Source organism: Providencia sp. 21OH12SH02B-Prov (assembly GCF_027362595.1).
Taxonomy (GTDB): Bacteria; Pseudomonadota; Gammaproteobacteria; order Enterobacterales; family Enterobacteriaceae; genus Providencia; species Providencia zhejiangensis.
Window position 1 is genome coordinate 3,979,338 of sequence record NZ_CP114796.1, and the last position, 57,671, is coordinate 4,037,008.

Annotated in this window: 49 protein-coding genes, 1 tRNA gene, 3 rRNA genes and 1 riboswitch (2 of these 54 cut by a window edge); of the genes, 20 read left to right on the forward strand and 33 right to left on the reverse strand. The window is 44.3% G+C overall.

The window, feature by feature from the left end; translation table 11 throughout:
- Positions 1-580, reverse strand: partial view of a homoserine O-acetyltransferase MetA gene (gene metA / locus O7C57_RS18310; RefSeq protein WP_269723423.1) — the 5' portion only. Its footprint begins 350 nt before the window's first position; the window shows 580 of its 930 coding nt (coding positions 1-580); its start codon is at positions 578-580; the stop codon falls past the left edge of the window.
- 946 nt (positions 581-1,526) lie between these two features.
- Here metA and O7C57_RS18315 point away from each other — a divergent pair.
- Positions 1,527-1,724 carry a hypothetical protein gene (locus O7C57_RS18315; protein ID WP_269723424.1) on the forward strand — a complete coding sequence of 66 codons (198 nt, stop codon included), beginning with the start codon at positions 1,527-1,529 and terminating at the stop codon, positions 1,722-1,724.
- A 6-nt stretch (positions 1,725-1,730) separates the two neighbouring features.
- On the opposite strand, the gene rrf is transcribed toward O7C57_RS18315, so the two are convergent.
- The 4 genes from rrf to O7C57_RS18335 form a co-directional block, all read right to left on the reverse strand.
- Positions 1,731-1,846, reverse strand: a 5S ribosomal RNA gene (rrf, locus tag O7C57_RS18320).
- Positions 1,847-1,965: 119 nt separating this feature from the next.
- Positions 1,966-4,871 (reverse strand): 23S ribosomal RNA (locus O7C57_RS18325).
- A 351-nt stretch (positions 4,872-5,222) separates the two neighbouring features.
- Positions 5,223-5,298, reverse strand: a tRNA-Glu gene (locus O7C57_RS18330).
- 134 nt (positions 5,299-5,432) lie between these two features.
- Positions 5,433-6,972, reverse strand: a 16S ribosomal RNA gene (locus O7C57_RS18335).
- The 16S, 23S and 5S rRNA genes sit together here with 1 tRNA gene alongside, the layout of an rRNA operon.
- Before the next feature lie 806 nt (positions 6,973-7,778).
- Between O7C57_RS18335 and purH the strand changes: the two genes are divergently transcribed.
- Complete coding sequence (gene purH / locus O7C57_RS18340) at positions 7,779-9,368, forward strand: bifunctional phosphoribosylaminoimidazolecarboxamide formyltransferase/IMP cyclohydrolase (RefSeq protein ID WP_154624805.1); 1,590 nt, start codon at positions 7,779-7,781, stop codon at positions 9,366-9,368.
- A gap of 19 nt (positions 9,369-9,387) precedes the next feature.
- A complete protein-coding gene (gene purD / locus O7C57_RS18345; protein ID WP_163860569.1) occupies positions 9,388-10,671 on the forward strand; it encodes a phosphoribosylamine--glycine ligase in 1,284 nt (427 codons plus the stop codon).
- A gap of 234 nt (positions 10,672-10,905) precedes the next feature.
- Here purD and O7C57_RS18350 read toward each other — a convergent pair whose 3' ends face one another.
- From O7C57_RS18350 to nudC, 6 genes are all read right to left on the reverse strand, one after another.
- The gene (locus O7C57_RS18350; protein ID WP_154624803.1) at positions 10,906-11,529 is read right to left on the reverse strand and encodes a DUF1481 domain-containing protein; all 624 of its coding nucleotides are present in this window, start codon (positions 11,527-11,529) and stop codon (positions 10,906-10,908) included.
- 89 nt (positions 11,530-11,618) lie between these two features.
- On the reverse strand, positions 11,619-11,891 hold the full coding sequence (locus O7C57_RS18355; protein ID WP_004924821.1) for an HU family DNA-binding protein: 273 nt from the start codon (positions 11,889-11,891) through the stop codon (positions 11,619-11,621).
- A 200-nt stretch (positions 11,892-12,091) separates the two neighbouring features.
- Positions 12,092-12,679, reverse strand: coding sequence for a YjaG family protein (locus O7C57_RS18360; RefSeq protein WP_154624802.1), 588 nt, complete (start codon positions 12,677-12,679; stop codon positions 12,092-12,094).
- Positions 12,680-12,753: 74 nt separating this feature from the next.
- Positions 12,754-13,425, reverse strand: coding sequence for a deoxyribonuclease V (gene nfi / locus O7C57_RS18365; RefSeq protein ID WP_196714209.1), 672 nt, complete (start codon positions 13,423-13,425; stop codon positions 12,754-12,756).
- A 95-nt stretch (positions 13,426-13,520) separates the two neighbouring features.
- Positions 13,521-14,585: a uroporphyrinogen decarboxylase gene (gene hemE / locus O7C57_RS18370; protein WP_154624800.1), complete on the reverse strand. Its 1,065-nt coding sequence runs from the start codon at positions 14,583-14,585 to the stop codon at positions 13,521-13,523.
- A 222-nt stretch (positions 14,586-14,807) separates the two neighbouring features.
- On the reverse strand, positions 14,808-15,587 hold the full coding sequence (nudC, locus tag O7C57_RS18375) for an NAD(+) diphosphatase (RefSeq protein WP_154624799.1): 780 nt from the start codon (positions 15,585-15,587) through the stop codon (positions 14,808-14,810).
- A gap of 354 nt (positions 15,588-15,941) precedes the next feature.
- Here nudC and O7C57_RS18380 point away from each other — a divergent pair, with 354 nt between their 5' ends.
- From O7C57_RS18380 to O7C57_RS18440, 13 genes are all read left to right on the forward strand, one after another.
- The gene (locus O7C57_RS18380) at positions 15,942-16,994 is read left to right on the forward strand and encodes an ABC transporter substrate-binding protein (protein WP_154624798.1); all 1,053 of its coding nucleotides are present in this window, start codon (positions 15,942-15,944) and stop codon (positions 16,992-16,994) included.
- Positions 16,995-17,019: 25 nt separating this feature from the next.
- Positions 17,020-17,838, forward strand: a complete 819-nt coding sequence (locus O7C57_RS18385; protein ID WP_154624797.1) for an alkaline phosphatase family protein — start codon at positions 17,020-17,022, stop codon at positions 17,836-17,838.
- Positions 17,838-18,743: an ABC transporter permease gene (locus O7C57_RS18390; RefSeq protein WP_163860567.1), complete on the forward strand. Its 906-nt coding sequence runs from the start codon at positions 17,838-17,840 to the stop codon at positions 18,741-18,743. Before O7C57_RS18385 ends, O7C57_RS18390 begins: the two co-directional genes overlap by 1 nt.
- Complete coding sequence (locus tag O7C57_RS18395) at positions 18,730-19,548, forward strand: ABC transporter permease (RefSeq protein WP_154624795.1); 819 nt, start codon at positions 18,730-18,732, stop codon at positions 19,546-19,548. Before O7C57_RS18390 ends, O7C57_RS18395 begins: the two co-directional genes overlap by 14 nt.
- Positions 19,548-20,564: an ABC transporter ATP-binding protein gene (locus tag O7C57_RS18400; protein WP_196714212.1), complete on the forward strand. Its 1,017-nt coding sequence runs from the start codon at positions 19,548-19,550 to the stop codon at positions 20,562-20,564. The genes O7C57_RS18395 and O7C57_RS18400 overlap by 1 nt, the downstream gene beginning before the upstream one ends.
- Positions 20,565-20,585: 21 nt before the next feature.
- Positions 20,586-21,248 (forward strand): HAD family hydrolase, encoded by a 663-nt coding sequence (locus tag O7C57_RS18405; protein WP_269723425.1) that lies wholly within the window; start codon positions 20,586-20,588, stop codon positions 21,246-21,248.
- A 238-nt stretch (positions 21,249-21,486) separates the two neighbouring features.
- Positions 21,487-21,598: riboswitch (TPP riboswitch) on the forward strand.
- Positions 21,599-21,798: 200 nt separating this feature from the next.
- The gene (thiC, locus tag O7C57_RS18410) at positions 21,799-23,748 is read left to right on the forward strand and encodes a phosphomethylpyrimidine synthase ThiC (RefSeq protein WP_269723426.1); all 1,950 of its coding nucleotides are present in this window, start codon (positions 21,799-21,801) and stop codon (positions 23,746-23,748) included.
- Positions 23,732-24,370 (forward strand): thiamine phosphate synthase, encoded by a 639-nt coding sequence (gene thiE, locus O7C57_RS18415; RefSeq protein ID WP_154624791.1) that lies wholly within the window; start codon positions 23,732-23,734, stop codon positions 24,368-24,370. The genes thiC and thiE overlap by 17 nt, the downstream gene beginning before the upstream one ends.
- Before the next feature lie 62 nt (positions 24,371-24,432).
- Positions 24,433-25,191, forward strand: coding sequence for a HesA/MoeB/ThiF family protein (locus tag O7C57_RS18420; RefSeq protein WP_163860564.1), 759 nt, complete (start codon positions 24,433-24,435; stop codon positions 25,189-25,191).
- On the forward strand, positions 25,179-25,379 hold the full coding sequence (gene thiS / locus O7C57_RS18425) for a sulfur carrier protein ThiS (RefSeq protein WP_154624789.1): 201 nt from the start codon (positions 25,179-25,181) through the stop codon (positions 25,377-25,379). The genes O7C57_RS18420 and thiS overlap by 13 nt, the downstream gene beginning before the upstream one ends.
- 2 nt (positions 25,380-25,381) lie before the next feature.
- Positions 25,382-26,152, forward strand: a complete 771-nt coding sequence (locus O7C57_RS18430; RefSeq protein ID WP_154624788.1) for a thiazole synthase — start codon at positions 25,382-25,384, stop codon at positions 26,150-26,152.
- Positions 26,149-27,270, forward strand: coding sequence for a 2-iminoacetate synthase ThiH (gene thiH / locus O7C57_RS18435; RefSeq protein WP_154624787.1), 1,122 nt, complete (start codon positions 26,149-26,151; stop codon positions 27,268-27,270). The genes O7C57_RS18430 and thiH overlap by 4 nt, the downstream gene beginning before the upstream one ends.
- Positions 27,271-27,378: 108 nt before the next feature.
- A complete protein-coding gene (locus O7C57_RS18440; protein ID WP_269723427.1) occupies positions 27,379-28,029 on the forward strand; it encodes a hypothetical protein in 651 nt (216 codons plus the stop codon).
- Positions 28,030-28,082: 53 nt separating this feature from the next.
- Here O7C57_RS18440 and O7C57_RS18445 read toward each other — a convergent pair whose 3' ends face one another.
- Positions 28,083-29,396, reverse strand: a complete 1,314-nt coding sequence (locus O7C57_RS18445; RefSeq protein WP_269723428.1) for a uracil/xanthine transporter — start codon at positions 29,394-29,396, stop codon at positions 28,083-28,085.
- A 782-nt stretch (positions 29,397-30,178) separates the two neighbouring features.
- Here O7C57_RS18445 and pepT point away from each other — a divergent pair.
- Both pepT and dcuC read left to right on the forward strand, forming a co-directional pair.
- Entirely contained in the window at positions 30,179-31,432 is a 1,254-nt protein-coding gene (gene pepT, locus O7C57_RS18450) for a peptidase T (RefSeq protein WP_196714220.1), read from the forward strand.
- Positions 31,429-32,802 (forward strand): C4-dicarboxylate transporter DcuC, encoded by a 1,374-nt coding sequence (dcuC, locus tag O7C57_RS18455; protein WP_269723429.1) that lies wholly within the window; start codon positions 31,429-31,431, stop codon positions 32,800-32,802. The genes pepT and dcuC overlap by 4 nt, the downstream gene beginning before the upstream one ends.
- A gap of 283 nt (positions 32,803-33,085) precedes the next feature.
- Here dcuC and rpoC read toward each other — a convergent pair whose 3' ends face one another.
- From rpoC to fkpA, 17 genes are all read right to left on the reverse strand, one after another.
- Positions 33,086-37,306: a DNA-directed RNA polymerase subunit beta' gene (gene rpoC / locus O7C57_RS18460; RefSeq protein WP_163860562.1), complete on the reverse strand. Its 4,221-nt coding sequence runs from the start codon at positions 37,304-37,306 to the stop codon at positions 33,086-33,088.
- A gap of 114 nt (positions 37,307-37,420) precedes the next feature.
- On the reverse strand, positions 37,421-41,449 hold the full coding sequence (gene rpoB / locus O7C57_RS18465) for a DNA-directed RNA polymerase subunit beta (protein WP_154624917.1): 4,029 nt from the start codon (positions 41,447-41,449) through the stop codon (positions 37,421-37,423).
- 348 nt (positions 41,450-41,797) lie between these two features.
- Positions 41,798-42,166 carry a 50S ribosomal protein L7/L12 gene (gene rplL / locus O7C57_RS18470; protein ID WP_004924778.1) on the reverse strand — a complete coding sequence of 123 codons (369 nt, stop codon included), beginning with the start codon at positions 42,164-42,166 and terminating at the stop codon, positions 41,798-41,800.
- A gap of 60 nt (positions 42,167-42,226) precedes the next feature.
- Positions 42,227-42,724 (reverse strand): 50S ribosomal protein L10, encoded by a 498-nt coding sequence (rplJ, locus tag O7C57_RS18475; protein WP_004924776.1) that lies wholly within the window; start codon positions 42,722-42,724, stop codon positions 42,227-42,229.
- Between the two features lie 304 nt (positions 42,725-43,028).
- Complete coding sequence (gene rplA, locus O7C57_RS18480) at positions 43,029-43,730, reverse strand: 50S ribosomal protein L1 (RefSeq protein WP_154624918.1); 702 nt, start codon at positions 43,728-43,730, stop codon at positions 43,029-43,031.
- Positions 43,731-43,733: 3 nt separating this feature from the next.
- A complete protein-coding gene (gene rplK / locus O7C57_RS18485; RefSeq protein WP_154624919.1) occupies positions 43,734-44,162 on the reverse strand; it encodes a 50S ribosomal protein L11 in 429 nt (142 codons plus the stop codon).
- A gap of 161 nt (positions 44,163-44,323) precedes the next feature.
- A complete protein-coding gene (gene nusG, locus O7C57_RS18490) occupies positions 44,324-44,869 on the reverse strand; it encodes a transcription termination/antitermination protein NusG (RefSeq protein ID WP_154624920.1) in 546 nt (181 codons plus the stop codon).
- Positions 44,870-45,256: a preprotein translocase subunit SecE gene (gene secE / locus O7C57_RS18495; protein WP_154624921.1), complete on the reverse strand. Its 387-nt coding sequence runs from the start codon at positions 45,254-45,256 to the stop codon at positions 44,870-44,872. It lies immediately after the preceding gene.
- 622 nt (positions 45,257-45,878) lie between these two features.
- Positions 45,879-47,063 (reverse strand): elongation factor Tu, encoded by a 1,185-nt coding sequence (gene tuf, locus O7C57_RS18500; protein WP_154624778.1) that lies wholly within the window; start codon positions 47,061-47,063, stop codon positions 45,879-45,881.
- Between the two features lie 77 nt (positions 47,064-47,140).
- A complete protein-coding gene (gene fusA / locus O7C57_RS18505; protein ID WP_154624192.1) occupies positions 47,141-49,267 on the reverse strand; it encodes an elongation factor G in 2,127 nt (708 codons plus the stop codon).
- An 83-nt stretch (positions 49,268-49,350) separates the two neighbouring features.
- Positions 49,351-49,821, reverse strand: coding sequence for a 30S ribosomal protein S7 (gene rpsG, locus O7C57_RS18510; RefSeq protein ID WP_004262486.1), 471 nt, complete (start codon positions 49,819-49,821; stop codon positions 49,351-49,353).
- A 98-nt stretch (positions 49,822-49,919) separates the two neighbouring features.
- Complete coding sequence (gene rpsL / locus O7C57_RS18515; protein ID WP_163860560.1) at positions 49,920-50,294, reverse strand: 30S ribosomal protein S12; 375 nt, start codon at positions 50,292-50,294, stop codon at positions 49,920-49,922.
- Between the two features lie 137 nt (positions 50,295-50,431).
- Positions 50,432-50,719: a sulfurtransferase complex subunit TusB gene (tusB, locus tag O7C57_RS18520; RefSeq protein WP_154624190.1), complete on the reverse strand. Its 288-nt coding sequence runs from the start codon at positions 50,717-50,719 to the stop codon at positions 50,432-50,434.
- A gap of 20 nt (positions 50,720-50,739) precedes the next feature.
- Entirely contained in the window at positions 50,740-51,099 is a 360-nt protein-coding gene (tusC, locus tag O7C57_RS18525) for a sulfurtransferase complex subunit TusC (protein ID WP_154624189.1), read from the reverse strand.
- 111 nt (positions 51,100-51,210) lie between these two features.
- Complete coding sequence (tusD, locus tag O7C57_RS18530; protein WP_154624188.1) at positions 51,211-51,612, reverse strand: sulfurtransferase complex subunit TusD; 402 nt, start codon at positions 51,610-51,612, stop codon at positions 51,211-51,213.
- Complete coding sequence (locus O7C57_RS18535; RefSeq protein WP_154624187.1) at positions 51,609-52,313, reverse strand: helix-turn-helix transcriptional regulator; 705 nt, start codon at positions 52,311-52,313, stop codon at positions 51,609-51,611. Before O7C57_RS18535 ends, tusD begins: the two co-directional genes overlap by 4 nt.
- 533 nt (positions 52,314-52,846) lie before the next feature.
- A complete protein-coding gene (gene fkpA / locus O7C57_RS18540) occupies positions 52,847-53,599 on the reverse strand; it encodes an FKBP-type peptidyl-prolyl cis-trans isomerase (RefSeq protein ID WP_154623262.1) in 753 nt (250 codons plus the stop codon).
- 209 nt (positions 53,600-53,808) lie between these two features.
- On the opposite strand from fkpA, the gene O7C57_RS18545 reads away from it, so the two are divergent.
- The gene (locus tag O7C57_RS18545) at positions 53,809-54,030 is read left to right on the forward strand and encodes a SlyX family protein (protein ID WP_154623261.1); all 222 of its coding nucleotides are present in this window, start codon (positions 53,809-53,811) and stop codon (positions 54,028-54,030) included.
- A gap of 65 nt (positions 54,031-54,095) precedes the next feature.
- Here the strand turns inward: O7C57_RS18545 and slyD are convergent, their stop codons facing one another.
- The 4 genes from slyD to kefG all read right to left on the reverse strand — a co-directional run bounded on the left by slyD (position 54,096) and on the right by kefG (position 57,366).
- Positions 54,096-54,704, reverse strand: coding sequence for a peptidylprolyl isomerase (gene slyD, locus O7C57_RS18550; RefSeq protein WP_154623260.1), 609 nt, complete (start codon positions 54,702-54,704; stop codon positions 54,096-54,098).
- Between the two features lie 87 nt (positions 54,705-54,791).
- Positions 54,792-54,995 carry a YheV family putative zinc ribbon protein gene (locus tag O7C57_RS18555; RefSeq protein WP_154623259.1) on the reverse strand — a complete coding sequence of 68 codons (204 nt, stop codon included), beginning with the start codon at positions 54,993-54,995 and terminating at the stop codon, positions 54,792-54,794.
- A gap of 11 nt (positions 54,996-55,006) precedes the next feature.
- Positions 55,007-56,812: a glutathione-regulated potassium-efflux system protein KefB gene (kefB, locus tag O7C57_RS18560; RefSeq protein WP_154623258.1), complete on the reverse strand. Its 1,806-nt coding sequence runs from the start codon at positions 56,810-56,812 to the stop codon at positions 55,007-55,009.
- On the reverse strand, positions 56,812-57,366 hold the full coding sequence (kefG, locus tag O7C57_RS18565) for a glutathione-regulated potassium-efflux system ancillary protein KefG (RefSeq protein ID WP_154623257.1): 555 nt from the start codon (positions 57,364-57,366) through the stop codon (positions 56,812-56,814). Before kefG ends, kefB begins: the two co-directional genes overlap by 1 nt.
- A gap of 300 nt (positions 57,367-57,666) precedes the next feature.
- On the opposite strand from kefG, the gene O7C57_RS18570 reads away from it, so the two are divergent.
- Positions 57,667-57,671, forward strand: the start of a protein-coding gene (locus O7C57_RS18570) for an ABC transporter ATP-binding protein (RefSeq protein ID WP_269723430.1). It continues 1,933 nt past the right edge of the window; the window shows 5 of its 1,938 coding nt (coding positions 1-5); its start codon is at positions 57,667-57,669; its stop codon lies off the right edge, out of view.

Genomic DNA, 57,671 nt, shown 5'->3' on the forward strand with positions numbered 1-57,671 from the left:
AACGTGAATGTGGTGCATAAAAAGAGCCATCAAATCCCCTTGTTAACAAGGCGAAAGGTTCAAGGGTATCATGCTGATAGATACCAGATAGCTTTTCTTCTCGAGTCCATTTAGGGAGGTCATAAAGTACTTTAAGCGCCGCTTGCACAGCCCAGCAAACAAATAGGGTCGATGTCACATGATCCTTCGCCCAGTGAAGAACTTTTTCTATTTGTTCCCAATACGCCACATCACAAAACTCCACTAGGCCAAGGGGTGCACCCGTGACGATTAATCCATCAAAGTTTTGGTCTTTAATATCGTCAAAGTCACAATAAAACGTATCCAAATGTTCTGTTGGAGTATTTTTAGATTCTCGCTGGTCAATACGTAATAATTGAATATCGACTTGAAGCGGAGTATTCGATAGTAAACGTAAAAATTGGTTTTCAGTTTCAATCTTTTTAGGCATTAAGTTAAGCAGTAATACTTTCAAGGGACGGATCTCCTGAAGGCTTGCTCTTGTCGTTGTCATGACAAAAACATTTTCTTCTCGCAAGAAATTTACCGCGGGCAACTCATCTGGTAAACGAATTGGCATCCTTTATCCCCTTTTATACATTTATACGTTTAGACTTCTAGAATGCCAAACAATTTAACTAAAATTGCCCCCAATGTCGAGACTTTCACGACCAATTGAAATAATTTCAAGATATTAGATTAAATTCACTTCTCCTTATAAATATATAAGACTTATAATTAATTGATTATAAAGATATTATTATAAAAACCATCAGGTTATATAACTCAAAATTTATTAGAATTTGTATTTATATAATATGTAATTTATCGAATCTGGAAGAAGTAGCTGATTGGATAGAAAGATGGCAGGAAGGAGTGAGACTCGATGCTGTAGCGAATGATAAATAGCAATTAATAGCAGTAAAATGTAAGCGGCCAATCATCACTCATGCAACTCTACACCTATATCTCGTATTCGAACTAGCCCTCATAAAGGATGCGTGACTCGTTTATCACTAACCGATATAGCAAGCAGAAATGGCATAAGATCAATAAACTGGATGACTTTTACTTTATGAGTTGATTTTATTGATATTATTAGTTGTCGTATTTTAATAAAAAATGCAGAAAAAAACGCTTTAAACGACTGATTCATTCTTTAAATTAATTAATTTTCAAAAATTTAATTGTTAAAGTGTTAAAACTTACTTATAGATCGCTAAATTATTATCGATACTCAATAAATATTCGTTTCCTTCTATTATGGTCAGAATAATAAAAAACCATCTTCAACAAGAATGAGCTAAAGGTCGTCAATGATCTCTACCGCTATTTGACTCTCCCCTAACAGCCTCTGAGGCCAGAGCTTATAAGCTAGCGAGTTATTTACCTATAAGTTGATGAGATGGATATCGAGTACTCAGTATGATAAAGCGATCTAAACCATTATGTTCCATTATGTTATTTAGATACCGATTGCGATTCATAAAAATAAACACCAGTCATCCTATAAAATGATCTCAACCATGAAAATAAGTCGAATAGTGAGCCATTCCTTTATCTCTACTCAATGTATTGGCCATCAATATGCGGTTCGCTGGTGCAGGATTGGCAAGGAAGCGCCGGGGATGGGGTTGGTGGTGACAGTAAGGCAGAAGGATGATAAAACGGTATCACATCCCCCAAACGCAAAAAAGCCACCCATCGGGTGGCTTTCTCACTAATTTAATGTCTGGCAGTTCCCTACTCTCACATGGGGAGACCCCACACTACCATCGGCGCTACGGCGTTTCACTGCTGAGTTCGGCATGGGGTCAGGTGGGACCACCGCGCTATTGCCGCCAGACAAATTCGGTTTTCGTTCCCGTCGGCTTCCACCAACCAGAACAGCAATCTTGAACAAGCTAATTTCTCGCACTCTGCGTGCGCTTCACAACGTTCTCTCTAAAACACCTTCGGTGTTGTCAGGTTAAGCCTCACGGTTCATTAGTACTGGTTAGCTCAACGTATCGCTACGCTTACACACCCAGCCTATCAACGTCTTAGTCTTAAACGTTCCTTTAGGACCCTTAAAGAGTCAGGGAAGACTCATCTCAAGGCAAGTTTCCCGCTTAGATGCTTTCAGCGGTTATCTCTTCCGCACTTAGCTACCGGGCAGTGCCATTGGCATGACAACCCGAACACCAGTGGTGCGTCCACTCCGGTCCTCTCGTACTAGGAGCAGCCCCTTTCAATCTTCCAACGCCCACGGCAGATAGGGACCGAACTGTCTCACGACGTTCTAAACCCAGCTCGCGTACCACTTTAAATGGCGAACAGCCATACCCTTGGGACCTACTTCAGCCCCAGGATGTGATGAGCCGACATCGAGGTGCCAAACACCGCCGTCGATATGAACTCTTGGGCGGTATCAGCCTGTTATCCCCGGAGTACCTTTTATCCGTTGAGCGATGGCCCTTCCATTCAGAACCACCGGATCACTAAGACCTACTTTCGTACCTGCTCGAGCCGTCACTCTCGCAGTCAAGCTGGCTTATGCCTTTGCACTAACCGCATGATGTCCGACCATGCTTAGCCAACCTTCGTGCTCCTCCGTTACTCTTTGGGAGGAGACCGCCCCAGTCAAACTACCCACCAGACACTGTCCGCACCCCAGATGATGGGGCCACGTTAGAACATCAAACATTAAAGGGTGGTATTTCAAGGTTGGCTCCATGCAGACTGGCGTCCACACTTCAAAGCCTCCCACCTATCCTACACATCAAGGCTCAATGTTCAGTGTCAAGCTATAGTAAAGGTTCACGGGGTCTTTCCGTCTTGCCGCGGGTACACTGCATCTTCACAGCGAGTTCAATTTCACTGAGTCTCGGGTGGAGACAGCCTGGCCATCATTACGCCATTCGTGCAGGTCGGAACTTACCCGACAAGGAATTTCGCTACCTTAGGACCGTTATAGTTACGGCCGCCGTTTACTGGGGCTTCGATCAAGAGCTTCTCCTTACGGATAACCCCATCAATTAACCTTCCAGCACCGGGCAGGCGTCACACCGTATACGTCCACTTTCGTGTTTGCACAGTGCTGTGTTTTTAATAAACAGTTGCAGCCAGCTGGTATCTGCGACTGGCTTCAGCTCCATCCGCGAGGGACTTCACCTAGCGCCAGCGTGCCTTCTCCCGAAGTTACGGCACCATTTTGCCTAGTTCCTTCACCCGAGTTCTCTCAAGCGCCTGAGTATTCTCTACCTGACCACCTGTGTCGGTTTGGGGTACGATTAATGATAATCTAGAGCTTAGAGGCTTTTCCTGGAAGCGGGGCATGAGCTACTTCGCCACCGTAGTGACTCGTCATCAGACCTCAGCATGTAGTGAACCGGATTTGCCTAATTCACCTGCCTACATCCTTAAACCGGGACAACCGTCGCCCGGCCAGCCTAGCCTTCTCCGTCCCCCCATCGCAATTATCACCAGTACAGGAATATTAACCTGTTTCCCATCGACTACGCATTTCTGCCTCGCCTTAGGGGTCGACTCACCCTGCCCCGATTAACGTTGGACAGGAACCCTTGGTCTTCCGGCGTGCGGGTTTTTCACCCGCATTATCGTTACTTATGTCAGCATTCGCACTTCTGATACCTCCAGCATGCCTCACAGCACACCTTCACAGGCTTACAGAACGCTCCCCTACCCAACAACATCTAAATGTCGCTGCCGCAGCTTCGGTGCATGGTTTAGCCCCGTTACATCTTCCGCGCAGGCCGACTCGACCAGTGAGCTATTACGCTTTCTTTAAATGATGGCTGCTTCTAAGCCAACATCCTGGCTGTCTGAGCCTTCCCACTTCGTTTCCCACTTAACCATAACTTTGGGACCTTAGCTGGCGGTCTGGGTTGTTTCCCTCTTCACGACGAACGTTAGCACCCGCCGTGTGTCTCCCGTGATAACATTCTTCGGTATTCGTAGTTTGCATCGGGTTGGTAAGTCGGGATGACCCCCTAGCCGAAACAGTGCTCTACCCCCGAAGATGAGTTCACGAGGCGCTACCTAAATAGCTTTCGGGGAGAACCAGCTATCTCCCGGTTTGATTGGCCTTTCACCCCCAGCCACAAGTCATCCGCTAATTTTTCAACATTAGTCGGTTCGGTCCTCCAGTTAGTGTTACCCAACCTTCAACCTGCCCATGGCTAGATCACCGGGTTTCGGGTCTATACCCTGCAACTTATTCGCCCAGTTAAGACTCGGTTTCCCTACGGCTCCCCTATACGGTTAACCTTGCTACAGAATATAAGTCGCTGACCCATTATACAAAAGGTACGCAGTCACACCTAAAAGGTGCTCCCACTGCTTGTACGTACACGGTTTCAGGTTCTATTTCACTCCCCTCGCCGGGGTTCTTTTCGCCTTTCCCTCACGGTACTGGTTCACTATCGGTCAATCAGGAGTATTTAGCCTTGGAGGATGGTCCCCCCATATTCAGACAGGATAACACGTGTCCCGCCCTACTCGTCGAGTTCACAACACCAACACCTTCGGATACGGGGCTATCACCCTTTACTGCCGGACTTTCCAGACCGTTCTCCTGATGCTGATGCTGATTAAGACTCTGGGCTGCTCCCCGTTCGCTCGCCGCTACCAGGGGAATCTCGGTTGATTTCTTTTCCTCGAGGTACTGAGATGTTTCAGTTCCCTCGGTTCGCCTCGTTTGACTATGGATTCATCAAACGATAGTGCAACGAATTGCACTGGGTTTCCCCATTCGGACATCGTCGGCTATAGCGGTTCATATCACCTTACCGACGCTTTTCGCAGATTAGCACGTCCTTCATCGCCTCTGATTGCCTAGGCATCCACCGTGTACGCTTAGTCGCTTAACCTCACAACCCGAAGGTGTCTTTTCGTGTCGTTCTGACCGGTAATGGCTGCGCGTGGTGAACTTCTGCGTTGGGCAGTGCTCGCAATGCTCACGTACCAATGTACGCTGCGCTTGCTGTGCGCTGTCCGCCTTGAATTTCACACTGCTCGCTCATTACATTTGCCATCATGACAAAACAGCATTCGCGTTGAGATTTTTGAGAGACTCTCACATTGTTTAAGCGATAAACAATGTGCGTTGTTTCAATTTTCAGCTTGTTCCAGATTGTTAAAGAGCATAATTGTTAAACTAACTCAGTGAATTAGTTTAATCATTATTGAGGACATCGTCTTTCACTCGATATCGGCGCAATTGGCGTCCCCTAGGGGATTCGAACCCCTGTTACCGCCGTGAAAGGGCGGTGTCCTAGGCCTCTAGACGAAGGGGACACGAAATATTGCACAACTATGTTGTGGCCTATTTCATGCAAGTCTTACCCTGTGGTAAGTCTCCCACGTATAGCCTATTGCTCTACTTTTCATCAGACAATCTGTGTGAACACTTCACAGAAACACTTCAATGGTAAGGAGGTGATCCAACCGCAGGTTCCCCTACGGTTACCTTGTTACGACTTCACCCCAGTCATGGATCACAAAGTGGTAAGCGCCCTCCCGAAGGTTAAGCTACCTACTTCTTTTGCAACCCACTCCCATGGTGTGACGGGCGGTGTGTACAAGGCCCGGGAACGTATTCACCGTAGCATTCTGATCTACGATTACTAGCGATTCCGACTTCATGGAGTCGAGTTGCAGACTCCAATCCGGACTACGACGTACTTTATGAGTTCCGCTTGCTCTCGCGAGGTCGCTTCTCTTTGTATACGCCATTGTAGCACGTGTGTAGCCCTACTCGTAAGGGCCATGATGACTTGACGTCATCCCCACCTTCCTCCGGTTTATCACCGGCAGTCTCCTTTGAGTTCCCGACCGAATCGCTGGCAACAAAGGATAAGGGTTGCGCTCGTTGCGGGACTTAACCCAACATTTCACAACACGAGCTGACGACAGCCATGCAGCACCTGTCTCAGAGTTCCCGAAGGCACTAAAGCATCTCTGCTAAATTCTCTGGATGTCAAGAGTAGGTAAGGTTCTTCGCGTTGCATCGAATTAAACCACATGCTCCACCGCTTGTGCGGGCCCCCGTCAATTCATTTGAGTTTTAACCTTGCGGCCGTACTCCCCAGGCGGTCGATTTAACGCGTTAGCTCCGGAAGCCACACCTCAAGGGCACAACCTCCAAATCGACATCGTTTACAGCGTGGACTACCAGGGTATCTAATCCTGTTTGCTCCCCACGCTTTCGCACCTGAGCGTCAGTCTTTGTCCAGGGGGCCGCCTTCGCCACCGGTATTCCTCCACATCTCTACGCATTTCACCGCTACACATAGAATTCTACCCCCCTCTACAAGACTCTAGCTGACCAGTCTTAGATGCCATTCCCAGGTTAAGCCCGGGGATTTCACATCTAACTTAATCAACCGCCTGCGTGCGCTTTACGCCCAGTAATTCCGATTAACGCTTGCACCCTCCGTATTACCGCGGCTGCTGGCACGGAGTTAGCCGGTGCTTCTTCTGTCGGTAACGTCAATCGTTGATGATATTAGCATCAACGCCTTCCTCCCGACTGAAAGTACTTTACAACCCTAGGGCCTTCTTCATACACGCGGCATGGCTGCATCAGGCTTGCGCCCATTGTGCAATATTCCCCACTGCTGCCTCCCGTAGGAGTCTGGGCCGTGTCTCAGTCCCAGTGTGGCTGATCATCCTCTCAGACCAGCTAGGGATCGTCGCCTAGGTGAGCCATTACCCCACCTACTAGCTAATCCCATATGGGTTCATCCGATAGCGCAAGGCCCGAAGGTCCCCTGCTTTGCTCCTTAGAGATTATGCGGTATTAGCCACCGTTTCCAGTAGTTATCCCCCTCTATCGGGCAGATCCCCATACATTACTCACCCGTCCGCCGCTCGTCAGCGGGAAGCAAGCTTCCCCTGTTACCGCTCGACTTGCATGTGTTAGGCCTGCCGCCAGCGTTCAATCTGAGCCATGATCAAACTCTTCAATTAAAAGTGTTTGATGCTCAAAGAATTAAACTGTTTATCAATTCGCTTCTGTTCGGCTAACATTGTCGGCTTCGCTCCGCTTTCCTCGCCGTACCTCAGTACTGTCTTGGAAATGCTCACTCGCCTTCGCGTTATCCTTCCACAATCGAATTGCACATTGTTAGTTCATATATGAATTAACGTGTTAGTCACTCTTCAAGACTTAAAATCAAATATTTTTTTGATAGTGTCCTGTGAGTGCCCACACAGATTGTCTGATAAATTGTTAAAGAGCGTTGCGACTTTATCTTTCGATATTAACCGTTTAGGTTGTTGTCGCGAGGTGTCGTATACTACATTTTTCTGTCAGAAAGTCAAGTGATTATTTTTAACTTTTTCTCTCTTTTTCACCTCAGTCATCACGAGGGTTTCTTTTTCAACCTGACCACCGAAGCGGTTTGTCGTGACAACGGATGCGCATTATAGGGAGTCAGGAAATTCTGGCAACTCTTTTTTTCACTTTTTTGTTTGATTGATGCATTCCACAGCAAAACACCCCCTTATACAGTCTTATTCACAATGTTATCCACAATCATAAAAATAATTAAAATATAACGCGCATTACGCAAACGTTTGCGTTACAATTAGCCTGAAAATTCATCGTTGATTTTGTTTTTATGTTCTGAAATTGTTAGTAGGTTATCTCTATCTATTACGATGTTGATGCATTTAAGCGATGGCAACACACAATAGATATATAAGAAGAGTCATTTTACTCTTTCCACTAACTCTTACGGTTTTATTGCTTTCTTATCCAAGGGATCTATCTCATGCAACAGCTTCGTCCTATTCGTCGTGCCCTTCTCAGTGTTTCTGATAAAACAGGTGTTGTTGAATTCGCTAAGGCGCTTTCTCAGCGAGGTGTTGAACTGCTCTCTACCGGTGGAACCGCAAAACTGCTTGCAGAGTCAGGGTTAAACGTTACCGAAGTTTCAGACTATACGGGGTTCCCTGAAATGATGGATGGGCGAGTAAAAACACTACACCCTAAAGTGCATGGCGGTATTTTAGGCCGCCGAGGTATAGATGATGCAATCATGCAACAGCATGCTATCGAGCCGATAGATATGGTCGTTGTAAATTTATATCCATTCGCACAAACAGTTGCCAAACCTAATTGCACTTTAGAAGATGCTGTTGAGAACATCGATATTGGTGGGCCAACAATGGTTCGCTCTGCGGCTAAAAACCATAAAGATGTCGCGATTGTTGTTAACTGCCTTGATTACGAAAAAATCATAGAAGAACTCGATAATCACGATAATTCATTAAATTGGTCCACACGTTTTGACCTTGCAATTAAAGCATTCGAACATACCGCTGCGTATGACAGCATGATTGCTAACTATTTTGGTGAGCTAGTCGCTCCTTATTATGGTGATACAACACAGCCTTCCGGACGCTTTCCTCGTACCTTGAATTTAAACTTCATTAAAAAACAAGATATGCGCTATGGCGAAAACAGCCATCAAGATGCCGCTTTCTATATAGAAGAAAATCCTCAAGAAGCGTCTATCGCAACAGCGACACAGATCCAAGGCAAGGCATTGTCTTATAATAATATAGCGGACACAGATGCCGCTTTGGAATGCGTAAAATCTTTTGAAGAGCCTGCGTGTGTGATAGTCAAACACGCTAACCCTTGTGGTGTTGCAATCGGTAACAACATCCACGCGGCGTATGAACGTGCATTTAAAACCGATCCAACTTCGGCTTTTGGTGGCATTATCGCATTTAACCGTATGCTAGATAAAACGACCGCCGAAGCCATTATTGAACGTCAATTCGTTGAAGTCATTATCGCGCCAACCGTTGCAGACGATGCGCTTTCTATATTAGCAACAAAGCAAAATGTTCGAGTTCTGACCTGTGGAGAGTGGAATAAACCTATTGCGGGGCTAGATTTCAAACGTGTTAATGGCGGTTTGCTAGTACAAGATCGTGATTTAGGCATGGTTCAGGCCGATGAGCTACGTGTAGTCACAAAACGTCAACCGACTGAACGTGAATTAAAAGATGCTATGTTCTGCTGGAAGGTGGCTAAATTTGTGAAGTCCAATGCGATTGTGTATGCCAAAAACGATATGACAATTGGAATTGGTGCAGGCCAAATGAGTCGAGTCTACTCAGCCAAAATAGCGGGTATCAAAGCCGCCGATGAAGGCTTAGAAGTCGCAGGTTGTGCAATGGCATCCGATGCCTTTTTCCCATTCCGAGATGGTATTGATGCAGCAGCAGCAGTTGGTGTCACTTGTGTGATCCAGCCTGGAGGCTCTATTCGCGATAACGAAGTCATTGATGCCGCTAACGAACATGGTATTGCCATGATTTTCACGAATATGCGTCATTTCCGCCATTAATTTAACGTGGGGTAACAGTATGAATATTTTAATTATTGGTGGTGGCGGCCGCGAACATGCTTTAGCGTGGAAAGCGGCACAATCTCCGCTTGCAGATAAAGTTTATGTCGCTCCAGGTAATGCAGGTACTGCATTAGAACCATCACTGGAAAATGTTGCTATTTCTGCAACTGATATTGATGGTTTATTAACGTTTGCAAAAGAAAAGCAAATTGGCTTAACCATTGTTGGGCCTGAGGCGCCTTTAGTACTTGGGGTGGTTGACGCATTTCAAAAAGCAGGCCTAACCATTTTTGGGCCGACTCAAGGAGCGGCCCAGCTAGAAGGCTCTAAGGCTTTTACTAAGGACTTCTTAGCTCGCCATAATATTCCAACCGCTGCCTATCAAAATTTTACCGAGGTAGAACCAGCATTAGCCTACTTAGATAGAGTCGGTGCCCCCATCGTAATTAAAGCCGATGGACTTGCTGCGGGTAAAGGTGTGATCGTCGCGATGACGCTCGAAGAAGCTAAAGATGCCGTACAGGATATGCTTGCGGGTAATGCATTTGGTGATGCAGGTCATCGTATCGTTATTGAGGAATTCCTTGATGGCGAAGAAGCCAGTTTTATCGTCATGGTGGATGGTGAAAATGTTATTCCTATGGCAACCAGTCAAGATCACAAACGTGTTGGTGATGGTGATACCGGATTGAATACTGGCGGTATGGGGGCATATTCCCCCGCTCCTGTTGTGACAGATGAGATCCACCAACGCGTTATGGAACAAGTTATCTATCCAACAGTGCAAGGGATGGATGCAGAAGGTCATCGCTATCAAGGTTTCCTCTATGCAGGACTCATGATTGACAAAGCAGGCAATCCAAAAGTTATCGAGTTTAACTGCCGTTTTGGTGATCCTGAAACTCAGCCAATTATGATGCGTCTACAATCTGATCTCGTTGAATTATGTCTTGCTGGCGCAAAAGGTGAGTTAGCAGGTAAGGGTTCATCATGGGATGAGCGCCCTGCATTAGGCATTGTTATTGCTGCGGGTGGTTACCCTGGCGACTATCGTAACGGTGATGTGATCCTCGGTTTACCAACCGAAGAAGCGACAGATAGCAAAGTGTTCCATGCGGGAACAAAACTGAAAGATGGCGATGTCGTAACGGCTGGCGGGCGCGTACTGTGTGTCACAGCCCTCGGTAATGATATTGCTCAAGCCCAGCAAAAAGCCTATCAAGCCGCGGCAAATATCCATTGGGATGGCAGTTTTTACCGTAAAGATATTGGCTATCGTGCCATTGCACGTTTGAAGTAACGACCACAAAAAACTCAGTCCATTAAGCTGATAAACAGGTTTCAACAAAACCGCTTTATCAGCTTTTTTATTGTATTTCTGTTTTTGTTTCTAACAGACAAAAGCTCTAAGTATTTCGTAGCCTAACTAGGCGGCACAGTAACTTATCTTCAGGAGTATACACAGGTATGTGACTGGGGGGGTGAGTTGCTGAAGCCAACAACGTGAGAATGCGCAAGACGACAAGCGGTGAGATTACAATGAATCTTTACTAGGTTGCCAGCGACAAAAATCCGTATCTGCTACCATCAAAAGCTGATTTCCTTCGGGCGATTCCAACCAAGCAATATTTAATTGCTTATGCCACACCTTTGCCCGATTTTCTAACCAATTCTGAGCATAAGGCTCAAAGATGACTTTTTTGGTATCGCCTTCACAAGTAACCACTTTGTCTTGTGACCAGTGACCTTGATACAACTTAACATCACCAACAACTAGGGCTGTATTAATATCGAGAATACGTTTCGCTTCAAAACGCCAGCGGATAATATCATCAGACGACAGAGCTGTTTTGCGATCTTTTTCTACGCGTTGCATAAAAACGACATCATCGTTTTTATCAAAGCGAAGCTGTTCCATGATTTCTTGTTCGCCTGCATTTAAGATCTGGCTACGGATTTGCCAAAGCTGACCTGAACGGTATTCAAAGAAATTAACTGAGGTATCGGTGCCTTTATAGGGGCTGTAAACCACCATTAGCACTTGAGGGTCATGTTTAGCATCGTTCAGACGCCACATACGGATTACGCCATTATCAGCGATAAATCCACTTGCACTAAATTCTGGGAAGTTAGAGCGAGAAGAACAGGCGCTGAGCATTGAGAGTGCTCCCAATACCAGCAACCCTTTCCGAATGAACAAAAGGGGTCGTAGTCTCCCCCTCCTGATAATTCTTGTTTGCAACTTTCTTATTTTACCGCTTCTTTCAGTGCTTTACCGGCAGAGAAAGCAGGAACGTTAGTTGCTGGGATAGTGATTTCTTCGCGAGTTTGCGGGTTACGACCGGTACGCTCTGCACGGTGGCTGACTTTGAAAGTACCGAAACCGACCAGTTGTACTTGCTCGCCTTTTTTCAGCGTTTCTGAGATAGCATTCAGTGTTGATTCTAATGCTGCTTTTGCCTGTACTTTAGTCAGATCTGCTGATTCTGCGATAGCATCAACTAATTCAGTCTTGTTCATAAATTATCCTTACACAGTGTGTTTATCGTTTGCAAAGCATCGAGTGCGTCGGATATGCCAAATTGACAGCCCCTGATACACGCCCCCGATAGCCACTTCTCTTCTTGCCCCTAAATGTAGACCAGTCTAGGGGCAAATGTGAAGTCTTAGTCATCAGCATTACTGCTCTAAGTCACGTTTTATCAATGAAAACGCGAAAATTAGCTGATTGCAATGCCAATATTACTGACTCCCGCCTCGCGGAGGTCAGCTTTTAATCCATTAATTAACTCTAAGTCTCGCTCTTCACAGGCAGCCAGTAAACGGAAAATTTCCCACTGGATATCCCATTCTTCCTCAACAGAGGATAATTCTTTTAGTTCCTGCTCTGACATTTCCTTTCCGGCTTGCGTCATTTCGAGCATAGCAACGGTACGAATCGACACTTCACTAACCGCAATAGCATGACTCAGGGTCTCACCGCTTAATTTAGAGTGAATGACTTCGCCTAAGGCAATACAAGCATCAATCGCTGGATAAACGCCATACATGTCAAAATCATCAGCCGATGGGATGATTTCCTCTAATTTTTCTAACTGATTGTCGAAATTAATTTTGCTATCTTTTACGACCAGTGTTTCCCAAACCAAATCAAGTATGGCGCGGTAAACTTTTGCATCAGCAAACGAACTTTGTTGGCAAAACATTTGAAAGTTGGGGTACATTCTTTCGCACAAGCATGCCATAAAAGTAACATGTTGCCAGCTTTCTAGTTTTTCCAACCTCAAATGAATGGGATTTCTTAACATAATTTCTGACTCATCAATCTTAATGCTTCGCAGTTTACCTGAAAATCGGACAATGCCACATATTTTGCTGATAATTAGCTAGATTTCCCTTTCATTCGCTCAAAAAACGCTCGATTCGAGGCAATTCCATCCGCAAAACGTGTTGGCTCTGGGAGTCTGTAGCCCTTCAAACAACCTTCGACCCATTTTAAGGAAGAGTCAACACTCACTTTGTGACCTGGCGAAATAAACAGTGGGTTACAACGCTTTTTGCTTCTCAGCACCCATCCAAGTGGTTCTTCTCCATGGGTCAGTGGTTGGACACTGTCTTTTTCCTCATCGACCAATTTATAGTCGCCATACAATCGACTTTTAGCAACCCCGATTGTAGGAATATCAACCTGTAAGCCAAAATGGCATGCAACACCAAAACGTCGAGGATGAGCGATTCCTTGCCCATCAACTAACACTAATTCAGGTTTATGATTGAGTTGTTCCCAAGCCGCTACCAACCCGGGCACTTCACGAAAAGAGAGTAATCCAGGGATATAAGGTAACTGAGTCGGTATTCGTGCAATCTGATATTCAACCAATTGTAAGTCGGGCCAAGATAAAACCGCTATCACCGCACGTGTGATAGCGCCTTGTTGTTCAAAACCAACATCGGCTCCACCAATCAAAGTCGGTTGTAAATCCTCATCACGTAATACAACCCGTTGTGCGTTTTCTATTTGCTGTTGTCGCAACAAGTGGGTATCTATTGTCATGGTGAACTCAATACTAAATATGATTAACGATTAATGATAGAAGATAACAGCGTACTTACAAGAATATATCAGTACGCTGTTTAAAAACCGATCAACTATTGATGGTATTGACGTGAAAAACGATGAACGGCTTCTACGAATGCTCCCGCATGCTCAGGCGGAACATCTTGATGAATACCATGGCCTAAGTTAAAGACATGCCCATTACCTTGACCAAAGCCCGCAAGTATATTTTTAACTTCTTCTTCGATACGCGGTACTGGCGCATATAACATTGATGGATCCATATTGCCCTGCAATGCAACTTTATCACCAACACGACGGCGCGCATCGGCAATTTCCGTTGTCCAATCCAATCCTAAAGCATCACAACCCGTTGCCGCCATCTCTTCTAGCCATTGCCCGCCCCCCTTTGTAAATAACGTCACAGGCACACGGCGACCTTCGTTTTCACGCTGTAGGCCATCAATGATCTTATGCATATAGTGGAGCGAGAATTGTTGGTAATCACGCTTTGTCAGTACACCACCCCATGTGTCAAAGATCATCACCGATTGAGCACCCGCACGAATTTGCGCATTTAAATATAAAATAACGCTATCCGCTAGCTTATCGAGCAATAAGTGAAGGGCATTTGGCTCTTCATACATCATTTTTTTGATTTTAGTGAATGCTTTACTGCTTCCACCTTCAATCATGTAAGTGGCAAGGGTCCAAGGACTTCCCGAAAAACCAATAAGAGGTACATCGCCATTCAGCGCTTTACGGATCGCTCTAACCGCATCCATCACATAACCCAGTTCCATTTCAGGGTCAGGCACAGGAATCTTTTTAATATCACTCAGGCTCGTAATGGGCTTTTTGAAACGAGGGCCTTCCCCAGTCTCAAAATAGAGACCAAGCCCCATTGCATCGGGAATAGTCAGAATATCAGAAAAGAGAATTGCAGCATCTAATGGAAAACGGCGTAATGGCTGAAGTGTCACTTCACAGGCCAGTTCAGTGTTTTTGCACAGAGAAATAAAATCACCAGCCTGTGCGCGAGTTGCTTTGTACTCCGGTAGGTAACGCCCTGCTTGACGCATCATCCATACAGGGGTGGTATCTACAGGCTGACGTAGCAAGGCACGTAGATAGCGGTCATTTTTCAACTCAGTCATTATTTACTCCATTATAATCAGTGGCCGCCGCAAATGGCTAAGGGTGACACTCGTATACTCCAAAAATTTGAGATGCTGCTAAGCAACAAGAGGGTGAGTCACTCGATCATTGATAGTTATACAACGCAAACACATGAACATAGTCAACAACACGACAACTTGAAGCAAGCTCAGTATATCATGTTAAAGATAACAATATCAGCGCCTAGGCAATTTAGGCGCTCAATAGTCCTCTTGGCGACAGAGTGCCACGGTATCCTCAATTAAACGTCTCGCAATAGTGTCACTCGGAGGGATTTTCGGTAAATTGTTGTAGTGATACCACCCAGCACTGACTAATTCCTTCGGATCAACGTTGATTTCACCGCTTTCATAATCGGCAAGAAACCCCATCATCAAAGAGTGTGGAAATGGCCAAGGCTGAGAAGACACATAGCGAATATGGCGAACTTTGATACCACTTTCTTCCATGACTTCGCGCGCAACAGCTTCTTCTAATGTTTCACCGACTTCAACAAACCCCGCAAGCACAGTAAAGAGAGGGTTTTGAGTATGGCGACGATGCTGAGCCAGTAATATGTGGTCATCACGACGAATAGCGACAATAATGCAAGGAGCAATTTGTGGATAGTAGCGCTCATGACAATGGTCACAAAGACATGCCCATTCGGTTGTACTATGGCGCATCGCCGTTCCACAGTATCCACAATAGCGATGTGAACGGTAAAATTCCGCGAGTTGTACCCCTCTTCCTGCTAAACGAAACAACCCTTCATCTTGTGAAGCGACCAAACGAGGCGATGCCATATCTGCGGGCATTTTTTCAGCAATCAGCCAAACGGTTTCACCTTGCCACTCACCAATCGGCGTTGCAATTTTTCCGGATAATAACCAGTCACTTGCCGTTCCATGCGGCACATCACCTTGTGGTAACCATAAACGTCCAGCAAAACAAACAAACCACCAGCCTTGCTCTGTTCCAACTAATGTTACTTTTTTCATTTTTCACATCTTTTATTGATATAAACAATTTTTACTCTTTCTCTATTAAATATCTGGAGGAGCAACTAGGCAACCTGTAAATGAAGCATCACACTATCGCTGCTAGTGAAAAAGGGAGCGTGCACGCCGTCAATCCATGATCTATACGCTGTCGGTAGTTAACGTCATGAATGGATGCAAAAACGCGTGGCCTAATACGATGTAATGCGTCATTTTTAGTGGTTATTTTTGACACTTTTTAGACAATTTCTTCCACAAAATATCGAAAAAGTGTCACAAAACCGTCAACTCACTGTCACGTTAGAAAATTAGCATGCTAATTAACCAATACGCCTCCACTATAGTGAGAAGAAAATGAAAGCGATCGTACCTGCTGTTTTGATTTCTCTAACAACATCAAGCCTTGCTTTAGCGAATGATGCTGATTTAACCCCATTAATTAATGCAGCCAAACAAGAAGGACAAGTTTACAGTGTTGGTATGCCAGACACTTGGGCTAACTGGAAAGGAACTTGGCAAGATCTCGAAAAAACCTACGGATTGAAACATCAAGATACGGACATGAGCTCTGCACAAGAAATTGCAAAGTTTGCCGCAGAGAAAAACAACGCCACTGCCGATATTGGTGATGTGGGTGCATCATTTGGCCCTGTTGCCGTACTAAAAGGGGTTACTCAGCCTTACAAACCTACCACATGGTCACAAATTCCTGATTGGGCAAAAGATAAAGAGGGTCACTGGGCCCTCGCTTATACTGGAACGATCGCCTTTATGATTAACAACGATCTCGTCAAAGATGCCCCAAAAAGTTGGGATGACCTATTGAAAGGCAAATATAGAGTGACTGTGGGTGATGTGGGTATTGCCGCCCAAGCGAATAATGCTGTCTTAGCCGCTGCTTTTGCTCGTGGTGGTGATGAAAACAATTTACAGCCTGCTATCGAGTTTTTTGGTGAATTAGCCAAACAAAAACGTCTATCCGTTAATGACCCTACGGTCGCCAATATCGAAAAAGGCGAAGTTGAAGTTGGTATCCTCTGGGATTTCAATGCGCTAAATTATCGTGACCAAATCAATCGTGATCGTTTTACGGTTGTCATTCCCTCTGATGGCTCTGTTATTTCTGGCTACACCACCATCATTAATAAATATGCAAAAAACCCTAATGCAGCAAAATTAGCGCGTGAATTTATCTTTAGTGACAAGGGACAAATCAATTTAGCGGAAGGTTATGCGCGTCCTATTCGTGCCGAATATCTAACATTACCCGATGATATTAAAGCTAAATTGTTACCGGATGAACAATATAAGAATGTGCACCCCATTAAAGATGCCGAAGGGTGGGAAAAATCTTCTCGCACATTACCCAAAATGTGGCAACAACAAGTCTTAATTCACCAGCAATAATGTGCCTTTAGGAATAAAATTTCTCATGTCTGATAAAGTTATACTTGTTGTCCTTGACGGCCTAACCTATTCAGTAGCCCATGATTGCATGGGCTATCTCAATGCATTGATTGAAGCTGACCAAGCCACGCTTTATAAAATGGAGAGTGAGTTGCCCTCGATGTCTCGGCCTCTATATGAATGCATTTTGACGGGGATTTCTCCTGCAAATAGCGGCATTGTCAATAATGACATCGTACGTTTATCCCACTTTGAAAGTATTTTTTCACTTGCACGAAAAGCAGAAAAAACCACTGCCGCTGCGGCCTATTATTGGGTTAGTGAACTGTACAATAGAGCGCCTTTTGTCGCCACTCGAGACCGCTTTACTTGCGATACACAACTCGCAATTCAATATGGCTGCTTTTATCAAGCGGATCATTACCCCGATGATCATCTGTTCGTCGATGCTGAATATCTACGTACCCAATATCATCCTGATTTCTTATTGATCCATCCAATGAATATTGATGATACCGGCCATAAATTCGGACTGGACTCCTCACAATATCGTAATAGTGCACGGAAGGCGGATATTATCCTCGCGAATTATCTCCCAACATGGATTGAGCAAGGCTATCAAATCATCATTACCAGCGATCATGGTATGAATAAGGATCATAGCCATGGCGGCATACTCCCAGAAGAACGACATGTTCCATTGTTTGTTATTGGGGATAAGTTTTCACATCATGCGCAATGCCATATTGAACAAACCGCGCTCTGTGGAACCATTTGTACTCTACTCAATATTGATCATGCAGATAAACAAGTCTGTAACGAATTATTGGTAGGAGGTAACTAATGGCGGATGTTAGCCCCCCTTGTGAGCAAGCCAGCTCCCCGCTGGGGAGAATACTGATGGGCAAAAAATGTTTCTCGCGTTTGCGCTGGCAAGCGGCACTTTTAACCGTGCCTTTTTTCATTTTATTTTGTCTATTTCAAATCGCACCAATGATTTGGGTATTGGTTAATAGTTTTATCTATGAAGAAAGTTGGTCTTTTGCGAATTATGCTGAGATTGTTAGCAACGATTTTTATTTGCAGGCCTTTGAAAATACATTATGGCTATCAGTCATTTGTAGTATCGTTGGGTTGCTCGTTTCCGCTATCACTGCCTTTTCTATTTATAAAATGCAGGGGCGAATTCGCAGCATGATGATCTCTTTTACTACCATGGCCAGTAATTTCAGCGGTGTCCCCCTCGCGTTTGCCTTTATCATTATTCTCGGTTTTAACGGTGCGATTACTTTACAACTCAAGGCGTGGGGGATCATTGAAGAGTTCAATATCTATAGCGCTAGTGGGTTAATGGTACTGTATATTTATTTTCAAATTCCACTTGGGATCCTATTACTCTACCCTGCTTTTGATGCGCTAAAACCGGAATGGGAAGATGCCGCCAAAACAATGGGAGCCAGTAAATTGGCCTACTGGTGCAAAGTCGCAATCCCTGTCCTCGCGCCTGCATTACTCGGTACATTTATTATTTTAGTCGCTAATGCGGTTGGAGCCTATGCCAGTACTTACGCACTGACGAGTGGAAACTACAACCTAATTACGATTCGTATCGCTAGCCTTGTATCAGGTGACCTCTACTTAGAGCCTAATATGGCGGCTGCATTATCGGTATTGCTGATTGCGATCCTTGGTTTTATCACCGCCATCCATCATTGGCTGTTAAAACGGAGCTATCATGCCAAGTTATAGCCTTACGACCAAATCACACCAAACGTCTGGCCTTTGGTTACATAAATTAATCCTGATTAGCGTCGCGAGCCTGCTTGCCCTGCCTATCGTGGCGACATTTATTTATTCTATCGCGACACAATGGGGAGCAACGGTGTTACCCGATGCCCTCTCGCTAAAATGGTATTTACAACTCTGGCAAGACCCTCGATTTTTGTTGGCCTTCGGACGCTCTCTGATTATCTGTTTCGGCACGCTGTTGGTGAGTACGCTAGTTATTTTACCGATGACATTTGCCGTGTTTTATCGTTTCCCGAAACTAAAAGGATTGATGGATCTCCTGATTATTCTTCCTTTTGCAATTCCACCGGTGGTTTCATCCGTCGGATTATTACAAATTTTTGCCGATGAACCTTTTATGTTGGTCGGCACTCCGTGGATACTCATCGGTACTTATTTCACTATCACCCTACCTTTTATGTACCGTGCGTTAGCAAACAGTTTTCAAGGGATCAACCTGCATGATTTGATGGATGCGGCACATTTGTTAGGTGCAAGTACTTTCAAGGCTTTTTTATTGATTGTGTTACCGAATATTCGTAAAGGCCTATTGGTATCTCTATTAATTTCATTTTCATTTTTAATGGGTGAATTCGTCTTTGCCAACATTTTGGTCGGTACACGTTATGAAACCCTGCAAATCTATCTATTTAATATGCGTCAAACCAGTGGGCATTTTACCTCTGCGTTAGTGATGTCTTATTTCCTATTTACATTGCTTCTCACATGGTTAGCAACTCGAATGAGTCGCTCTGGAGATAAATAATGAGTTATGTCATTGCTGAAAATTTGAGTAAATCATTCGGCCAAAATCACGTCTTCTCAAATATCCAATTCACAATTGAAAAAGGTGAATTCATCACCTTACTCGGGCCCAGTGGCTGCGGAAAATCGACATTATTACGCTGTATTGCAGGACTCGAACAACCGGATCATGGTGAGCTGTATATTAATCGTCAAAATATAACCCACCAAGCTGCTCAGCAACGTGGGATCGGTATGGTTTTTCAAAGCTATGCCTTATTTCCGAATATGACTATTGAAGATAACATCGCTTTCGGCTTAAAAATGCGCAAAGTAGAGCGTCAGGAACGAAGAAAAGCAGTAGCAGAAGTTATTGAAATGGTTGAATTACAAGGTAAAGAACATCAGTTTCCTCATCAGCTTTCAGGGGGACAACGTCAACGGGTAGCCCTTGCACGAGCACTGGTGATGAAACCACAGATTTTACTCTTAGATGAGCCATTATCAGCACTTGATGCACGTATTCGTAAACATCTGCGACAACAGATTCGCCATATTCAACGTGAATTAAAACTCACGACGATTTTTGTGACTCATGATCAAGACGAAGCGATGATCATGTCTGATCGCATCTTTTTAATGAATAAAGGCGCTATTATCCAGAGTGATACCGCTGAAAATATTTATACCCAGCCAGCGAATGAGTTTGTGGCACGTTTTATGGGTCACTATAACCTTGTCGATGCAGATAAAGCGAATGCCTTATTGGGGCTAAATTTACAAGGCACACTCGCTATTCGCCCTGAATCCATCTATGTTAAGGAGACAGGACGCCACTACGGCGATCATATTTCACACCCTGTTGATGCAATCATTCTTGATCATCAACTACTAGGAAACATTATTCGTTACTCAGTCAATACGGCTGCGGGTAACATGACGGTTGATTTGCTTAATCGTTCGTCTGAACGACTCTTTGAACCCGGTACTCGCCTAGAGTTAATGTTTAACAAGAATGAAATTCGTGCATTTAGTTAGCGAATCGTAAAAAGAGGCATAATGCAAAATAAATTAGCCGTTTTTGATTTAGATGAGACCTTAATTCAAGGTGATAGTAGCGTGTTGTGGACACAATACCTGTGGGATCAGCAAATTATCACAGATCCTCGCTTTGTCGAAGCGGATAAACAGATGATGGCACAATACAATGCGGGTACGCTGGATATGGCAACTTACCTGCGTTTTAGCCTACAGGCTTTAGCTGGGATCAGTACCTCACAGATTGATCTCTGGTTAGCCGATTTTGTTGACACTATGGTGGTACCGCGCATCTACCCTGAAGGGATCCGTACTATCGAAAATTATCGACAACACGACATTCCGATCATAGTGATCTCCGCAACAGTCTCATTTATTGTGAAAAAAATCGCCGAACGTTTAGGCGCTGACGTTGTAATGGGGATCGATATAAAGCAGCAAAATGGCTGCTATACCGATGAAGTCGAAGGTATTGCGACATTTAAAGAAGGTAAAGTCAAACGGCTCCTCCAGTGGATCCGCCACCAGCCAATTACCGATGCCTATATCTATTTTTATACTGATTCCGCTAACGACCTTCCTATGTGTCAATTTGCGGATGAAGTGTTTATTGTTAATGGCGATCAAAAACTACAACGGGCAGCGGAAGAAAATAACTGGCGACAATATACGTGGCAACTTTAACCTTATTTTTAGTTTGAATACGCCATTATTAAAATATTCTTTTCCTTTAAGCCATGTATATGCCATTCCTCGAAACCACGCATATGTCACTTCCTCTAAAGCGCATATAGGAAAGCAAAGATATCCCAAGGAGCATACACACGTATGTGACTTGGGTCGCTGAGCGTAGCCAACACACTGATCGTGTGAAGGATGACAAGGAAAATGCTTGAGAATAACCCAGAGAACACTATACTGGAGTCTCTTGTCGGAGTGCTCAGTGGTGTATACCACGAGCTGAGACCGTTAATTCGGGATCCGCGGAACCTGATCGGGTTAATACCCGCGAAGGGAACAAGAGTAATCATTTAGCGCCCAATTTTGTTTATTTCGCAGCTCATATTGATATTGATGAAAAAACTCACAATATGGCGAAACTAACAGCACAGCAAAATGAAAGCGCAACATCTTACTATTACTCCATCCGAACTCCAGACAAGCAACTTTCTTACGATAAACCAGAACGCTATGCATACCGCATAATCGTTCGTGACAATGTCAGGAAATTGCTATGTCCCAAAATAATATTATCCCTACAACTGACCTTTCACCTAAAGCTGCACCTGCACGAACGCGAAAAGCGCAACGTGATGCTGCTGAGAACTTCATTAACACGGTTTCTGGCGTCTCATTCCCTAATTCCAAACGTATCTATTTAACGGGATCGAGAGAGGATATTCAGGTACCTATGCGAGAAATTCAACTCTCGCCAACACTGATTGGTGGTGATAAAGATAATCCACAATTTGAAGATAATGAAGCGGTGCCCGTTTATGATACGTCGGGTCCTTATGGTGACCCAGACTCGGAACTGAATGTCCATAAAGGATTAAAAAAGATCCGTGAAGGTTGGATCCGCGAACGTAATGATACTGTTCAGGTTGATAACCTCAGCTCTGATTTTACACAACAGCGACTCGCTGATGCGGGGCTAGACCATTTAAGGTTTAATCATCGCCCTCGCCCATTAAAAGCGATCTCTGGCAAGCGTGTCACTCAGTTACACTATGCTCGCCAAGGTATTATTACCCCGGAAATGGAATTTATCGCCATTCGTGAAAATATGGGCCGTGAACGTATTCGTGGTGAGGTATTAAGGCAGCAGCATCCAGGACAAAGTTTTGGGGCGAATCTACCGGAAAACATCACGCCTGAATTCGTTCGTCAAGAAGTCGCAGCGGGTCGTGCCATCATACCCGCCAATATCAATCACCCTGAATCAGAGCCCATGATTATCGGCCGTAACTTCTTAGTGAAGGTGAATGCCAATATCGGTAACTCATCGGTCACTTCATCCATTGAAGAAGAAGTCGAGAAACTGATTTGGTCTACTCGCTGGGGGGCAGATACCGTGATGGATCTGTCTACTGGACGCTATATTCATGAAACTCGCGAATGGATTCTACGCAATAGCCCTGTGCCTATCGGTACTGTTCCTATTTATCAAGCATTAGAGAAAGTCAATGGTGTCGCCGAAAACCTAACATGGGAAATGTTCCGTGATACGTTACTTGAACAGGCAGAACAAGGCGTCGATTACTTCACCATCCATGCAGGCGTATTATTGCGTTATGTTCCAATGACCGCGAAGCGTTTGACAGGCATTGTCTCTCGCGGTGGCTCGATTATGGCGAAATGGTGCCTCTCTCATCATCAAGAAAATTTCTTGTATGAAAATTTCCGTGAAATTTGCGAAATCTGTGCGGCTTATGATGTTTCTTTATCATTAGGGGATGGTTTACGCCCTGGCTCCATTCAAGATGCAAACGATGCTGCACAATTTGCCGAGTTACACACGCTTGGTGAATTGACAAAAATTGCATGGGAATATGATGTACAGGTGATGATTGAAGGGCCGGGGCATGTGCCAATGCAGATGATCCGTCGTAACATGACTGAAGAGCTTGAGCACTGCCATGAAACACCATTTTATACATTAGGCCCTTTGACTACCGATATTGCACCGGGCTATGACCATTTCACATCAGGCATTGGAGCCGCCATGATTGGTTGGTTTGGTTGCGCAATGCTGTGTTATGTCACGCCTAAAGAGCATCTAGGTTTACCCAATAAAGAAGACGTTAAGCAAGGGTTGATTACCTATAAAATCGCAGCGCATGCCGCTGATCTTGCCAAAGGCCATCCCGGTGCACAAATTCGTGATAATGCCATGTCCAAAGCACGTTTTGAGTTCCGCTGGGAAGACCAATTCAACCTCGCACTCGATCCTGATACTGCCCGTGCTTATCACGACGAAACCTTACCGCAAGCTTCTGGGAAAGTTGCTCATTTCTGCTCTATGTGCGGCCCTAAATTCTGCTCAATGAAAATTTCGCAGGAAGTACGTGACTATGCGGCACAAAAAGAAGCGGGAATGGAACAAATGTCCGAAGCTTTCCGAGCCCATGGTAGTGAGTTATATCATAGCGCTGAGGTCGTGTCCGATGACAAAATTGCCTAATACACCTTTTGCCCCCACAGAACATCGACTCGGCCTGTATCCCGTAGTCGACTCTGTCGAATGGATTGATCGTCTACTCAATGCAGGCGTCACAACCATACAGCTCCGTATAAAAGATAAGCGTGAAGATGAAGTTCGTGATGATATCCAACAAGCGATAGCTTTAGGCAAAAAACATCATGCACGGTTATTTATCAATGACTATTGGCGTTTAGCCATTGAGTTTGCTGCCTATGGTGTGCACCTCGGTCAAGAAGACCTAGAAACCGCCGATCTACTTGCTATTCATCAAGCAGGGCTACGTTTAGGTATCTCAACCCATGATGAGCATGAACTCGCCATCGCAAAATCAGTGCGTCCTTCTTATATTGCGATGGGGCATATTTTCCCGACACAAACTAAAGAAATGCCGTCATCTCCTCAAGGATTAAACACGCTAAAAGCCATGGTGGAGGCGACTCCAGACTATCCAACCGTTGCTATCGGTGGCATTTCTATCGATAAAGTACCCGCCGTACTCGCAACTGGGGTGGGTAGTGTTGCCTTAGTAAGTGCAATTACCAAAGCGGACGATTGGCTAGAGGCAACAAAAACACTTTTGCGCCTCGTAGAAAATCATTGATTACCTGAATCAAACCTACAGCATACTTTCTTGTAGCTGTAGGTGAATTCGAGGAGTTTATCATGTTAAATGATCACGAATTTATGCGTTACAGCCGCCAGCTATTGCTTGAAGATATTGGGCCAGAAGGTCAAACCAAGCTGAAAAACAGTAAAGTGCTCATTGTTGGTCTCGGTGGTTTAGGTGCCCCAGCATCCCTTTATTTGACAGCTGCTGGTGTGGGTGAATTGTGGCTTGCTGACCACGATGAATTGCATCTCTCTAATTTACAAAGGCAAGTTTTATACGGTACCGAAGACATCCCACAATCAAAAGCTAAGCTGGCCTCAGAACGACTGCAACACCTTAATCCATTAGTGACAACCCATGTTTTACAAAAGAAATTAGATAGTCAAAGCTTATTGCCACTTGTCGAGCAAGTCGATCTAGTCCTCGATTGTTGCGATAACATGGCGACGCGTCATGCTGTGAATGAAGCCTGTGTGATAGCCAATAAAACACTCGTTAGCGGGAGTGCTGTTGGGTTTGGTGGACAGTTAATGGTGCTCGAGCCTCCTTTTAATCATGGTTGTTATGCCTGTTTATATCCCGACCAAACGGAGCCTCAACGTAACTGTCGTACCGCTGGTGTTCTTGGGCCTGTCGTTGGTGTCATTGGCACCTTACAAGCCTTAGAGGCGATTAAGCTATTAGTTGGGTTACCTTCCTCTTTAAGTGGAAAATTGCGTTTATTTGATGGCAAACAGCAACAATGGAATACATTGCAGCTAACCCCTTCTATTCAATGTCCTATCTGTCGAGAAGAAACATGCGCCTTATAATTAACGACCAACCAATGGAGTTCGAGGCGCCATTAACGGTGTCTCAATTACTTACCGCGATAGAACGTAGTACCGTTGGTACGGCTTTGGCCATTAACCAAATTATCATTCCTCGTCATCAGTGGGATTCACACCATCTAAATGATCAAGACAATATTTTATTGTTTCAAGCTATCGCTGGAGGCTAATCATGTTAAAAATTGCCGATGTCACTTTTCAATCACGTCTATTTACCGGAACAGGGAAATTTGCCAACCCAACCTTAATGCAAGCGGCAATAACGGCATCAGGTAGCCAGCTCGTTACTATGGCGATGAAACGTGTTGACTTACGTGGCAATGACGATGGAATTTTAAAACCTTTACAAGAACTTGGCGTAAAACTACTCCCCAACACGTCGGGGGCCAAAAATGCTCAAGAAGCCATTTTCGCGGCACGGCTTGCTCGGGAAGCTTTAGGTACGAATTGGGTAAAGTTAGAAATCCACCCAGATGTCAAATACCTACTGCCCGATCCCGTTGAAACCCTTCTTGCAGCAGAGCAGTTGGTCAAAGAAGGCTTTGTGGTACTTCCCTATTGCAGTGCAGATCCGGTTCTCTGTCGACGGCTCGAAGAGGTGGGTTGTGCGGCCGTAATGCCTTTAGGTGCGCCGATTGGAACCAATAAAGGGTTAGTAACCAAGGAGATGCTACGGATCATTATCGAGCAAGCCGCCGTTCCTGTCGTCATTGATGCGGGGATTGGTGCGCCTAGCCATGCCCTTGAAGCCATTGAAATGGGCGCCGATGCGGTATTAGTCAACACGGCCATTGCCGTTGCTAATGATCCGGTACTGATGGCAAACGCATTTAGAGTTTCCCTAGAAGCAGCAGAACTCGCTCGGCAAGCCGGTCTTGCTAGACCTAAACAACATGCTGAAGCATCCAGCCCCTTAACCGAATTTTTGGGAGCACTGCAATGAGTACAAGCTTTCGTCAACGCTGGCAACAGCTCAATTGGGATGACCTTACATTACAAATCTATGCCAAAACAGCTCAAGATGTACAACAGGCACTTGCTAACGACACCCTAACACTCAATGATTTTATGGCGTTACTTTCGCCTGCCGCTCGTCCTTTTCTTGAACAGCTGGCGCAGAAAGCTCAAAAGTTGACACGACAACGTTTTGGAAACACGGTCGGATTTTATGTCCCGCTATATCTATCAAATTTATGCGCGAATGATTGCACTTATTGTGGTTTTTCGATGAGTAATCGTATTAAACGAAAAACCTTAGATAAACATGAAATCATTAATGAATGCGAAACGATCCGTCAAATCGGTTTTGATAGCCTGTTACTGGTGACGGGTGAACATCAATCTAAAGTTGGGATGGATTATTTTCGTGAACACTTGCCTACTATACGCAGCTACTTTAGCTCCTTGATGATGGAAGTTCAGCCACTCGCAACTGAAGAGTATGCCGAACTTAAAGCTTTAGGGCTAGATGGCGTCATGGTATATCAAGAAACCTACCATGAACCGGCTTACCAGTTGCACCACCTAAAAGGTAAAAAGCAGGATTTTCACTGGCGATTAGAAACTCCAGACCGTTTAGGACGGGCCGGAATCGATAAGATAGGACTCGGAGCATTAATTGGTTTGTCTAATAGCTGGCGAACTGACTGCTATATGGTGGCAGAACATCTGATTTACCTCCAAAAACACTATTGGCAAAGCCGCTATTCAATTTCATTTCCGCGATTACGTCCTTGTGCTGGTGGCATCGAGCCGGCTTCTTTAATGAATGAAGCTGAACTCGTGCAACTAATTTGTGCCTTTCGTTTATTAGCCCCAGATATTGAGTTATCACTTTCCACTCGTGAATCCCCTTATTTCCGCGATCATGTTGTCCCTCTAGCCATTAATAATGTGAGTGCGGGCTCCAAAACACAACCGGGCGGCTATGCCGATGACCATGCGGAATTAGAACAATTTTCCCCACACGATAATCGTAGCGCTGCCCAAGTTGCCGAATCACTGATCCGTTCAGGATTACAACCTGTTTGGAAAGATTGGGATGGCTACCTAGGCCGTTAAATTATCAGAGATAAACTTCATGGATGAGGTTTATCCCTTTTTTAGCTACTTTTTAACTAGGCTTGTCAGTCTATACTGCATTCTCTTTCCACTATTATCAAATCCACTATGACTGCTAAAAAATGGCCTCTGTGGCTCTTTGCCGCATTATCAGTATGCTTATTGAGTGCCTGTGCGAATGTGCGTTGGCAGCATCCAACACCTTCAACAGAAATCGTCCAATTAATGATGGCGGAAATTCAAGGGGCCAGAAATATAGATGGCGAGGAATATACCGTAGAAGAGACCTTCTCTCGCTTACAGGCACAAAAAGAGATTAAGGGAACTCGCCCTTTTCAGGCCATTACTATTAGTCAAAATCATGAAATAACCATCGAAGGTTATAGTGAGTATTTCGATTCTATTGGCTTGATAACCGATGCGGATTTTGCACGTTTTTCTATTCCGAATAAGCACAACATCCAAGGGTACTACTATTCCTACCGTGGGCAAATGGTCGCCGTAAACTATAGCCTTCCTCATATGGTAAGGGATGCAAACAGTAAAGATAGCTTAGTTCTCCAGACCCAACCAATCACTGATTATCACATCACCGTCGTCTATTTAGATGGTACTCAATACCCATTTAAGTACCGTTCAACATCAGTATCCGCCGGCATGTTTGGTCGTTATAAATCTTACAAAAATAGCTTTGATGGCCGCTTTTATATTCCTACTCATTACCAAACCGGTCGTTATGAGCTCTATGCTCCCCTGTAGCGAATAGGCTTTAGCCTCATGATAAAAATAACATAATGAGGTTTTTACCACTTCTAATGAATATGATCCCACTTAATGCTGTTTTCGAGGATCAATGACAGAATAATCCCCATTAACAAACCGTTTCCTAGCAGTGAACTGAACATCATCGGTAGCGAATTCATTACCGCATCAGGTGCTGACATCAAAAAAATCCCAATAAACAGGGGAAGAGCCAAACGATAAATATTACGCGCGTTCAGTTTAATTTCGGCTAAAAATGAAAAAGAAGAGAATAACAGGGGTAAATAGGTTGCTAACATGACAGCACTGCCAATCGCGAGAGGCAATGAGCGAAAAAATTGGGTTAATGCGGCGATAGCCCCAACCAATAACAACAACACGCTACCGATAGTAAAAGAGACTCGTGAAGTGTCTTTCGTTTGTGTAATCAAGCCAATAGATGATACAAAAGGCGAAAATGGCACCACACCTAACGGAGCCGAAAATAAAGTCAAAACACCCGACGCCACAAAACTCCGACGGTAAATAGACTTTGTTAATCCCTTTTGCTGATAAAAAACATCACTTCCACGTATTGCCCCAAAAGTATTTGACGTGTTCAAAATACCGGCCAATATCGCCGTGATCACGATGCTGGGTTGGACTTCATCTGCACGTCCAAAGGGAAACAACTCCCACTTAACTTCCGAAATGGCTGAAATTTTGCCATCAAATAACAGACTATACGCAATCCATCCAATAATGGTTCCACATAATAAGGCGTATTGACTCATGCTTGCGGGTAAAAACACAATCATCGCAATCACCAAAATTAGCACCGCGAATGCTAAAAAGAATACCGGATAATTAACCTCGACATTGGTATCTATGACGCCAAATGGAAGCCCGAGCATACCTTTTAGAAAAATCGAAACTAATTGGGCTCCAAGGAGAAACATAAATACCACTAAAACACCGGGTTTGAACAAACTGGATAACCCATTGCCAATACCTGTGATACCGATTAAAAGGGTAACAATCCCCGACAAAAAAATACCGACGGTTAGACTCCACCCAATGGTTGCTAAAGCGGTTCCTTGCATTGATTCCGAGAGGGTGACGGTCAATATTGTGGCCCACCATAGCCCTGTCGATCCCTCCATCAATGAGCGCTTATGACCTAAAAAAGCTTGAATTAAACAAGCCACAGCGATCAGTAAGAAAGCGTATTGTGTGATAACAAATGTGGTTTCAGCTGTTAAATGAAAAGCCGATTGTAAGGTAGGTGGAATCACGACTGTGTTACAAAAAATAAAGAAGAACCACTGGAAGCCTGAAATAAAACTACTCTTTGTTATTATACTTTTTTGCACTGAAAACCTCATGACTTATTATCATTGATTGTTAACAGTCTAGTAGCATTTAAATCAAATTTCTAATGATTATTTTTAACTTATCGTTTTGGTTTTTATAGCGTATATAACGCCATATAAGACTATAAGTATATTTTAAATTTTAATCATACTTAGATTTCGGTTATAAATAGAAAATAACCACACCTAATCCTATTTTACTAAAACTTTATTCTATTTCGATTAGCCTTGGCTATTTAAATAATAACATTGTCTATAGACGCCCCTCTCAATTAAATTAACAAAAGCAAAAACAATCAAAAATAATTGAATAAAACACGCCTCGGTGAAAATAAAAAACATTTAAAATCAATACATTAATAGAAATTAAACGCCTGAGATTTAGTTAAAACTAGCACTGCATCGAGTTAACTCTCTGTTTTAGAATTAAATAAAATTAACCCATTAAATTTATTTAAAAATTTAACCTAAATTATGAGTTTATTTTGATATCATTAACTACCAATAGACAAAAAGACAATACAAATGAAAGGCTATCTATTTCTCAACAAAAATATTAGATTAAAATCACTAATAAACTTAAAGCCCAGCATCTTAATCTATTAATCGAATAATGTCCTCTACTAATTATCATTTTTCTACACTCGGTGGCATTTTGAAAAAAAATTCACTGGTCAGATATTGGTTCTTTCATTATTCATGATAAAAAAGATTGTGATAAATATGAAAACGACATTTATAACCACAATCATAAAAGAAAACATTCATCATAGTGATGTTGGAGAATGAATATAATGAATATTGTTGATCGGTTTATTTCTTATACCCAAATTAATACCACCACCAATAGGGAAAATGGCGCTGCGGGTATTATGCCCTCTTCTGAAGGTCAGCGCGTTTTAGCTAAAAAACTCGTTCAAGAGCTGGAAGCATTAGGTCTTGAAGAGATTAAACTACGTGATACCGCCATTGTCACTGCAACCTTGCCCTCAAATTTAGATTATGACGTCCCTACCGTTGCTTTCTTTGGTCATCTTGATACGAGTGCTGAACAAACTAATGATACTAAAGCACAAATCCTGCACTATAACGGTGAAGACCTGTGCTTAAATAAACAGCTAAATATCTATCTTCGTCAAAGTGAGTTCCCTGAACTCGCTAACTATCTAGGTGATGATATTATTGTCACGGACGGCACGAGTCTATTGGGTGCCGATGACAAAGCAGCCATAGCCTCTATTATGGATATGCTGCAATACTTCAAACAGAACCCTCAAATTAAACATGGCACCATTAAAGTCGGCTTTGTTCCCGATGAAGAACAAGGTTTGCGTGGCGCAAAAGCCTTTGATGTACAAGAATTTGGGGCAGACTTTGCCTATACCCTTGATTGCTGTGGTATTGGTGAATTAGTGTATGAAAACTGGAATGCGGGTGACGTTGAAATCGTCTTTACAGGTAAATCCGCCCACCCAATGTCCGCCAAAGGCAAACTCATTAACTCATTATTAATGGCCCATAAATTTATCGCCATGCTACCGGGCGGTGAAGCTCCTGAATACACTGCGGATCGTGAAGGTTACTATTGGGTAAAACAGTTATCAGGTAATAGCGCTCGTACCGTACTCAAAATGGATGTACGTGATTTCACAGAAGATGGTTATCGTGCGCGTATGGCATTTTTGAAAAAATTAGCCGCACACTGTGAAGACTTATGGGGCAAAGAGAGTGTCACTTGTACCCTAGCAGACCGTTATTCTAACGTTTATAACAGCTTACAAGGTGAAAATCGTTACCCTATCGACATCGCTGTAGAGGCTTATCACGCTTGTGGTATTACCCCAAAAGTGATCCCAATGCGTGGTGGCTACGATGGTGCAGCACTATCGCAAAATGGCTTACCTTGCCCAAATATTTTTACTGGTGCTCATAATTTCCATTCTATTTATGAATATCTTCCAATTAAATCATTATACGCTGCAAGTGATGTGCTAAAACAAGTCGTTCAAATCACTGCTGAACGCTTCAAATCAGGAGCAAAAGCATGATCCCAATTCTAACGGTTCTTATTATCGTTATTTTGGTAGCACGTTTCATTCTGAAAGGTTATAAGGCTGAACCTGTATTATTTATTGCCGGTTTAGCGTTAATGATTATGACCCTCGCCTTAGGTTGGGGTCCTATCTTGCCCAAAAATGTCGCGTCTACTGGTTTAACATGGCTCGATCCCTTTGAGGTTATGCGTGATCTCTTCAGTAGTCGTGCTGCCGATCTCGGTTTAATGATCATGGCTCTAATGGGTTTCGCTCATTACATGGATCATATTGGTGCTAACGAAGCCGTCGTGCGTGTTGCAACTAAGCCATTAAAAAATATGCGTTCTCCCTATGTTCTGCTGTTTTTTTCATTTTTACTGGCCAGTATTTTGCAACTCGCGATCCCGTCAGCAACAGGTTTAGCCGTGTTATTGATGGGAACCATGTTTCCTATCATGATTGGATTGGGCTTATCGCCAGCATCAGCTGCGGGGGTCATTGCCACCTCATTAGGCGTTGCTTATACCCCAACCGCTATCGATGCTATCCGTGGCGCCAAAGCGGTTGATATGTCAGTTGTTGAATATGTATTGTATTATCAAGGACCTGCTGCATTAGTTACCGTCTTAGCGGTTGGTATTACACATATCTTCTGGCAACGTCACTGCGATCGCAAAGCAGGCTTTATCCCTGAGATTGGTAAAGCCGTTCAATCTCATGAAAAAGAACCGGCAAGCAAAAATATTCCTGGCTACTATGCCATTCTTCCTATGTTGCCCATTATCATGGCGGTAGGTTCTTCGAACCTCTTTTTTGAAGGCATACACCTTGATGTTGTCACCATCGTATTGATTGCAATGGCTATCTGTATGCTTATCGAAACATTACGTATTCGTAATTTCAAAACGGTATGTAATGGCTTCCAGCACTTCTTGAATGGAATGGGGCAGGCTTTTAGTCACGTTGTTGGGCTACTCGTTGCAGCGGGCGTTTTCGCACATGGGATTAAAGTCAGCGGTGCCATTGACCAGTTGATCTTAATGGCGGAATCCGTTGGTTTACCCCCCTTTGCAATGGCACTCGTATTTGCATTGGTCACTCTAGCTGCTGCTGTGATCATGGGTTCAGGTAATGCGCCATTCTTAGCTTTTGTCGAATTGATCCCACAGATCGCACACAGTATGGGGGCTAACCCGATCGCCATGATCTTACCTATGCAGCAGGCTTCTCATATGGGGCGTGGTATGTCACCTGTTGCTGGCGTGATCATTGCCGTTTCCAGTGGCGCTAAATTACAACCTTTTGATGTGGTTAAGCGTACCGCCATCCCACTCATGGTCGGTTTTGTGATTCATTGCACGATCATTGGCGTATTCTATTAGCCCATTTTTACATCGCGGTGATATCACTCAAATGGGGAAATAAATTCCCCATTTTTCTCATCACTGAACTCAGCGACTTTTTAAAATAGTAAAAGCAACAGGCTAATTTCATGATCCACTGAATACCTGTGTGAAGTCACGCATACTCACATGCCATTTGTTATCACTGTAAAGCCAAGTTCAGGCTGAATGGCTTTTGCTTGAACACACGTTTAAATAAAAAAAAAACCGGCGCTATTACAGCGCCGGTTTTATGATTGTGTTCCAATCTGACCAATACGTCTTAATTGTTATCGCTGCTGAATCCTGCATTTAACAGTTCAGCCAAGTTAGCCGTTGCTTCATCCGCACTAACTTGTGGAGCTTCCACGACATCGTTCAGATGACGACGACGGATACGGTCTTGGTGATACGCAAAACCAGTACCTGCTGGGATCAAACGACCCACAATAACGTTTTCTTTCAGACCACGCAGTTCGTCGCGTTTACCTGCAACGGCTGCTTCTGTCAGTACGCGTGTTGTTTCTTGGAACGATGCTGCTGAGATGAAGGATTCTGTTGCCAGAGATGCCTTCGTGATACCCAATAGGTCGCGATCGAACTTAGCTGGGATTTTACCATCCAGCTCAAGTTTACGGTTAGAAACTTTAACACGTGAGTACTCGACCTGCTCGCCTTCAAGGAACTCAGAGCTTCCCGCATCAGCAATAGTCACCTTACGCAGCATCTGACGAACGATAACTTCAATGTGTTTATCGTTAATCTTAACGCCTTGTAAACGGTAAACTTCCTGAACTTCGTTAGTGATATAACGCGTCACTGCATGTACACCACGCAGACGCAAGATATCATGTGGCGACTCAGGGCCATCAGAAATTACATCACCGCGTTCAACGATCTCACCTTCAAATACGTTGAGCTGACGCCATTTAGGGATCATCTCTTCATACGGATCAGAACCATCCATCGGTGTAATCACCAGACGACGTTTACCTTTGGTCTCTTTACCGAAGGAAACAATACCGCTGATCTCAGCCAAAATAGCTGGCTCTTTCGGACGACGCGCTTCAAACAGGTCAGCAACGCGAGGTAGACCACCCGTGATATCTTTAGTTCCCACAGATTCTTGTGGAATACGTGCTAAGGTATCACCGACGTTGATAGCGATGCCATCATCTAACTGAACAATTGCCTTACCTGGTAAGAAATACTGAGCAGGCATGTCGGTGTTAGGGATCAGAACATCGTTACCATTCGCATCAACAACACGAAGTGCTGGACGTAAATCTTTACCACCACTCGTACGCTCTGCTGTATCCAGAACAACGATTGAAGACAGACCGGTTAATTCATCCGTCTGACGCGTCATTGTTTGGCCATCAAGCATGTCTGAGAAGCGAATAATACCGGATACTTCACTGACAACTGGCATGGTATGTGGATCCCAGTTAGCAACGGTTTCACCGCCAGTAACTGCCGCGCCATCGCCTTTAGTCAGGTGCGCACCGTAAGGTACTTTATAGCTCTCTTTAGTACGACCGAACTCATCAATCAGGCGCAATTCGGTATTACGTGAAGTAATAACCAGTTTGCCTTCTGAGTTAGTCACAAATTTCGCGTTAACCAGTTTTAGTGTACCTGGGTTACGAACTTGGATGCTAGATTCTGCTGCCGCACGAGATGCCGCACCACCGATGTGGAACGTACGCATCGTCAACTGTGTACCTGGTTCACCGATTGACTGTGCCGCGATAACCCCGATAGCTTCACCTTTGTTGATGATATGACCACGAGCAAGGTCACGACCATAACAGTGAGCACACACACCGAAGTCAGTTTCACAGCTAACGACTGAACGGACTTTAACGCTGTCGACAGAGTTTTCTTCTAACAGGTCACACCATTTTTCGTGTAGCAACGTATTACGTGGAACCAGAATGTCCGCAGTACCTGGGATCAGAATATCTTCTGCCGTCACACGACCCAATACACGCTCACGCAGTGGTTCTTTAACATCACCACCCTCGATAACCGGAGTCATCAAGATACCTTCGTGTGTACCACAGTCGTCTTCAGTCACCACCAAGTCCTGAGCAACGTCAACGAGACGACGAGTCAGATAACCGGAGTTCGCTGTTTTCAATGCCGTATCCGCAAGACCTTTACGAGCACCGTGCGTAGAAATAAAGTACTGGAGAACGTTCAGACCTTCACGGAAGTTTGCCGTGATTGGTGTTTCGATGATTGAGCCATCTGGCTTAGCCATCAGACCACGCATACCGGCTAGCTGACGAATCTGAGCAGCAGAACCACGAGCACCGGAGTCGGCCATCATAAAGATACTGTTGAAAGAAACCTGCTGTTCTTCTTCACCGTCGCGGTTAATCACCGTTTCAGTAGACAGGTTTTCCATCATCGCTTTAGCAACACGTTCGTTAGCCGCAGCCCAGATATCGATAACTTTGTTGTAACGTTCGCCTGCTGTCACCAGACCAGACTGGAACTGTTCCTGAATTTCTGCAACTTCTGCTTCGGCTTCGGCGATGATCCCTGCTTTTTTCTCAGGAATAACCATATCGTCGATACCAACCGATGCACCAGAACGTGCCGCATAGGCAAAACCGGTATACATGATTTGGTCAGCAAAAATAACCGTAGGTTTCAGACCCAGAACACGGTAACAAGTGTTCAGCATTTTAGAGATCGCTTTTTTACCTAACGCTTGGTTAACCAGCGAGTAAGGCAGACCTTTCGGCACGATCATCCACAGAATTGCACGACCAACAGTAGTATCAACCATACTGGTGTTAATCGTAATGTTACCTTCACCGTCTTTCACTTCTTCAGTGATACGGACTTTAACACGGGCATGCAGTGAAGCATGGCCAGAACGGTAAACACGCTCAGCTTCTTTAGGGCCGGCCAGAACCATCCCTTCGCCTTTCGCGTTTACACAGTCACGAGTCATGTAATAGAGACCCAATACAACGTCCTGTGAAGGAACGATGATAGGCTCACCACTCGCTGGTGACAGGATGTTGTTGGTTGACATCATCAACGCACGCGCTTCTAACTGAGCTTCCAGAGTTAGAGGAACGTGTACCGCCATTTGGTCACCATCGAAGTCGGCGTTATATGCCGCACACACCAGAGGGTGCAACTGGATCGCTTTACCTTCGATCAAAATAGGTTCAAAGGCTTGGATACCCAAACGGTGAAGTGTTGGCGCACGGTTCAGCATAACTGGGTGTTCACGGATAACTTCATCCAAGATATCCCATACTACCGCTTCTTCACGCTCAACCATTTTCTTCGCAGCTTTGATGGTTGTTGCCAGACCACGGAGTTCTAATTTGCCATAGATGAATGGTTTGAATAACTCAAGAGCCATTTTCTTAGGCAGACCACACTGATGCAGACGCAGGTATGGACCGACAGTGATAACCGAACGACCTGAGTAGTCAACACGCTTACCAAGCAAGTTCTGACGGAAACGACCTTGTTTACCTTTGATCATATCAGCCAAAGATTTCAGAGGACGTTTATTAGAACCGGTAATTGCACGACCGCGACGACCGTTATCTAACAGAGCATCGACCGCTTCTTGTAACATACGTTTTTCGTTACGTACGATGATGTCTGGCGCAGCCAGATCCAGAAGACGTTTCAGACGGTTGTTACGGTTGATCACACGACGGTAAAGATCGTTCAGATCCGATGTTGCAAAACGGCCACCGTCGAGTGGAACTAATGGACGCAGATCAGGTGGTAGAACTGGCAGAACATTCAAGATCATCCATTCTGGTTTGTTACCAGACTGAATAAACGCTTCTAACAGTTTAATACGCTTAGTCAGCTTCTTACGTTTAGTTTCAGAGTTCGTTTCGTTCAACTCTTCACGTAACGTTTCACACTCGTTCTCAAGATCGAGGTTTTTCAGCAGACCTTGGATTGCTTCCGCACCCATTTTCGCGTCAAATTCGTCACCGAACTCTTCCAACGCATCTAAGTATTGCTCTTCTGTCAGAATCTGTGAGCGTTCAAGGCTAGTCATACCACCTTCAACAACCACGTAGGATTCAAAGTACAGAACACGCTCGATATCACGCAAAGGCATATCAAGTAGCAAACCGATACGGGATGGCAATGATTTTAAGAACCAGATATGAGCTGTCGGAGAAGCAAGTTCAATATGACCCATGCGCTCACGACGAACTTTAGTCTGGGTGACTTCAACGCCACATTTCTCACAAATCACACCACGGTGTTTTAAACGTTTGTACTTACCGCACAGACATTCGTAGTCTTTTACTGGCCCGAAAATACGCGCACAGAAAAGGCCGTCACGCTCAGGCTTGAACGTACGGTAGTTAATGGTTTCTGGCTTTTTCACTTCACCGAATGACCATGAACGGATCATATCAGGCGATGCCAGAGCAATTTTGATCGCATCAAACTCTTCGGTCTTGGTTTGCGCTTTCAGAAACTTAATTAAGTCTTTCACAAAATGGCTCCTGTCGGAGTTAGACCTGTCAGGTGAGAGGCCCCTGCCTCTCTCCCCTAATCCCAGTACTTATACTGGCCGGAAGGCTAAACCTAGCCTTCCGGTACAAACGAATTACTCGTCTTCCAGTTCGATGTTGATACCCAGTGAGCGGATTTCTTTCAACAATACGTTGAAGGACTCCGGCATGCCAGGTTCCATCTGATGGTTGCCATCGACGATGTTTTTATACATCTTCGTACGGCCGTTAACGTCATCCGACTTAACCGTTAGCATCTCTTGGAGTGTATAGGCTGCACCATATGCTTCCAGTGCCCACACTTCCATCTCCCCGAAACGCTGACCACCGAACTGAGCTTTACCACCCAACGGTTGCTGAGTAACCAAGCTGTAAGAACCAGTAGAACGGGCGTGCATTTTATCGTCAACCAAGTGGTTCAGTTTCAGCATATACATGTAACCAACCGTTACCTGACGCTCAAACTTCTCACCTGTACGGCCGTCGAACAATGTAATCTGACCTGAAGTTGGCAGACCACCCAATTTCAATAGTTCTTTAATTTCAATCTCTTTTGCACCATCGAACACTGGTGTTGCGATTGGCATACCTTTTTTCAGGTTTTCAGCCAGACGCATAACTTCTTCGTCAGAGAAAGTATTCAAATCTACTTTCTGGCGAGGGTCATCACCAAGATCGTAGGCTTTCTGGATGAACTCACGCAGTTTGGCGACATCTTGCTGCTGTTTAAGCATAGCATTAATTTTATCACCAATACCTTTCGCAGCCATACCCAAGTGGGTTTCCAGAATCTGACCGATGTTCATACGCGATGGTACGCCCAGCGGGTTCAGAACGATGTCTACAGGGTTACCGTTTTCATCGTAAGGCATATCTTCAACTGGGTTGATTTTTGAGATAACACCTTTGTTACCATGGCGACCCGCCATTTTATCACCCGGTTGGATCTGACGTTTAACGGCCAGATAAACCTTAACAATTTTCAGTACGCCTGGTGCCAAGTCATCACCTTGAGTGATCTTACGGCGTTTAGCATCCAGTTTCTTCTCGAACTCAGATTTCAGTTCATCGTACTGCTCAGCTAATTGTTCTAACTGATTTTGCTTCTCTTCATCAGCCAGAGAAAGCTCTAACCAACGATCGCGAGGCAATTTGTCCAGTTTCTCAGCTTCAATACCGCCGTTAACCAGCACAGAGCGGATACGCGCAAACAAACCTGCTTCGAAAATACGTAACTCTTCCGTTAAGTCTTTCTTCGCTTCACGTAACTGAGTTTCTTCAATCTCTAGCGCACGTTTGTCTTTTTCTACACCATCACGGGTGAAGACTTGTACGTCAATGACGGTACCGGAAACACCGTTAGGTACACGCAGAGAAGAGTCTTTAACGTCAGATGCTTTCTCACCAAAGATAGCGCGCAGCAGTTTCTCTTCTGGTGTCAGTTGGGTTTCACCTTTCGGTGTCACTTTACCAACTAGGATATCGCCACCTTTAACTTCAGCGCCGATATACACAATCCCAGACTCATCGAGTTTAGAAAGTGCAGCTTCACCAACGTTAGGAATATCAGCCGTAATTTCTTCAGGCCCCAGTTTTGTGTCACGAGACACACAAGAGAGTTCCTGAATATGAATCGTTGTGAAACGGTCTTCTTGAACAACACGCTCAGAAACAAGGATGGAGTCTTCGAAGTTATAACCATTCCATGGCATAAATGCCACGCGCATGTTTTGGCCAAGAGCCAATTCACCGAGGTCAGTTGAAGGACCATCAGCTAACACGTCACCACGTTCAACTGGCTCACCTAAAGATACACAAGGCATCTGGCTAATACAGGTGTTCTGGTTAGAACGGGTATATTTAGTCAGGTTATAGATATCGATACCAGCTTCACCTGGATACATCTCATCTTCATTAACTTTAATAACGATACGAGAAGCATCAACGTACTGAACAGTACCGCCACGTTTCGCAACAGCCGTTACCCCTGAGTCAACCGCTACTGCACGTTCCATACCTGTACCGACTAAAGGTTTATCAGCACGTAAAGTTGGAACCGCCTGACGTTGCATGTTTGCACCCATCAATGCACGGTTAGCATCATCGTGTTCAAGGAATGGAATCAGTGACGCACCAACAGAAACGACCTGCTGAGTCGAAACGTCCATATATTCAACTTGATCACGACTGAACAAGCTTGATTCACCATGGTTACGGCAAGTGATCAGCTCTTCAACAAAGCTACCATCTTCCGCTAATACGGTGTTTGCCTGAGCGATGATGAAGTTACCTTCTTCAATGGCAGACAAGTAATGAATTTCGTCAGTAACAAGGCCATCACGCACTAAGCGATAAGGTGTTTCAAGGAAACCGTACTCGTTTGTCTGAGCATACACAGACAAGGAGTTGATCAGACCGATGTTCGGACCTTCAGGGGTTTCAATTGGACAAACACGACCATAGTGAGTTGGGTGTACGTCACGTACCTCAAAGCCCGCACGTTCACGAGTCAGACCACCAGGGCCCAACGCTGAGATACGACGTTTGTGCGTAATTTCAGACAGTGGGTTGTTTTGGTCCATAAACTGAGAAAGCTGGCTGGAACCAAAAAACTCTTTCACTGCCGCAGAAATTGGCTTCGCGTTGATCATATCTTGTGGTACTAATGCATCAAGGTCACCCAGAGAAAGACGCTCTTTCACTGCACGCTCAACACGGACCAGACCAACACGGAATTGGTTTTCTGCCATCTCACCAACAGAACGAATACGACGGTTACCTAAGTGGTCAATATCATCGACTTCGCCTTTACCGTTACGGATATCGATGAGTTTACGCATAACATCAATGATGTCTTCTTCACTCAGGATACCAGAACCTTCGATTTCATCGCGGCCCAGTGAACGGTTAAACTTCATGCGACCAACAGCTGATAGATCATAACGATCTTCTGAGAAGAACAGGTTATCGAACAAGTTCTCAGCAGCTTCACGTGTTGGTGGCTCACCAGGACGCATCATACGGTAGATTTCTACCAACGCGCTCAGGCGGTCATTCGTTGGATCGACACGCAGCGTTTCAGAAATGTAAGCACCGTGGTCTAAGTCGTTGGTAAACAATGTTTCAATTGTTTTATGACCCGCTTGGCTCAGACGTGCCAACATATCCAATGAAAGTTCCATGTTAGCTGCGCAAATCAGCTCACCTGTACTTTCATCAATGTAATCTCTTGCGACCACTTTACCAGCGATGTACTCAACAGGCACTTCGATGCTGTTGACTTCTTCTTTTTCTAGTAAGCGGATATGACGAGCAGTGATACGACGGCCTTTTTCAACATACACTTTGCCGTTTGCTTCAATATCAAAAGAAGCGGTCTCACCACGCAGACGCTCAGGAACTAGCGTCATCATCAGTTTGTTATCGCGGATTTGGAAAACAGTTTTCTCGAAGAACAAATTCAAGATGTCTTCAGTGCTGTAATCCATTGCACGTAGAATTATGGTCGCAGGTAATTTACGGCGACGGTCGATACGTACAAACAGGTTATCTTTCGGATCGAATTCGAAATCAAGCCATGAACCACGGTAAGGGATAATACGCGCGTTATACAGGACTTTACCTGAAGAGTGTGTTTTCCCTTTATCGCTGTCGAAGAAGACACCAGGACTACGGTGTAACTGAGAAACGATAACACGCTCAGTACCGTTGATAACGAAGGTTCCGTTTTCAGTCATGAGTGGAATTTCACCCATGTAGACTTCTTGCTCTTTGATGTCTTTTACGGTGCCTTCTGGTGCTTCACGCTCATAAACAATGAGGCGCAGCTTAACACGCAGTGGTGCAGAGTATGTGACGCCACGAATTTGACATTCTTTAACATCAAATACAGGCTCACCCAGACGATAGCTGACGTATTGCAGTTCAGCATTACCGCTGTAGCTCTGAATAGGAAACACAGAACGGAAAGCTGCTTCCAGCCCGTTCTGACCATCAGGATCTTGCTCGATAAACTTCTGGAACGAGTCAAGTTGGATAGAAAGGAGATAAGGTACATCCAAAACTTGTGGACGTTTACCAAAATCCTTACGAATACGTTTTTTCTCGGTATAGGAGTAAACCATAGGGTTCCTCAGCTCGCTGATCAGTGACCCACTCTGTCCGTCCATAAGGACAGCATCGATAACGCTATTTTTTGAAATGGAAAATGAACACTTTCCGTAATACTCATTGCTATTACTCTTAAATCATTTCATTGTGCCACTCTGACTACCGAGCTACCCGAGCGGGTCGTAGCTGAGAACACAGTATATTAAGTCGTCAATAGAAAGAAGTATTGGAGGGTTTGTTAACATCAAAATTGCGTGAAAAAGCTGTTAACACCCAATCACGCTTTACAGCGCAAAAAGGCTGGTGATTAAAAAATCACCAGCCATCAGCCTTTAAGTTAGGCTGCAAACTGAAAGCTGAACTTATTTAAGCTCAACAGAAGCGCCTGCTTCTTCAAGAGATTTTTTCAGAGCTTCAGCTTCGTCTTTGCTAGCACCTTCTTTGATGGTTGCTGGCGCAGATTCTACCATATCTTTAGCTTCTTTCAGACCCAGACCGGTCGCACCGCGAACTGCTTTGATAACAGCAACTTTGTTACCGCCAACAGAAGCCAGAACAACGTCGAACTCAGTTTTTTCTTCAGCAGCTTCAGCAGCAGCACCTGGAGCAACAGCAACAGCCGCAGCAGCAGAAACGCCGAATTTTTCTTCCATCATAGTGATCAGTTCAACAACGTCCATTACAGACATTTCAGCAACTGCGTCAAGGATTTGGTCTTTAGTGATAGACATAACAAGTGTTCCTAAAATTCAGAAATAGTTTATACGTTAAAAAGCAACGAAGGAAAGGGCTTATGCAGCTTCTTTCTGATCGCGCAGAGCAGCCAGAGTGCGAACCAGTTTGCCTGCAGCGGCTTCTTTCATGGTTGCCATCAGGCGTGCGATTGCTTCTTCGTAAGTTGGGAGTGTTGCCAGACGATCGATATCTTTAGCCTGGATTAACTCACCTTCAAAGGCCGCAGCTTTAATCTCAAATGCTGGATTCGCTTTCGCGAACTCTTTGAACAGACGAGCAGCAGCGCCCGGATGTTCGTTAGAGAAAGCAATCAAGGTTGGACCAACAAACGCGTCTTTCAGGACTTCATAAGAAGTTCCTTCAACAGCACGGCGAATCAGCGTGTTACGAACAACACGGATGTAAACGCCAGCTTCGCGACCTGCTTTACGCAGTTCAGTCATTTTTGCTACAGTTACGCCGCGTGAATCAGCAACAACTGCAGAAAGCGCGCCTTTGGCTACTTCGCTGACTTCAGCAACAATCGCTTGTTTGTCTTGAAGATTTAGTGCCATTAGCTTCTTGCTCCTGGATTAACCGGGAAACCCCGGGGACTCACATCACTCAAACACGACATGTGTTGAGCGCTAAAACACGGTGAGCAGAAGCCAGAATAAAATTCTTGGTATCTCTGTCACCGTCTACGCAGGTAGATTAAGTATCGCTACACCTGCGGTCTTGGACGGGGTCTGGAAAGGCCAGACTCCATACCGAAATTTGTGGTTTATTGATACTAATAACAGTACGAATAAACTCAAGGCGTCAGATTTTATACAAATCTGACGCAAAGGTAAAGTTTAATTACTAAAAGTATTAGTATTAAACTGCTGCTGATAGACCAGCTTGGTCAATAGCAACACCTGCACCCATGGTAGTAGACAGGCTAACTTTCTTGATATACACACCTTTAGCAGAAGCTGGTTTTGCTTTTTTCAGCGCGATCAGCAGTGCTTCTAGGTTTTCTTTCAGTTTGTCAGCATCAAAGTCAACTTTACCGATAGTGGTGTGGATGATACCGTTCTTGTCGTTACGGTAACGAACCTGACCCGCTTTAGCGTTTTGAACTGCTTCAGCAACATTAGGTGTTACAGTACCTACTTTCGGGTTTGGCATCAGGCCGCGTGGACCCAGGATTTGACCTAATTGGCCAACAACGCGCATTGCATCTGGAGAAGCAATAACAACGTCAAAATCCATTTCGCCAGCTTTGATTTTGTCAGCCAGATCGTCCATACCAACCAGCTCAGCACCTGCTGCTTTAGCAGCTTCTGCGTTTGCGCCTTGAGTAAAGACAGCAACGCGAACTGAACGGCCAGTACCGTGTGGCAGTACAGTTGCACCACGTACGTTCTGGTCAGATTTACGAGCGTCGATGCCAAGGTTAACAGCAACGTCAACGCTTTCGACGAATTTAGCAGTCGCTAATTCTTTCAGCAGAGCAACGGCTTCGTTGATGTCATACTGTTTAGTTGCATCAACTTTTTCACGGATATTGCGCATGCGCTTATTCAGTTTAGCCATTGATTAGTCCTCCACAACCAGGCCCATGGAACGAGCAGTACCTTCGATTGAACGCATCATAGCGTCAATGTCAGCACCAGTCATGTCCGCAGCTTTAGTTTCAGCGATTTCGCGAATCTGAGCAGAGGTCACTTTACCCACTTTGTCTTTGTTCGGCTTACCAGAACCAGACTTAACGCCAGCTGCTTTTTTCAGCAGAACAGCAGCAGGTGGAGTTTTCGTAACGAAAGTGAAAGAACGGTCTGCATAAACAGTGATAACAACAGGAATTGGTAAACCTTTTTCCATGCTGTCTGTTTTTGCGTTGAACGCTTTACAGAATTCCATGATGTTCACACCTTGTTGACCCAGTGCTGGACCAACCGGTGGGCTTGGGTTAGCCATACCAGCTGCAACTTGCAGCTTAACGTAGGCTTGTACTTTCTTAGCCATGAATATTTCCTCTAGATGGGTGATAGCGCCTAGCGATTAGGCTCCCCGTTAATTAACGCCCCTCGCAACTGACTAAACACGTGTGCGAGGCGCAAAAAACAAAAGGCGCGAAATTGTAGTCAAATTTCACACCTTTTGCAAGCCAGTTTTTGTCGTTAAAGTTATACTTTTTCGACCTGACTGAAATCCAATTCGACTGGTGTCGCACGGCCAAAGATTGAAACCGAGACTTTCAAGCGGCTCTTTTCATAATCCACTTCTTCGACAACACCATTAAAGTCAGCAAATGGACCATCGCTAACGCGAACCATTTCACCTGGCTCAAACAATGTTTTCGGACGTGGTTTATCGCCAACTTGTTGCAGACGATTCATAATCGCGTCGACTTCTTTATCACTAATTGGTGCTGGACGATCCGACGTTCCACCGATGAACCCCATAACACGTGGTACGCTACGTACTAAGTGCCATGAGTCATCATTCATTACCATTTGAACTAATACATAGCCTGGAAAAAACTTACGTTCACTTTTACGGCGCTGACCACTACGGATCTCAACAACTTCTTCTGTTGGTACCATGACTTCGCCGAAAGAGTCTTCCATACCGTGTAATTTGATATGTTCACGCAAAGACTGCGCTACGCGACCTTCAAAACCAGAGAAAGCCTGAATGACATACCAGCGCTTTTTAGGTGAATCTGACATTTAGAATAACCTCAGGCTTGTAATAAATGAAACTAAACGCACTAGGATACCATCTAATCCCCACAGTATTAATGACATAACAGCCGTTACTGCGGCAACAATCAAAGTCGTTTGTAATGCTTCTTGGCGAGTTGGCCAAATCACTTTTCGCATTTCAATGCGAGCTTCACGCGCAAACGCTAATGTTTGTTTGCCCTTTGTAGTCCACAAAGCGACAGCACCTGCAATGGCGACAACAGCCACAACAGCAAAAGCACGCAGCGCGAGATTATATTGACGGAAGTAATAGTTGCCAACTATAGCAATCAGTAGCAGGACAGCAACAACGACCCACTTAAAGATGTCTACACTGCGTCCACTTCCTTGAGCTTCGCTATTCGCACTCATAATTCAACCTGTTACCATGAAGTATGTATAAAGCCTGTGCCCTACCAATGAAGGCAAACAGACCGAACCAATAGAATATGCCAACATATCCCTTATGTACTACGAGCCGAGCTTGCTAAGTCAAACAAGGAGAATTGTTGACAACGCCTACGAAACTCAAAGAGCAGTCGACTAGCAAAAGGCGATGATGTGCTCACTCGCTATTCCGTAGGTAAATTTAAGGCATGCTCAACAAATTTTTTGCCGCGATTATTATGAAAATTAATTTCTAAATGCGGCAGCAGTAAAATATACCATATCTTCTGAGCAAAACCTTAATAAATCTCATATAACTGCATAAAGCTAATGATGCAGTTGCTATATTCGTTGCATCAGAGCCTATCTCCCCAATAATTTCCACAACCATTGATGAGATAGGTTCTTAATTTTACAACGTTATACCCTTCATAGTTTAAAATATTGCATGGTGATGGCTCAAATCGCTATCGCGTCGCGACATTTTACACTATTGAGGCATTGAGATAACTCAAGATAACCAATTGATTAATAATATATTACTTGAATTATTTTGAGTATAAAAAGGGCATCTTAAAGATGCCCTTTTTACTAAAGTGGGTTGTTATTATGCAATGATTTTTGCAACAACACCCGCACCTACAGTACGGCCACCTTCACGGATTGCGAAACGCAAACCGTCATCCATCGCGATTGGGTGGATCAGGGTAACTTTCATGTTGATGTTGTCACCTGGCATTACCATCTCTACGCCTTCTGGCAGTTCGATAGTACCGGTTACGTCAGTTGTACGGAAGTAGAACTGTGGACGGTAGCCTTTGAAGAATGGAGTGTGACGACCACCTTCATCTTTGCTCAGGATATAAACTTCTGATTCGAAAGTAGTGTGTGGCTTGATTGAACCTGGTTTCGCCAGAACTTGACCACGTTCGATTTCTTCACGCTTAGTACCACGCAGAAGAACACCAACGTTCTCACCTGCACGACCTTCGTCTAGAAGCTTACGGAACATTTCAACACCAGTACAAGTGGTTTTCGCGGTCTCTTTGATACCAACGATTTCAACTTCTTCACCCACTTTGATGATACCACGCTCAACACGGCCTGTTACTACTGTACCACGACCAGAGATTGAGAATACGTCTTCGATTGGCAGCAGGAATGGCTTGTCAATTGCACGCTCTGGCTCTGGAATGTAGCTGTCCAGTGCTTCTGCTAATTCAACAATTTTCGCTTCCCACTCTGGGTTGCCTTCCAGCGCTTTCAGAGCTGAACCACGGATAACTGGTGTGTCATCGCCTGGGAAATCGTACTGAGACAGAAGCTCACGAACTTCCATTTCAACCAGCTCTAACAGCTCTTCGTCGTCTACCATGTCACATTTGTTCAGGAAAACGATGATGTAAGGAACACCAACCTGACGACCTAACAGGATGTGCTCACGAGTTTGTGGCATTGGGCCATCAGTTGCAGCAACAACCAGGATTGCACCATCCATCTGCGCAGCACCGGTGATCATGTTTTTAACATAGTCGGCGTGTCCTGGGCAGTCTACGTGTGCGTAGTGGCGAGTTGGTGTATCGTACTCTACGTGAGAAGTAGAGATGGTGATACCACGCGCTTTTTCTTCTGGTGCGTTATCGATTTGATCGAATGCACGAGCGCTACCGCCGTAAGTTTTTGCCAGAACAGTAGTGATTGCTGCTGTCAGGGTAGTTTTACCGTGGTCAACGTGGCCGATTGTACCAACGTTAACGTGCGGTTTGGAACGTTCAAATTTTTCTTTAGACACGACTCTATTCCTTATGGAGTTCCCTCTTCACTATAAAGAGGGAACTTAATTAAAGTAGTTAAATCGATTAAAACCGATTACTTAGCGTTACGAGCTTCGATAACAGCTTGTGCAACGTTGTTAGGTGCTTCATTGTACTTCAAGAACTCCATTGAGTATGAAGCACGACCTTGAGTTTGTGAACGCAGGTCTGTAGCGTAACCGAACATTTCTGACAATGGTACTTGTGCACGAACAACTTTACCAGTTGCCATGTCATCCATACCTTCAATCAGACCACGGCGACGGTTCAAGTCACCAATAACGTCACCCATGTAGTCTTCTGGTGTTTCCACCTCAACTTTCATGATTGGCTCAAGCAGAACAGGTTTAGCTTTTTTGAAGCCATCTTTAAACGCGATTGATGCCGCCAGTTTAAATGCCAGTTCAGATGAGTCAACATCATGGTAAGAACCGAAATGCAGACGAATACCCATGTTAACAACAGGATAACCAGCCAGTGGGCCAGATTTCAACTGCTCTTGGATACCTTTGTCAACCGCAGGGATGTATTCACCAGGGATTACACCACCTTTGATTTCGTTGACAAATTCGTAGTCCATAGGAACGCCGTCTTTATCATTTTTGTCAAGTGGGTACATATCGATAACCACATGACCGTACTGACCACGACCACCAGACTGTTTCGCGTGTTTACCTTCGATGTCTGTCACTTTAGCAGTGATAGCTTCACGGTAAGCAACTTGTGGTTTACCAACGTTCGCTTCAACTTTAAATTCGCGACGCATACGGTCAACCAGAACGTCCAAGTGCAATTCACCCATACCAGCGATGATGGTTTGACCCGTTTCTTCATCACTTGATACGCGGAATGATGGATCTTCTTGAGCCAAACGACCCAATGCGATACCCATTTTTTCTTGGTCAGCTTTAGTTTTTGGTTCAATTGCAACAGAGATTACTGGCTCTGGGAATTCCATACGTTCTAGGATGATTGGCGCTTCAACAGCACACAGAGTATCACCTGTAGTTACGTCTTTCAGACCGATAGCTGCCGCGATGTCACCAGCGCGAACTTCTTTAATCTCTTCACGCTTGTTAGCGTGCATCTGAACGATACGACCAAAACGTTCTTTCTTAGATTTAACTGGGTTCAGAACCGTGTCACCTGAGTTAACAAAACCAGAGTAAACACGGAAGAACGTCAGGTTACCAACGAACGGGTCAGTTGCAATTTTAAATGCTAAAGATGAGAACGGCTCATCATCACTTGCGTGACGTTCAGCTGGCGTATCTTTACCATCGTCCAGAATACCATTGATTGCAGGTACATCTGTTGGTGAAGGTAAGAACTCGATAACTGCATCCAGCATTGCCTGAACACCTTTGTTCTTAAATGCAGAACCACAGGTAACCAGGATAATTTCGCTTGCAAGAACGCGTTGACGAAGAGCAGCTTTGATTTCTTCTTCAGACAGTTCATCACCGCCTAAATATTTTTCCATCAGTTCTTCTGATGCTTCAGCAGCAGATTCAACTAGGAAGTTATGCCATTCTTCAGCTTGATCTTGCATATTCGCAGGGATATCTTCGTATTCAAAGGTAACGCCTTGATCTTCATCGCTCCACTTGATCGCTTTCATTTTGATCAAGTCAACAACACCAGTGAAGCCTTCTTCTGCACCAACTGGTAATTGAAGTGGAACTGGGTTTGCAGCCAGACGTGTTTTTAATTGTTCAACAACACGCAGGAAGTTTGCACCCATACGGTCCATTTTGTTAACGAACGCGATACGTGGAACTTTATATTTGTTAGCTTGACGCCATACAGTTTCAGACTGTGGCTGAACACCACCAACAGCACAGTAAACCATAACTGCACCATCAAGAACACGCATAGAACGTTCTACTTCGATAGTGAAGTCAACGTGTCCTGGGGTGTCAATAATGTTGATACGGTGTGGCTCAAACTGTTTTGCCATACCGGACCAGAATGCTGTAGTCGCAGCAGACGTGATAGTAATACCACGCTCTTGCTCCTGTTCCATCCAGTCCATTGTTGCAGAACCTTCGTGGGTTTCACCAATTTTATGGTTTACACCTGTATAGAACAGAATACGTTCAGAAGTTGTTGTTTTACCGGCGTCGATGTGTGCACTGATACCGATGTTACGATAGCGTGATATGGGCGTTTGACGGGCCATTTTTTCCTCTCTCGTGGGCGTTCAATTCATCATATAAAGGGTAGCGGAAGGCTACCCTAAGAAGCATCACTAATGCGGTGAAATTACCAGCGGTAGTGAGCGAACGCCTTGTTAGCTTCTGCCATACGGTGAACGTCTTCACGTTTCTTAACAGCAGAACCTTTGTTCTCAGCTGCATCCGATAATTCGTTTGCCAGGCGCAGAGCCATTGACTTATCACCGCGTTTACGAGCAGCATCAACGATCCAACGCATTGCCAGAGCATTACGACGAACCGGACGAACTTCTACAGGAACTTGGTAAGTAGAACCACCAACACGGCGGGATTTAACTTCCACAGTCGGACGCACGTTATCCAGTGCGAGTTCGAATGCATCAAGTTCAGTCTTACCAGAACGCTGAGCCAGGGTCTCAAGCGCGTTATATACGATTGCTTCAGCAGTAGATTTTTTCCCGTCTACCATCAGGATGTTCACAAATTTGGCCAGTAATTCTGATCCGAACTTAGGATCTGGAAGAATTTTACGTTGACCAATTACGCGACGACGTGGCATGGATATTACTCCGTTGTTAATTCAGGTTTGCCCAAAACTCTATTAGAGTATTTTGACATTAAGATTAAAAATGTTTGGCCTTACTTAACGGAGAACCATTAAGCCTTAGGTTTCTTAGCACCGTATTTAGAACGGCCTTGTTTACGGTCTTTAACACCAGAACAGTCCAGTGCACCGCGAACGGTGTGATAACGCACACCTGGCAAGTCTTTAACACGACCGCCACGGATCAGGATTACGGAGTGTTCCTGCAAGTTGTGGCCTTCACCACCGATGTAGGAAGAAACTTCATAACCGTTAGTTAAACGAACACGGCACACTTTACGTAGTGCTGAGTTTGGTTTTTTAGGAGTGGTAGTATATACACGAGTACATACGCCACGTTTTTGCGGGCAAGCTTCCAGTGCTGGAACGTTGCTTTTAACAACTTTCGAGCTACGTGATTTGCGTACCAGCTGATTAATAGTTGCCATTATTAAAAAAGCTCCTGGTTTTTTTTGCTTCGTAAACACGGATTTCGACCTCGTTCGCCAACATGACGATACACGAGGACGCGAAATTTTATTGCTGACTGGCTCAGGTGTCAAGAAATATACAACTTTTAACGCTTTTATAGGGCAAAATGTTGTTTATGGCTCACAGTTAGCTGAACAAAATCGCGATATGAAGCTAAAGAGACCTGTTCTGATAGCATATTCTGCAAACCTCGAGCATTGACATCTGCATCTAACGCATAGATTTGTGCACCTTTTTTTTGCAGTTCACAAAGATGAGTGGATTGATGAATGGCAGCAATAACGCCATCTTGTAACAATAATACCGCATCATCCGGCGTGATCAGTCGTAGAAACGCGGTGAGATCACAGTGAAAAGGTGACTTTGCTATAGTATAAAGCATAGAAAAGATCCTACAACAGATCAAAATTTAAGCACAACATCATATTCGGATAATTTATCGCGAATTTGTGTCGAATTGATGACATTTACCTCAACGATCCACTCACTATTTTCGCAAATCCCTCTTTCTTTTAGTGAATCCGCACACACAAAAATATTATTGATATCGTAAAGTGGCAAAATTTTAAACGTGGAAATATAGTCTCTCGCTAAAATTTCTTTTGGATTTTGATTAGCAAGTAACTGGCAGACACCATCTGAAAGGAAAAAAACATCAATATCTTCAGTGAGTGCCGATGTGGCAAGTAGCGCATCTAGCCCTTCTCGACCACTTGCATTTCCGTGAGGCATGGAGGTAAAAACAAAGGCAAACTTTTTCATATATCCACTAAATGATGCAAAGCGTTGCTAAACCGCCCCCCACAACCGGCTGAGTTTGAGTTTACTCAGGTCGCCATGATGAAGGGGGGTGAATCGCATAATAAATTGGTTTTAAAAACGAATGGTTCTATCCGCTGTTATCATCGCCTCAGCTAAACTTCCGAGCCCACTCATCATAAAACCCTCTCCTAAATTGCTAACGGCAAGTGATAAAAGCTCAGCCTGTTCTTTATCCACTACCCCGCGGCGCAACGCGGCAGAAACACAAACATGCATTTCACAACCCGATTTTATCGCTAATTGCTGCCATGCTTTCACTAAATTGAATTCATCATTGGCAGGTGACGTTAGCGCATTCGCATTCGTCACACCTTCACTGTAAAAAAAGAGCGTTTTTAAGCAATGCCCTTCCTCAAGAAGTGCATTCGCAAATTGGTAAGCACTGGCTGCTTGCTGTGTACCATAAGCGGGTCCAGTAACTAGCAAGCAGTATGTGAGAGATTGTTTACTCATTCCCCACTCTTAAACTGGCGAATATAGAGATACACGGTATGTTTAGAGATATTTAAGCGGTCAGCCACCTGGTTAATGGCATCTTTAATATCAAAAATACCTTTTTCATACAGATTAAGTACAACTTGTTTATTTTTCGCATTGTTCGACACATTACGATCGGCCCCCACCTCTTCAATCGTAAATTCTAATGTCTGAGCCACCAAATCGTCGACGGAAGAGGCAAAGTTAACATCTGAAGTCACATCTTGTTTTTCTTCAGGCACAAAGCTTTTAATAATCTCTGAAAATGGCACATCTAAATTCATATTAATGCACAAAAGGCCTATCACGCGTTGATTGCGGTTACGAATGGCAATCGTAACCGATTTCATCAGGTCGCCACTTTTCGCTTTCGTAAAATAGGCTTTTGAAACATTTGATTCTTCATCCGCCATATCGTGAAGCATACGCAATGCAAGATCCGTAATGGGTGAACCAATTTGACGTCCAGTATGTTGCCCGTTGGCTATTCTGACGGCTGAACATTTTAAATCTTCCAGAGAGTGAAGAACGATTTCACAATGTGCACCTATCAACATAGCTAAGCCATCTACGGCAGCTTCGTACGATTTTAGAATTTCATGATCAGTCTGAGTAAAAGGCTCATTATTTAATAAATTAATATCATTATGATCATTTGAAAGTACTGAGTTAGACATTTTTAAACACCATCCTTCAAGTGTACGAAAAATCGCCTTACTGACTCATGAAGCGTTAATTGTTGGAGGCTTTTATACTCGTCATATTTCAAGTTGCGACATTGCTGGCGACGTTCAATCGCACTAGTTGTATAGTTTCCTATATGCCTAGCGAGTCATTCACTTGCCGCCCTGCTGCACCTCGAATTATTTAGTGTATAGCTTCATTGCATATGTTTGGTCAGCAAATGTGGCGATAAATAATTAGGTCGAATACAGTGAAGTTAAAACTACGAGGCGCCGCCGTCAAGCAATTGCATGCAAGAGAGTTTGTCTTATCACAAGTTTTCAGCAAAATAAGCATTATTTTTAACACATAATCCATCAACTAATGCCAAATAAGCTTATGGGTCCCTTTTCTTAAATATATAAGAGTTATCAATAAATTAATTATTATATTTTGCTTAACTCTTTTTTTGAAGAAAATAAGTTGATCACGCCTTAACGTAAAAAACCCAGACATCGCTGGGTTTTTTATGACAACTTAACAATTATTATTTTGCTTCTGGCTTGATGTCTAATAGTTCAACATCAAATACCAGTGTGGAGTTAGCAGGAATTCCTGGAACACCATTTTCACCGTATGCCAGTTCCGCTGGGATCACGAGCTGGATTTTGCCGCCTTTCTTCACATTAACCAGACCTTCTGTCCAACCTTTAATCACTGAATTCAGTGGGATGGTCAGAGGCTCATTACGTGAATATGAGCTATCAAATTCAGTACCATCCGTCAGCATACCTTTATAGTGAACGACAACGGTATCATCTGCTTTAGGTTTAGCACCTGTACCTTCTTTTTCAATTTTGTACAGTAGGCCTGACTTAGTTTTCACTACGCCTTTTTCTTTCGCGTATTTTTCACGATACTCAGCACCTGCTTTTTCATTCGCAGCTGACTCATCTTTCATTTTTTTCTCAGCCGCTTGTTTAACTTGGCCTTCAAACTGGCGTAGCGTCTCTTCAACTTCTGCATCCGTCATTTTACTTTTGTTGTTGAAGGCATCTTGAACACCAGCAAGCAACTGAGCTTTGTCTAGATTGATACCAATCGCTTTTTGCTCTTCCAATGAGTTTTGCATATAGCGGCCCAAAGACGCGCCTAATGCATAGGCATTACGCTCTTCGGCTGATTTAAATGCGCTACTTGTTGGCGCTTTAGCAGTGGTCTCAGCCGCCATAACTTGAGGGGCTCCAAAAGCCAATGCTAATGTCGTTGCCAGAAGACTTGCCTTAAACAGTGATTTCATCCTAATCTCCGATATCTATTATAAGTATGCGTTGTTACTCACTTATTAAAATTCAGTGTAGAATAGTAAGCAACAGAATGACTACTTAGACAACATTAACAAAAAGAGGTTTCATCGCCTATCTCTTTAACTAAAACTTATCTATTGATTTGTAATGTTCAGTTATTATGATGGCTTTTTTATGATAAAAAGCCATAAGGGGCTCCAAAATGGATTCATTTGACGCTTTTGAACAACGCCTTGAGCTTTTAGAAAGCAAAGTGGCTTTTCAAGAAATTACGATAGAACAACTTAACCAAGTGATTACCGACCAACAAATGCAGTTGTCCAAGTTACAAGAGCACATACGTATTGTGGCAGAGCGATTAAAATCATCTCAATCCTCTCACCTCGCAAGGCCAGAAGAAGAGACACCTCCTCCACATTACTAATTCGTTATCAACTTCAGACGCAAAAAAGGAAAGCCAGCGCTTTCCTTTTTTTGTTATTTAACCACTTAGTGGCAACCACAACCGCCGTGTTTGTGGCCATGGCCGTGACCTTCACCGCCACCACAACAACCGCCAGCATCACCATGGCTATGGTCGTGACCATGACCGCCGCCACAGCAACCACCTTCATGGTCGTGATCGTGGCCATTTGCACCGTGAACATGACCATGAGCCAATTCTTCTTCGGTGGCTTCACGAATCGCGATGATCTCAACATTAAATTTCAAGTTTTGACCCGCTAACATGTGGTTACCATCGACGATGACTTCATCACCTTCAATACCGGTAATTTCAACTGGCACCGGTCCCATATCTGTATCTGCCAAGAAGCGCATACCAACTTGCAGTTCTTCAACGCCCATGAACACATCTTTTGGAACACGTTGAACTAAGTTTTCGTCGTATTGACCGTATGCGTCATCAGAGGCGACTTCAACATCAAAGTGATCACCTACAGCACGACCTTCCAACGCTTTTTCCAGACCAGAAATTAAAGAACCACGGCCATGTAGATAGTCGAGTGGCGCATTTGCCGGGGACTCATCAACTAAAACACCGTCTTCTGTTCTTACTTGATAAGCCAAGCTGACTACCAAATCGTTTGCTACTTTCATGACATCTCCTACAACCCATAGAGGGGAAAAATTTTGCTAATTGTACCGGAAAACAAAACAGCTGTATTGAGAATTGACAAAATTCTCTTATTCAGGCGTAAAAATTCCGATCACTTGCTCTTGTTTTCTCACATGAGGAGTCGCACTATCATCAACTTGGCGCTGCTGATCCCCACAATTAACGCACTCAACAACATCAATTTGATCTTCACGCCACATCATGAGGGTGTCTTGTGATTGACATTTAGGGCAGATTGCCCCTGCAATAAACCGCTTACGTGTTGACGACATTAATCTATCCTTTATTTATCATGATTCCAGCTATGTGGCTGGCGATGTTCTCTTAGCATCTCTTTTTCGAACAACTCATTTAACTCTCGGCGCGCTTCTTTAACACGGGAAATTTGGCCGCTATCACCTTCATTTTCTGGGATTATCTCCCGTAATACTCGCATATCCAATCGTCGAAAATGCTGTTTGGCGCGATAGGCTTTATGCGGGTGCATGCCTGTACTAATGAGTGCTTTACTCCCCAACTCTAATGCGCTGGAAAAGGTTTCACGACTAAAATCGGTGACGCCACGCTGCAATAATTCATGCGCCTCAACGCGCCCTTTTGCTCGAGCAATAATATGTAGGTTTGGAAAGTTTTCTTGACATAATTGCACGATTTCCATCACCTCTTCAGGAACGTCACTCGTAATGACAATCGCTTTCGCTTTCTCGGCTCCCGCTGAACGCAATAGTTGTAGCTCACGCGCATCACCATAATAAACGGTATAACCATAACGACGCATGGTGCTAATTGCCGTGACATCCTGCTCAAGAACCGTAATTTTCACTTTATTAGCCATTAGTAAGCGACCAACAACTTGGCCCATGCGCCCAAAGCCAACTAAAATCACATGGGGATCATTGTCTTCAACGAATGGTTTTTCATGGGAAACAGGCTGGCGATTATAACGATAATTCAAATAGGCATCGATCAATTGCATCACAAGTGGTGTCGTCATCATCGATAACGTGACGACCACTAGCAGTAAATCCATCTGCCTTTCATCAATCACACTGGCACCCGATGCCGTCGCAAAAATAACAAACGCAAACTCACCACCTTGGCTTAATACGCCAGAAAATTGCGCTCTAGCGCCATTGCGTAATCGCGCTATCCAACTGAGGGTGTACAGCACTAGAGCCTTCACCGAGACTAAGACCAGAACACCGAATAAAACTTGTGGAAGATATGACCAGAGTATTTGTAAATTTAGCGACATACCCACTGAGATAAAAAAGAGTCCCAGCAATAAACCTTTAAATGGCTCAATATTAATTTCTAACTCATGGCGAAATTCTGTTTCAGCGAGCATCACTCCCGCCATAAAAGTTCCGAGCGCCATGGAGAAGCCGAGGCTTTCCATAATAAGCGCAGAACCAAGCACAACCAACAGTGCTGCCGCGGTAAAAATCTCATGGACACCTGATTTTGCCGCCAGACGGAACATCGGGCGTAATAAGTAACGTCCCACCACCCAAAGGCCTGCAAATGCAGCAACCTTCAAGCCAATACGATACCAATCACTGCTCGCGGTATCACCAGCCAATAATGGGATTAATGCCATTATTGGGATCACGGCCATATCTTGGAATAACAATACCGAGAACCCTAACTGCCCGCTCTCTTTATTGGACATGCCCTTTTCATTCATGAGCTGCAAAGCCATTGCGGTTGATGACATTGCCATACCTAGCCCGCCAACAACCGCAGCTTGCCAAGAGAATTTTGCTAAAAAAAGTAATCCCGCCATGATTGCGGCCGTGACGACAACTTGTGCTGTCCCAACGCCAAAAATGGAACGACGTAACTCCCAGAGTTTCGATGGCTTCAGTTCTAAGCCAATTAAAAACATCAAAAATACAACGCCCATTTCCGAAAAATGGAGAATATCGTCAACGTTATGAATGAAACCAAAGACAAACGGTCCAATCATGATACCCGCTAATAGATACCCCAGCACCGCACCTAAACGAATTTTTTGGGCGATGGGCACCATGACAACCCCAGCACACAGGAACACGATGACAGCTTCAAAGATATCGAGTTGTCCCATTAGGAGAGGCCCCCTGTTTGTAATGGTTGTTGTAACCACTCACGGTACCCTGAGATGATCTGCTGTAAATGGTGTTTATCTTGCCTACGCGCAGCATAAATAATGTTGGGTTCTAACCATTGCATGTCACACATTGCCGCTGTCAGTTCGAAAGGACGTAAAATGTCGTTTAAGGGATAACGATTATAGCCTCCATATTGATAGGCTTCCTGAGGCTCTCCCGTGGTAATGACTGAGCGCCAATATTTCCCTTTTAATTTTTGATACCCCATATCTGTCGCAAAACGTCGCGTTAATACTCTATCAAACCACTCTTTTAATAACGCTGGGCAACTATAGGTATAGAGGGGATGCTGAAAGACAATGACGTCATATTGGCATAGCAGTTTTTGCTCTGCGGTCACATCAATAAAATAGTCAGGATAAGTCGCATACAGATCATGTACAGTCACATGGTCTAAATCTTTGACGGCTTCGAGCAAAGCTTTATTGGCGACGGATTCTTCAGGGTCAGGATGTGCGTAGAGTACTAATACTTTCAGCTTATTTGACATCTTTCCCTCCTCAAAGGCGTGTCAGACGGATAATTTTCCGTTACCATGCAGCTTGGATATCGCTTTTATTTTACACCTACACATTTTCGTATGGTCGTATACCAGCTGAAAATTCTAGGGTATTCACTGTATATACTCTTAATAATTCGAATTGCAGTGAGGCAGCAAGTGAATGAATCGCTAGGCACCTAGAGAGCTAGGTAACTAGTGTGGATAAACTAGCTAGCATGCCTTGACAACACGCGCTGCAACTTGAAGTATGACGCGTATAATTTAACATATTTTCAACTGACGGCATCTATGAT

Coding starts and splice junctions, on each gene's coding strand:
- thiH (WP_154624787.1), top strand. CDS start 26,149: ATGAGTACAAGCTTTCGTCAACGCTGGCAACAGCTCAATTGGGATGAC.
- O7C57_RS18420 (WP_163860564.1), top strand. CDS start 24,433: ATGTTAAATGATCACGAATTTATGCGTTACAGCCGCCAGCTATTGCTT.
- fkpA (WP_154623262.1), bottom strand. CDS start 53,599: ATGAAATCACTGTTTAAGGCAAGTCTTCTGGCAACGACATTAGCATTG.
- fusA (WP_154624192.1), bottom strand. CDS start 49,267: ATGGCCCGTCAAACGCCCATATCACGCTATCGTAACATCGGTATCAGT.
- tusB (WP_154624190.1), bottom strand. CDS start 50,719: ATGCTTTATACTATAGCAAAGTCACCTTTTCACTGTGATCTCACCGCG.
- rplA (WP_154624918.1), bottom strand. CDS start 43,730: ATGGCTAAACTGAATAAGCGCATGCGCAATATCCGTGAAAAAGTTGAT.
- kefB (WP_154623258.1), bottom strand. CDS start 56,812: ATGGGACAACTCGATATCTTTGAAGCTGTCATCGTGTTCCTGTGTGCT.
- O7C57_RS18440 (WP_269723427.1), top strand. CDS start 27,379: ATGACTGCTAAAAAATGGCCTCTGTGGCTCTTTGCCGCATTATCAGTA.
- rplL (WP_004924778.1), bottom strand. CDS start 42,166: ATGTCTATCACTAAAGACCAAATCCTTGACGCAGTTGCTGAAATGTCT.
- O7C57_RS18545 (WP_154623261.1), top strand. CDS start 53,809: ATGGATTCATTTGACGCTTTTGAACAACGCCTTGAGCTTTTAGAAAGC.
- O7C57_RS18555 (WP_154623259.1), bottom strand. CDS start 54,995: ATGTCGTCAACACGTAAGCGGTTTATTGCAGGGGCAATCTGCCCTAAA.
- rpoB (WP_154624917.1), bottom strand. CDS start 41,449: ATGGTTTACTCCTATACCGAGAAAAAACGTATTCGTAAGGATTTTGGT.
- tusC (WP_154624189.1), bottom strand. CDS start 51,099: ATGAAAAAGTTTGCCTTTGTTTTTACCTCCATGCCTCACGGAAATGCA.
- O7C57_RS18355 (WP_004924821.1), bottom strand. CDS start 11,891: ATGAACAAGACTGAATTAGTTGATGCTATCGCAGAATCAGCAGATCTG.
- O7C57_RS18315 (WP_269723424.1), top strand. CDS start 1,527: ATGAAAATAAGTCGAATAGTGAGCCATTCCTTTATCTCTACTCAATGT.
- purH (WP_154624805.1), top strand. CDS start 7,779: ATGCAACAGCTTCGTCCTATTCGTCGTGCCCTTCTCAGTGTTTCTGAT.
- O7C57_RS18390 (WP_163860567.1), top strand. CDS start 17,838: ATGGCGGATGTTAGCCCCCCTTGTGAGCAAGCCAGCTCCCCGCTGGGG.
- dcuC (WP_269723429.1), top strand. CDS start 31,429: ATGATCCCAATTCTAACGGTTCTTATTATCGTTATTTTGGTAGCACGT.
- kefG (WP_154623257.1), bottom strand. CDS start 57,366: ATGTCAAATAAGCTGAAAGTATTAGTACTCTACGCACATCCTGACCCT.
- tusD (WP_154624188.1), bottom strand. CDS start 51,612: ATGAGTAAACAATCTCTCACATACTGCTTGCTAGTTACTGGACCCGCT.
- thiC (WP_269723426.1), top strand. CDS start 21,799: ATGTCCCAAAATAATATTATCCCTACAACTGACCTTTCACCTAAAGCT.
- rplK (WP_154624919.1), bottom strand. CDS start 44,162: ATGGCTAAGAAAGTACAAGCCTACGTTAAGCTGCAAGTTGCAGCTGGT.
- rplJ (WP_004924776.1), bottom strand. CDS start 42,724: ATGGCACTAAATCTTCAAGACAAACAAGCGATTGTTGCTGAAGTCAGC.
- O7C57_RS18430 (WP_154624788.1), top strand. CDS start 25,382: ATGTTAAAAATTGCCGATGTCACTTTTCAATCACGTCTATTTACCGGA.
- O7C57_RS18350 (WP_154624803.1), bottom strand. CDS start 11,529: ATGCTCAGCGCCTGTTCTTCTCGCTCTAACTTCCCAGAATTTAGTGCA.
- O7C57_RS18445 (WP_269723428.1), bottom strand. CDS start 29,396: ATGAGGTTTTCAGTGCAAAAAAGTATAATAACAAAGAGTAGTTTTATT.
- purD (WP_163860569.1), top strand. CDS start 9,388: ATGAATATTTTAATTATTGGTGGTGGCGGCCGCGAACATGCTTTAGCG.
- O7C57_RS18535 (WP_154624187.1), bottom strand. CDS start 52,313: ATGTCTAACTCAGTACTTTCAAATGATCATAATGATATTAATTTATTA.
- O7C57_RS18385 (WP_154624797.1), top strand. CDS start 17,020: ATGTCTGATAAAGTTATACTTGTTGTCCTTGACGGCCTAACCTATTCA.
- nfi (WP_196714209.1), bottom strand. CDS start 13,425: ATGACAATAGATACCCACTTGTTGCGACAACAGCAAATAGAAAACGCA.
- rpsL (WP_163860560.1), bottom strand. CDS start 50,294: ATGGCAACTATTAATCAGCTGGTACGCAAATCACGTAGCTCGAAAGTT.
- hemE (WP_154624800.1), bottom strand. CDS start 14,585: ATGACTGAGTTGAAAAATGACCGCTATCTACGTGCCTTGCTACGTCAG.
- O7C57_RS18380 (WP_154624798.1), top strand. CDS start 15,942: ATGAAAGCGATCGTACCTGCTGTTTTGATTTCTCTAACAACATCAAGC.
- O7C57_RS18360 (WP_154624802.1), bottom strand. CDS start 12,679: ATGTTAAGAAATCCCATTCATTTGAGGTTGGAAAAACTAGAAAGCTGG.
- pepT (WP_196714220.1), top strand. CDS start 30,179: ATGAATATTGTTGATCGGTTTATTTCTTATACCCAAATTAATACCACC.
- nusG (WP_154624920.1), bottom strand. CDS start 44,869: ATGTCAGATTCACCTAAAAAGCGCTGGTATGTCATTCAGGCTTTCTCT.
- O7C57_RS18400 (WP_196714212.1), top strand. CDS start 19,548: ATGAGTTATGTCATTGCTGAAAATTTGAGTAAATCATTCGGCCAAAAT.
- O7C57_RS18405 (WP_269723425.1), top strand. CDS start 20,586: ATGCAAAATAAATTAGCCGTTTTTGATTTAGATGAGACCTTAATTCAA.
- slyD (WP_154623260.1), bottom strand. CDS start 54,704: ATGAAAGTAGCAAACGATTTGGTAGTCAGCTTGGCTTATCAAGTAAGA.
- thiS (WP_154624789.1), top strand. CDS start 25,179: ATGCGCCTTATAATTAACGACCAACCAATGGAGTTCGAGGCGCCATTA.
- thiE (WP_154624791.1), top strand. CDS start 23,732: ATGACAAAATTGCCTAATACACCTTTTGCCCCCACAGAACATCGACTC.
- secE (WP_154624921.1), bottom strand. CDS start 45,256: ATGAGTGCGAATAGCGAAGCTCAAGGAAGTGGACGCAGTGTAGACATC.
- rpsG (WP_004262486.1), bottom strand. CDS start 49,821: ATGCCACGTCGTCGCGTAATTGGTCAACGTAAAATTCTTCCAGATCCT.
- O7C57_RS18395 (WP_154624795.1), top strand. CDS start 18,730: ATGCCAAGTTATAGCCTTACGACCAAATCACACCAAACGTCTGGCCTT.
- nudC (WP_154624799.1), bottom strand. CDS start 15,587: ATGAAAAAAGTAACATTAGTTGGAACAGAGCAAGGCTGGTGGTTTGTT.